The following is a 57258-nucleotide window of genomic DNA, read 5'->3' on the forward strand; positions in this document are numbered from 1 at the left end:
GAGTTTGAATCAGAAATCGCCCCCTCTGGGAACCCCGATTCCAGTCAAAAACAACATGCTCTAGTCGTGGCCGCAAACAAGCGGGTTCAATGCCGCGGCCTAGCTGCGGGCCGAGACTCGTCCGCTCTCGACGTCAAACACTTCGCCCCCTGCGCCGATCTCGGCGAAGGCGGCGGGATCCGCACCGGTCAGCCACACCTGCGCGCCGAGCTTCTTCAGCTCATCGAACAGCGCCGCCCGGCGGTTCGGATCGAGATGCGCAACCACCTCGTCGAGCAGCAGCAGCGGCACGATGCCGGTCATCTCGGCGACCAGGCTCGCATGCGCCAGCACGAGGCCGATCAGCAGCGCCTTCTGCTCGCCGGTCGAGGCATCGCGCGCCGGCATGCTCTTCGGCGCATAGACCACCTGGAGGTCGGTGAGATGCGGGCCGTCGGTGGTGCGGCCGGCGATCGCATCGCGCGGCCGGTTGTCGCGCAGGATCTGGCGGTAGCGGTCCTCGACCGAGGTCGCGGTCTCGGTCAGCAGCGCGTTCTCCATCCAGCCGTCGAGCGCAATTTGCGCGGACGGAAATGCGGAAGCTTGCGCGCGCGCGTTGAGCATGCCGGTGAGCCTTGCCGCGGTCTGGCCGCGCGTGGCCGCCACCGCGACTGCGAGCTCGGCGGTCTCGCGCTCGATCGCGTCGCACCAATGGTCATCGTAATTGCGCGTCTCCAGCAGGCGGTTGCGCGAGCGCAAGGAGCGCTCGAGCGCGTTGATCCGGCTGGAATGCTCGCTGTCGATGGCGAGCACGAGACGGTCGAAGAAGCGCCGGCGCTCCGAGGCCGCGCCCATGAACAGCCCGTCCATCGCCGGCGTCAGCCACACCATGCGGATGTGATCGCCGAATGCGCTGGCCGAGCCCACCGGCTCGCGGTCGACGCGACAGCGTCGGCTGACCGGGGCGTCCGCGCGCGGCGCATCGATGCCGGTGCCGAGCGTGGCCAGCCCCAGCGCGCCCTCGACCTGCGCCGACACCGCCCAGGAACCGTCGCCCTGGTTGTCGGCGACGTCTTCGAGCGTCGCGCGGCGCAGGCCGCGCCCCGGCGACAGGAACGAGATCGCCTCGATGCAATTGGTCTTGCCCGCCCCGTTCGGCCCGACCAGCGCCACCAGGTCAGCCGCCGTCTCGAGCCCCGCCGCCCGGTAGTTACGAAAATGCGTCAGCGTCAGCCGATGAATGCGGGAGGGGGTCATCGATTATTCGTCATGGACGCGCGTTCTCCCTTTGGGAGCATGCCGTAGGGTGGGCAAAGGGGCGCGCTTCGCGCGCGCCGTGCCCACGTCTCGCTCGCGATCCCCGCGCTGCATGGTGGGCACGCTTTCGCCTTCGCTCTTCGAGCTACGGCGCAAGCTTTGCCCACCCTACGGCTCCGATGGATGGTCGAGAGAGCGCCCCTCACACCCGCATCGGCATCAGCACATACAGCGCGCTCTTGTCGTCGCGGTCCTGCACCAGCGTCGGCGAGCCGGGATCGGCGAGGCGGAGCGTTGCGACGTCGCCTTCGATCTGGGCGGCGATATCGAGCAGATAGCGGGAGTTGAAGCCGATATCGAGGGCGTCGGAGGCGTATTCGACCTCGAGCTCTTCGGTCGCGCTGCCGGAATCCGGGTTGGTCACCGACAGCACCAGCTTGCCCGCCGACAGCGACAGCTTGACCGCGCGGCCGCGCTCGCTCGAAATCGTCGAGACGCGGTCGACCGCGTTCTCGAAATCCTTCTTGTCGACCACGAGCTCCTTGTCGTTGTTCTGGGGGATGACGCGGCCGTAATCGGGGAAGGTGCCGTCGATCAGTTTCGAGGTCAGCACGACGTTGCCGATGGTGAAGCGGATCTTGGCCTGCGACAGCTCGATCGTCATCTCGGCCTCGGTGTCCTCGATCAGGCGCTGCACCTCGCCGACCGTCTTGCGCGGCACGATCACGCCGGGCATGCCCTCGGCGCCCTTGGGCTGCACCAGGTCGAGCTGGGCGAGGCGGTGGCCGTCGGTGGCGACACCGCGCAGGGTGGCGGCCTTTGCCGTGCCGGCGGCATGCAGATAGATGCCGTTGAGGTAATAGCGCGTCTCTTCGGTCGAGATCGCGAACTGCGTGCGGTCGATCAGCCGCTTGACGTCCTTGGCGGCGAGCGAGAACGAATGCGACATGTCGCCGGCAGCCAGATCCGGGAAATCGTTCTCCGGCAGCGTCTGCAGCGTGAAGCGCGAGCGGCCGGCGCGGATTGCCAGCACCGCGCGGTCGCCGTCGGCCTCCAGCACGATCTGCGAGCCGTCCGGCAGCTTGCGCACGATGTCGTAGAACATGTGCGCCGGCACGGTGGTGGAGCCCGCGGTCGCGGTCTCCGCCGGCAGCGTCTCCATCACCTCGAGGTCGAGGTCGGTCGCCTTCAGCGACAATTTCGCGTTCTCGGCGCGCACCAGCACGTTGCCGAGGATCGGGATCGTGTTGCGGCGCTCGACCACGCGGTGGACATGGCCCAGCGACTTCAGCAATTGCGCGCGTTCGACCGTAACCTTCATTGCACTACTCGCCCGATTCCCAAGGAAAACACAGCGTTGAGAAGGCCGGGCGGCGGGACGCGCGCCACGGCATCGAAGACCCCGCAAGGCCGGATCATTCCTGCCGATATGACCAAAGCCGCCTGGGTCGCGCAAGGTGCCGCGGATGCCCCGGCGATTCAAGGGATCGGGGCCAGTTCCCCACGATTTACCGACGTTTTCGCGCCGAAGCTCTATGCCGTTGATGGGGTACAGGCGCGTCTACGCGTCATGGCCGGGCTTGTCCCGGCCATCCAGGTCTGGCCTCGCCCTACGAAGAACGTGGATGCCCGGGCCTTCGCCTCGCCGGAGCGGCTTCGGCCGCGCAGGCGGGACAAGCCCGGGCATGACGATCTCAGCTGAGAGGAAGGGGATAGGCCTTTATTCCTGAAGCTGGCGCTTCAGCGACTCCACTTCCTCGGACAGAGCGGTGTCCTTGGAGACCAGCGCCTCGATCTTGCGCACGGCGTGCAGCACCGTGGTGTGGTCGCGTCCGCCGAAACGGCGGCCGATCTCGGGCAGCGAGCGCAGGGTCAGCGTCTTGGCGAGATACATCGCCACCTGGCGCGGGCGCACCACGTTGGCGGTGCGGCGCGAGGAGAGCAGGTCGGAGCGGCTGACATTATATTGCCGTGCCACCACGCGCTGGATGTCCTCGATCTTGATCCGCTTGGGCTCCTGCGGCCGCACCAGGTCGCGCACCTCGTGCTCGGCCATCTCCAGCGTCACCGGCCGGTTGTTGAGCTTGGAATGCGCGAGCAGGCGGTTGATCGCGCCTTCGAGGTCGCGGCCGTTATGGGTGATGGTGCGCGCCAGATAGTGCAGCACCTCCTCGGGCACCTCGAACGTCGCATGATGGGCGCGGGCCGCCGCGACGCGCGACTTCAGGATGCCGTGGCGCAGCTCCTCGCCGAGCGAGCCCATCTCGACCACGAGCCCGCCGGCGAGCCGCGAGCGCACGCGGTCATCCAGGCTCTCGAGGTCGGACGGCGGACGGTCGGCCGCGATCACGACCTGGCGGCCGGCGTCGATCAGCGCGTTCAGCGTGTGACAGAACTCGGCCTGCGTCGACTTGCCCTGCAGGAACTGGAGATCGTCGATGACAAGCACGTCGATGCCGCGCAGCGCTTCCTTGAAAGCCAACGCCGTCTGCGTCTTCAGCGCGGCGACGAAGCCGTACATGAATTTTTCCGCCGTGAGATACAGCACCTTGCGCTCGTTGCCGGAATTGCCGGCCCAGGTCACCGCCTGCAACAGATGCGTCTTGCCGAGGCCGACGCCGGCATGGATGTAGAGCGGGTTGAACATCACGGGGTCGCCGCGACGTCCCTCGGCGACCTGGCGCGCGGCCGCATGCGCCAGCGTGTTGGAGCGGCCGACGACGAAGCTCGCGAAGGTCAGGCGCGGATCGAGCGGCGAGCCGCCGAGCGCGTCGTGATTGGCCGAGACCGGCGCGGTCGCGGTCGAGCGCAATTCCGGCATCGGCGCGCGGCGCGCCTCGACCGGCGCCGGCGCCTCCTTCGGCTGCGCCGTCGGACGCACGGCGGACCGCACGGTGAGGTCGATGCGATGCACTTCCGGCATCTCGGCCTGCCAGCACGACAGCACGCGCTCGGCATAATGGGCCTGGATCCAGCTCTTCAGGAACCGCGTCGGCACCGACAGCCGCACGCTCTCGTCCTGCACGCCTTCCAGATCCATGCGTGCAAACCAGCTCGTGTAGACGTCCTCGCCAACGCTCGAGCGCAACCGACCCTTCACGCGTGACCAGCGATCCTGTTCCATTGTCATCGTCAGAAAACTTCTCTTGAGAGATATAGTTGCGTTGTGAGCGCCATGCAGGGATCCTGCCACGGACCCTGACTGGCGCGACCTCGAGCGAGTCCATCGTCGGGCATGGCTCGACCGTTCGGCGCGAACGCCGCGGGTCAGATCAGCGATGTCAGAGATGGAGGGGTCGCGAGGTCAGCGCGTACTCGGCGCTCCGTCACACGCGGGAGGCTGGAGATCCGACGGGGCTGAAACGGCATCGTTGAAAAAAGAAACGTGCTGCAATACCGCGCTGAGTCCGTAAGACATGATACCTCCCCGTCCTGCCGTGATCGCTCACGACAAGGTCCTGCGTGTCCTGAAGACAACCGCGCCGTACTCCTGTCGCGGATGTCTGCCCAATGTACTCGTCGTCCGCTCGACTTCGCCACCTTGCGTGTCGGGGTAACTTCGCGATGTCTCTCATTTGCGCTTGGCGCGAGCGAGGAGATCCCGCTTGGAGACATTCAGACAAAGAGCTACCATTCCCACATTGCTGTGGGTTTTGAACCGACATCACTTGTTGAAGCGTCGCCTACGTGCCTACCGCCGCCGATCTGCACGTTCGCCCCGTTTCCTAAACCGCGCTGGTCTCAAGATCGTGGGCGCCGCTGACTGGGTTAAGGAATACACTAAGCGGAAAGACTCGCAACGAAATTGATTCACAGTTGAGGCGTCAAAAAACTTGACCTCGGTTAACGCCGCACAGGAGTTGTTCACAGGCTCCGAAGCAAGTTTTTGAATCCGTGCACAGAATCGAGAAGGCCGCGCGTCATGTGACAATTCTCGTTCAGCGCCAAATTTTTTTTATAAATTCGTCATGCGCCCGACGTGCGAGCGAATTTTTCAAATGCTTGTCGCTGCTATGTAGATAAGTGATTATCGAGTCATCGCTTTTCGAGACTCGTTTTGCAGGGTAACTCCACAACCGCACACGTTCCGGTGAATCTACGGGGTGCAGAACTCTCATCGGCCACCGATTCAATTCGCGCCCGCGGCACAGGGGTTTTTGCAACGCAGTGAAGTTTCCACTGTTGCAGAACATCGGCAGGTAGAACTACGGAACGAAAACTGACGCAGACGATTTAAATCGTCAAAGCGAGGCGTGAGCTTCGCGTGACTGGTGGCGTGAAATCTGACAGCCAACAAAAAAGCCCGGCGTGAGGCCGGGCTTTTTGACGCGCTGACCGGATCGACCGATCAGACGATGTCGCCAAGATGACTTAGCAAGATTTACTTCGCGAGCTTGGCGATCTGCGCGGTGAGGCGCGAGACTTTGCGACTGGCGTTGTTCTTGTGAACGATGTTGCGCTGGGCGGCGCGCATCAAGGCGGGCTCGGCAGTCGCGAGTGCCTTCACGGCAGCGGCGCGATCGCCGCTCTTGATGGCTTCCTCGACAGTGCGCACGGCGCCACGCATCTGGGTGCGGCGCGACTTGTTGACGGCAGTGCGGCGGGCGATCTTGCGCGTCGCTTTCTTGGCGGAAGTGGTATTGGCCATGGTCTCAATGTCCTTTGCGGGTACCGGTCGCGTCTTGGTCGGGTAGCGCCGGCTTGCTTGACCGCGTAATCGACGCTCGGATTTAGGGTGTTCGGTTGCTGGGCCGTTCCCGGAACATGAGCGACCGCCTTGCGGCTGTCTCTGAGGCTCCACGGTGTCTTCAAGCTCGAGAGAGTCTGAAGCCCAAGGTGCCTGCAACTGCTCAAAGAACAGCGGCGGCGGGATTGCGCCCACCGCCAGTTGGCGCCCTTATAGAGAGGGTCTTTCGCACCGTCAACGCTTTCGGGGGCTGGAAACGCGCCTTTGGCGGGCCGGTTTGGTGCCGTAACGCCCTGAAGAGGTTGAATTTCTGCCGTCGCCCGGCTATTGGCTGGCATCGTTTCGCAAGGTCGTCCGGTCGGACGGCCATCGTAGGTGAGGCATGATCCGCGGCTTTTTCCGACTGATTGGGCTGTTGCTGCTCGCCGGCGGGTTCATCTTCATGGTCTATGACGGCGCCCGCTGGGTGGCCGACCAGACCCTCAAATTCACCCGTTTCGGCCAGTTCTGGAACGACATCAATCAGGCCAGCCAATCGGCCTTCCGCACCTGGGTCGAGGCCAAGGCGCCTTGGCTCTGGACCTCGGTGATCCGCCTGGTGCTGGAGCAGCCGGTGTTCGCCGTGCTCGGCATTTTGGGCATCCTGCTGATGATCCTGTTCCGCCCGCGCAAGCCCTTGATCGGCTATTCCCGGGATTGAGCTTTCAAGTCCCGACTCCAAGCTTGGAACTGGCAGCGGCGTAACAACGATGCCTCTTGCTGCGTAGAGCCTATATTCCCACTCATCGCGAGCACGCGCCTGGTCTCCCGCCTGGCTCAGGCATTCGCTCGCTTCGGAGATCCATCATGCTGTTCATGCGCAAGACCACTGCATTGCCGAGCGCAGCTGACGCGCTACCGGGCCGTGCGCAGGCCATCCCGAGCGCGACCACCCATTTCGTCAACGGCGCGAAGCTGAAGCCGCCTTATCCCGCCGGCCTCGAGCAGGCATTGTTCGGCCTCGGCTGCTTCTGGGGCGCCGAGCGCAAGTTCTGGCAGCTTCGCGAGGGCATCCATGTGACCGCCGTCGGCTATGCCGGCGGTCACACGCCGAACCCGACCTATGAGGAAGTCTGCTCGGGCCGCACCGCCCACACCGAAGTGGTGCTGGTCGTGTTCGATCCGAACAAGATCTCCTACGAGACGCTTCTGAAGACTTTCTGGGAAAGCCACAACCCGACGCAGGGCATGCGCCAGGGCAACGACGTCGGCACGCAATACCGAAGCGCGATCTACACCACTTCCGATGCGCAGAAGCAGGCGGCCGAGCAGGCGAAGGCGCTCTATCAGAAGGCGCTCGCAGCGAAGGGGCTCGGTGCCATCACCACCGAGATCGCGCCCGCCGGTGCGTTCTATTTCGCCGAGGACTACCATCAGCAATATCTGGCGAAGAATCCCGCCGGCTATTGCGGCCTGGGCGGCACCGGCGTGTCCTGCCCGATCGGCGTTGGCGTGAGCGCGTGAGCCGCTCACTCATCGCGACAGCGCGCGTTTCTTACCCTCCCCTGGAGGGGGAGGGTCGGCACGCGATCGAGCAAAGCGAGATTGCGTGACGGGGTGGGGTGATCTCTCCACTCGGGCACTGTTCGTCGCGGAGAGACCGTCACCCACCCCGCTCGCGCTTCGCGCGATCGACCCTCCCCCTCCAGGGGAGGGTGGCACCGTCATCGCCTCCACTCAACGCTTTATTAACCATAACCGGTGCATCAGTGGAGCTGTCTCGTTTCGAGGGATGGGTCCGGTGCCGGTTGCACGCGCGTTTCGATGGTCGAACTTGGCGTCTTTGGCAGCGTCCGCCGCGCTCGCCCTGGGCGGCTGCATGCAGACCGCAACCCCCGTCGCGATGGTGCAGCCTCGTCCCGATCTCGATTCCATGGCCTACGGCCAGCCCTACGGCGCGCCGCAGCCTGTCGCCGTGGCCAGCAACGGCGGCGGCGCCATCGCGGCCTTCAGCAATTCCTTTGCCGCCTCGCCCGGACCGATGCCGGTCGGCTACGCCGCGCCGATGGCGGCACCGGTGCGCAATGGCGCCTCCTACCATCTCGACGCCGGCGACAAGCTTCGCGTCGTGGTCTATGGCCAGGAAGGTCTCACCAACAGCTATGCGATCGATGCCGGCGGCTCCATCACCATGCCGCTGATCGGCGCGGTGCCGGCCCGCGGCCGCACCACGGCAGGGCTGGCCGGCGAGATCGCTGCACGCCTGCGCAACGGCTACATCCGCGAACCTTCGGTGGCGGTCGAGATCGAGACCTATCGTCCGTTCTTCATCCTCGGCGAGGTCCTTGCGCCCGGCCAATATCCTTACGTGCCGAACATGACGGTCGAGAGTGCGGTCGCCATCGCCGGCGGTTTCTCCCCGCGCGCCAAGCGCGACGTGGTCACGGTCACGCACAGCGAGAACGGCGGCGCCATGCGCGCGGTCGTTCCGCTCGGCACGCCGCTCGCACCGGGCGACACCGTGTTCGTCGGCGAGCGCTGGTTTTAGGGCTCTCTCCTTCTGTCATTCCGGGGCGCGACGAAGTCGCGAGCCCGGAATCCATTCATCCACAAGCGCTGACGCTCGATGGATTCCAGGCTCGCGCTGCGCGCGCCCCGGAATGACGGTGGAGAAACCCGCACTCTATTTCAAATGCTTCGCGAAGAACGCCATGCTGCGCGGCCAGGCGATGTCGGCGCTGGCCTTGTCGTAGCTGGCGCGCTCGTCGCAATGGAAGCCGTGCTGGGCGCCCGGATAGATGTGGACTTCGACCTCGGGCCGCTTCGCCTTGACGGTCTCGACGTCGGTGAGCGGAATGCCAGCATCCTTCTCGCCGAAATGCAGCTGGGTCGGCACTTTCGGTGTCTCGTCGGCGAAGCGCACGACGGCGCCGCCGTAATAGCCGATCGCGGCCTTCAGGCCGGTCAATCGCGTCGCCGCGACGAAGGCGATGCTGCCCCCCAAGCAAAAGCCGATGATGCCCACGGGCCCGGTGCTCTTCACCGCATCGATCGCCGCTTGCGTGTCGCGCAGCATCGCCGCCCAGTCCGGATTGGCCACGAACTTGCGCGCCTCCGCGATCTCGTCGGGCGAATAGCCCGACTGGAAGTTCGGCGCCGTCCGGTCGAAGATCGACGGCGCGATCGCGACATAGCCTTCCCCGGCAAGGCGGTCGCAGACCGAGCGGATGTGGTGATTGACCCCAAAGATCTCCTGGATCACCACCACCGCGCCCTTCGGCGCGCCGGCGGGGTCGGCGCGATAGGCGCCGAGCTGGAAATTGTCGGAGGCCGTCAGCTTGATGTCTTGTCCCACGCGGGTTGTCCTTCTTGGTTGATACGAACTCAGGCTCTCAGGATGACGGTCATAGAGGAGAGCTCGTTGCTTCAACACCGTCATTGCGAGCCACCGGGGCCGCGCTTTGCGCGGACCCGGTGGCTCGCAATGACGGAGTATGATGTAGGGCCATCGTCCGCCAGCCAGCACCTCAAATCCTAGCGATAGCTTCGCATTCTCTCAGGATGAGGCTCAACACCTACTCCCACATCCAGTTCTCGCCGTAATCCTCCTTCCATCCGGCCAGCCGTCCGTGACGGAATTGCAGGAACAGGCGGTGGCGATAGGGGATCAGGCGGCTGCCGCCGATGTTGCGCAAAGCGAGATAGATCTCGTGGCCGGGACGTCCCCGCACATATTGCAGCGGCTGACCGAGCGCGCGTGCGGTCTGTTCGGCATCCATGCCGAAGGCCAGCGGAATGTTGTTCGACAAGGTCGTGACGAAGGGCTGGCGTGGCGGTACGGCGCCGATCGGCTCGGCCTGTGCGGATAGCGACAGCAGCATCATGCCCGCAGCCAGCATCATCAGCTTCATCGCCTGTGTCCCTGCTCGATCGCCCTATGCCGGCAAGTTCTTCAGGAAAGGCGCGACCGCGTCAACAAAAGCCTGGGGCTGATCGATGTTGACGGCGTGTCCGGCGGCGGGGATCACGACCTTTTGTGCGCCGGGGATTTTTGCCGCCATGTAGTCGGACGCGGCGAGGAACGGGGTGTCGTCGGCGCCGACCACGATCAGGCTGGGCACCCGGATGTCGGGCAACAGCTCCATCACGCGCGCATCGCGCTGGGTCAGCATGCCGCGCGCGGCAAGCGCCAGTCCCCTGGCATTGCGATGGCGCGCGGTGGCGCGCTCGCGCGTCGCCGCCTTCAAGACATCGAGGCCTTCGCGGTCGAGCCGGTCGGCGGTGGCAAGCGCCCGCGCGTTCCAGGCCTCGCGCGCATCGTCCTTCCTGAAGCCGGGGCCGGTGTCGATGATCAGCAGCGCACGGGCCCGCTCCGGATGTGCACGGTAGAAGGCGAGCGACATGTAGCCGCCGAGCGAAAGCCCACCGATGATGGCGCGCCTCGCACCAACCGCATCGAGGATCGCCGCCATGTCGCCGACCGTCAGCGCTTCGCTGTACGCGTTCGGATCGTCGGGATAATCGGACTGGCCGTGACCGCGCATGTCCCACAGGATCAGCGTATGATCCTTCGCCAGCGCATCGATCTGCCCATGCCACATCGCCGATGTCGAGGAATAGCCGTGCGTGAGCAGCAGCGGCGGCCCGTTGCCATGAACCTCGTAGTAGATCCCGACGCCGTCCCGGTTTATCCTTGGCATTGTTTCCCGCCCTTTTTTTCCTCGCCACTAACTCGGTGCTTCACCCTCCCCTGGAGGGGAGGGTCGACTCACATGAGCGCAGCGAAATGTGAGACGGGGTGGGGTGGCGGTCTTTCCACATCCAATTGTTCGTGTGGAGAGATCACCCCACCCCGCTCGCGCTTCGCGCGATCGACCCTCCCCCCGAGGGGAGGGTAAGGGTTTGCGTGCGGCTGCACTCTAGCTCGCCAAGTTACCTCGAAGAAACCGCTCGAACGCGATGGCACGCATGCCTGACGCACGCGCTGTTGTGTCCAGTGGCTGCGTCGCGGCCCTTGGCGCGGCGCACAACGGGCGAGTGTGGCGGACGTTTTTTCGACTCGTTCCAAATTGCATTTGCCTCCGCGCCGGAACGCGATCATTCTCGCGGGCAAGGTTGACGCCAGCCCGGTGGGCGTCCGCCATTCAAGTTGCCGCCGTAAGTGGCTTCATGCACCGGCAGGGGAAGACGCCTATGCCAACTCTCACCATCAACGGGCGGAGTCTGTCCGTGGATGCGGCGAACGACACGCCGCTCCTCTGGGCGATCCGCGAGCAATTGCAGATGACCGGCACCAAGTTCGGCTGCGGTGCCGGGCTGTGCGGTGCCTGCACCGTCCACGTCAACGGCGAAGCCGTGCGCTCGTGCCAGACCATGGTCGGCGACGTCGCCGGCAAGAAGATCACCACCATCGAAGGTCTCTCCGCCAAGGGCGATCATCCCTTGCAGAAGGCCTGGATCGCCGAACAGGTGCCGCAATGCGGCTATTGCCAGTCCGGACAGATCATGCAGGCGGCTTCGCTGCTCGCGAAGAATCCCAATCCGACCAAGGAAGAGGTGGTCGCCCATATGGACGGCAATCTCTGCCGTTGCATGACCTATTCGCGGATCCAGAAGGCGATCATGCGCGCCGCATCCGAGATGCGCACCGCATCCGCCACCTCCAACGAGCGGAGGCCCACATGAACGAGCATGTGAAGAACATGACACCCGAGACGACGGATCTCAGCCGCCGCTCCTTCCTCGTCGGCACCGCCGCGACCGGTCTGGTGCTCGGCTATGCCGGCCTGCCCGGCATCGAATCGGCAGCCGCCGCGCCGGCCAGTTTCGAGCCGAGCGTCTGGTATGCGATCTCGCCGGACGGGCTCGTCACCGTGACCTGCGGCAAGGCCGACATGGGCCAGCACATCGCCTCCACCATGGCGCAGATCGTCTGCGAGGAACTGGGCGCGAAATGGAGCGACATGCGCGTGCAGCTCGCCTCCAACGATCCCAAGTTCAACGATCCCGTGCTGGGCGCGCAGATCACCGGCGGCAGCTGGTCGACCATGATGAACTTCGAGGCGATGAGCCGGGCCGGTGCGGCCGGGCGGATCGCATTGACGGAAGGTGCCGCCGCCGCCATGGGCGTGCCGGCATCGGAGCTGGTGGTGCGCGATTCCATGATCGTGCATCCGAAGTCGAAGAAGCAGATGTCGTTCGCCGATGTCGTGAAAAGCGGCAAGGCGACGAAGACCTTCACGCCCGACGAGCTCAAGGCACTCAAGCTGAAAACACCCGATCAATACACCATGATCGGCGTGTCGGTGCCGCAGCTCGACATCCCCTCCAAGACCAACGGCACGGCCAAGTACGGCATCGACGTGATGTTGCCGGGCATGGTCTATGGCGCGGTGGTCACGCCGCCGGTGCGCTTCGGCGCCACGGTGAAATCGGTCGACGACAGCGCGGCAAAGAAGGTGCCGGGCTTCATCAAGGCCGTCACGCTCGACGACAAGACCGCAACGACGTCGGGCTGGGTCGTCGCCGTCGCCGGCACCTACGCCAACGCCAAGAAGGCGGCACAGGCGCTGAAGATCGCCTATGACGCGGGTCCGAATGCGAAGCTGTCGAGCCAGTCGCTGCTCGACGAGGCCAAACGGCTGCAGGGCCTGGAGGATTCCGGCCAGTTCTTCGTCAAGGACGGCGATCCCAATGCTGCCTTCGGCACGGCGGCGAAAGTGGTCGAGGCCGAGTACACCACCAGCATCAACATCCACGCGCCGCTGGAGCCGATGAACGCCACTGCGGAGTTCAAGGGCGACATCCTGCACATCTATTCCGGCAATCAGTTCGCGACGCGCTCCGGCGCGATCGCGGCGGGCGCTGCCGGGATCGATCCGAAATTCGTCGTGATGCACCAGATGTGGTTGGGCGGCGGCTTCGGCCGGCGTCTCGACGCCGACATGATGATTCCGGCGGTGCAGGCGGCCAAGGCGGTCGGCAAGCCGGTGAAGGTGATCTATTCGCGCGAGAACGACATGACGATGGATTTCTCGCGTCCGCTCACCTACCAGAAGGTCAAGGCCGGCGTGGACGGTGATGGCAAGCTCGTTGCGATCAGCCACGACGTGGTCTCGGCCTGGCCGACCGCGCGCTGGGGAATCCCCGATTTCCTGACGCCCTCGGTCGACAAGAAGGGCCCGCTCGACAGCTTCACGGTCAATGGAGCGGACTTCTTCTACACCGTGCCCAACCATTATGTGCGCGCGATCAAGAACGAGCTCGCGCACAACGCCACGCCGTCCGGCCAGCTTCGCTCGGTGGCGCCCGGCTGGACCTTCTGGGCCGTCGAAAGCATGATCGACGAGATCGCGGCAGCGACGGGCAAGGATCCCGCGCAGTTCCGCATCTCATTGCTCGACGGCGCCGGCAAGAACGACGGCGGCGCGCAACGCTTGCGCAACACGCTGCTCGCCGCGATGGGACTGTCCGGCTACGGCACCAAGCAATTGCCGAAAGGCGAGGGCATGGGCGTCGCCTGCGTCTCCTCGCAGGAGCGCGCGACCGCGAGCTGGACGGCGTGCGTGGCTCACGTCGCCGTCGCGCCGTCGGGGGAGGTGACCGTGAAGAAGCTCACGGTCGCAACCGACGTCGGCACGCAGGTGCATCCCGACAATATCCGCGCCCAGGTCGAGGGTGCGGCGCTGTGGGGCCTGTCGCTGGCGATGTACGAGAAGGCGACGCTGAAGGACGGTGGCATCGAGCAGACCAATTTCGACAGCTACACGCCCTTGCGCATGAGCCAGACGCCCGAGGTCGCGGTTGCCGTGATTGCCAACGGCGAGAAGGCGACCGGCGTCGGCGAGCCCGCGGTGACCGTGGTCGCGCCGGCCATCGGCAACGCCATCTACAATGCCAGCGGCGCCCGCGTCCGGGCGCTACCGATCACGGCGGAGGCCGTGAAGGCGAGCATGAAGGCGTAGGCTGAGCCGCGATTGCTGAATGAGATGATCCGCCGGAGGGGGTCCCCTCCGGCGGATTTGTTTTTGGAGTCGCCTCCACAATCTGGCTGTCATGCCCGGCGAAAGCGGGGCATCCAGTACGCCGCGGCATCTCGGTTCCCGCCTCGTCGTCTCGGCGTACTGGGTCGCTCGGTCCCGGCTCCGCCAAGGCTACGCCGAGGCTCACACGGGTGCCCGGCGCGCCGAAGCTTCAGCGAAGGTGGCAAGCCGGGCGACGACAGTGGAGGTGGGTCTTAGGGCCTCGAAAATTCCCCTGTGTTATCAATGCCCATTCTACTGTGCATGGGGTTGTTTTCGCGGGTTTTTGAAAGTCCCCCCTCCCGGAACCCAATCCCTAAAATTGCGAGCAATTCCCCAAGCCTCCATTGAGCACGCCTCTTAAGGGCCAGAGAACCTGATCCGGCCTAGGCTCATCGGCCAATACGCCCGAGTTCCCGGTCCTTGTGGGGAAGCCATGAACGCCACAGCCAAATCCGCCGCCAAACGCCGGCTTCTGCTCGCCTCCGATCGCAGTGACGGCAGCAGCGAGCTCGCCAGCATCTTGAAAGCGGTCGGCGACGTCTCGACGGTGAAGACCGAGGAGATCCCCGCCCTGCCGGCGCGCGATCTCTCCGGCCTCGTGGTCGATATCAACCTGCGCTCGCCCGAGAGCGTGCAGCGGGTCCGCAACAAGCTGCGCGGCGATGCCTACCGTTCGATGCCGCGGCTGTTCGTGCTCGCGGACGCCCTGCATCACGGCACCATGCAGGCCTGGGCGCTCGGGGCCACCGACACCATCTCGCGGCCGCTCCAGGCCGACGCCATCCTGCAGCGCATCCGCGCCGCATTCCCGGACACCGCCGCCTATGACGCCACCGATCGCGGCAAGACGCTCAACCGCGGCGTCGAGGCGGCGCATGCGGTGCTGACCAAGATGTTCGAGAAGCTGCCGCTCGGCGTGCCCCTGACCTTCGACGACGTCATCGCCGCCGAGAGCAAGATCCTGAAGGCGATCAAGCATTCCTCGCTGCGTGAATGGCTCACCACGGTGGGCTGTCATCATGTCGGCAGCTATCGCCATTGCCTGTTCGTCACCGGCTTCGCCGTCGCCTTCGCCCAGCATCTCGGTATGCGCGAGGACGACCAGCGCCGCCTGACTCGCGCCGCGCTGCTGCACGACGTCGGCAAGGCCTTCGTTCCGGCCTGGCTGCTCGACAAGCCCGGCAAGCTCACCGACGAGGAGATGGCCGAGGTCCGCCAGCACCCGCGCCGCGGCTATGACGCGCTCGCCGCCCAAGGCAGCTTCCCGCCGGAGATGCTGGACGTGGTGCTGCATCACCACGAATTCCTCGATGGTTCCGGCTATCCCAACGGCCTGTCGTCGAACCAGATCAGCGACATCGTGCGCCTGACGACGATCGTCGACATCTACGCCGCGCTCGTCGAGAAGCGCGCCTACCGCATGCCCTTCACCCATTCCCGCGCCTTCACCATGATGGAAGGCATGGGCGGCAAGCTCGACCAGCAGCTGCTGCAGGCGTTCCGCCCGGTCGCGCTGGGGTCGTTCTAGCCGAGACACCGTAGGGTGGGCAAAGCGAAGCGTGCCCACCACTTCCAAGAACGTGGGCACGGCGCTGACGCGCCTTTGCCCACCCTACGGCAGTTTCCGTTTGGCGGCACCGCGCCTCACCCCACCATCTTCCGCAGCTCCGCCTTCGCCACCTTCTCCAGCGTCGAGCGCGGCATGTCGTCGACGAGCCTGATCTCGCGCGGCAGCTTGAAATCGGCGAGGCCCTTGCGGCAGGCTTCCATCACGCGATCCTGCAGATCGGGCGCAGCGCCCGCGACGCCGCCCTGCGGGATGATGAAGACGACAGGCACCTCGTCCAGCATCGGATGCTTCTTCGCGACCACCGCGGCCTCGCGCACGCCCGGCACGAGCGCGATCACCTGCTCGATCTCGGAGGCCGCAACGTTCTCGCCGCCGACCTTCAGCATGTCCTTGGCGCGGTCGCCGAACTTGATGAAGCCGTTCTGGAGCCGCTCGACACGGTCGCCGGTGAGGAAGAAGCCGTGCTCGTCAAAGCTCTCGCGCGTGGCCTTCTCGTTGTGCAGGTACTCGGCGAACAGCGACAGGCCCGGGATGCCCTTGATCGCGAGATTGCCGGTGTCGCCGACCTCCGTCGGCCGTCCGTCGTCGTCGGTGATGCGGATCTGATATTCGGGCGCGGCGCGGCCGATCGACATCGGGATGTTGGGCTGGTCGACCTCGCCGACGATGCCGTGGGTGATGGTCTCGGTCATGCCCCACCAGCCGATCATCTTGACGCCGAAGGCGGCAAAGGCCGGCGGCTCGTTGATGGCGGTGCCCCACAGGCGGAACTTGTGGTCCATCGGGATCTCCTGCTCGAGCAGCGCCTTCATGCAGAACGGGATGGTCGAGGTCCAGGTCGCGCCATGCTCGCGTGCGACGCCCCAGAACCGGCTGGCCGAGAAGCGCGGCTGGATCACGCAAGTCGCTCCGACCCACAGCGTCGCCAGCATGGAATAGGCCAGCGCGTTGGTGTGGAACGCGGCAAGTAGGCCTGGTGCACGTCGCCGGCGTGCAGGTCCTCATGCGCGGCGTTGATCTTGGCGCCCCACATTGGCATGGGTCCACAGCACCGCCTTGGGCCGCGACGTCGTGCCCGAGGTGTATTGCACGCTGCATGGCGCCAGCGGATCGGTCGCGCGCCTGGGACGATCGGCACTGTCGGCGAACAGCGATTCGAAGCTGTCGCCGCGCGACACCCCTTGCGGGGGCGCCGCGCCCGCATCGTGCGAAGTCACCGCCAGCCAACGGATGTTGCGGCAGTTCTGCGCGACGATGTCCGCATAGGCCGGCTGCGTGATCGCGGCGACCGCGCCGCAATGATCGGCGAAATACGCGATCTCGGCCGGTGCAGAGCGCGTGTTGGTGGTGACCGCGACGGCGCCCAGCTCGACGCAGGCGAACCAGGCCAGCATCGCCTCGATGCAATTGTCGAGATGAATGAGCACATATTCGCCCGGCTTGACGCCGCGCCTGGCGAGCCCGGCCGCGAGCGCGCCGACCCGCTCGTGAAACTCGCCGTAGCTCCAGCGCCGCGCCGGCGCGTCGAACGGCGCCCAGATCAGGAACGGATGATCACGCCGGACCTCGGCGCGCATCTTCTAGAGCCAGGGCACGTCGAGCCCATCGAACGGGCCCACGATTCCGGCTGTGGTCTGTTGAACTGGCATGGCTCCTCCCGGTGCAGCCTGCATCTTGCTGGCGGCTGTCTTTTGATGATTGCGTCTTCCTGCCATCGGATGAGGCGTGAAGCAAATCGGGGGAGAGGGCCGAGCTTTCTCCGTCGTCATTGCGAGGAGCCCGTGCGACGAAGCAATCCAGGGTCCCTCCGTGGAGACAGTCTGGATTGCTTCGCGGAGCCTGTCATCGGGCCGCGCTTTGCGCGGACCCGGTGGCTCGCAATGACGGCGTTCGGGGTGGGCAGCGGAGGACTCTACCGGCCACCATCCTCGTACGACGAGATCTCGATCAGGCTGCCATCGGGATCCCGGCAATAGACCGAGCGCAGCGTGCCGCGGGCGCCTTGCCTTGGGCCCGGGCCTTCCTCGATCGCGACGCCATGTGCCCGCAAATGCGCCACCACCTCGTCCGGCGTGGCCGAGGTGAGAAAGCACAGGTCTTCGCTGCCCGCCGTCGGCTGCTTTGCGGTGAACCACTCCACCTTGTCGGCGTCGCGTTGCCGGACGTTGATCCTCTGGTTACCGAATTCAAGGAAAGTCCGCGGCGCTTTGCCGCCGCCGGGATCGAACAGCTTGACATCCATGCCGAGAATCTTGCCGTACCACGCAGCACTTGCCGCGACATCGGTGACATTGATCACGAGATGATCCAGGGCATGAACCTTGACCGTCATGTCTCATCCTTTCGTCGTGAAGTGCCCCGCGCACTTTCCGCCCGCGGCCAGCTTTGTTACAACCGCGGCCACGCGGCCTTCAAGCCATCCGACCTTCAAGAACAACACTGGGAGAACCCTTGAGATGATCACTCGCCGTACCGCGCTGGGCCTGCTCGCCGCCAGTCCGCTTGCCGCCACCCCGCTGTCGAAGGCCCTTGCCGCCGATTATCCGGCTCGTCCGGTGAAATGGGTGGTGGGCTATCCGCCGGGCGGCGCCACCGACATCCTGGCACGGCTGATCGGCCAGCGGCTGTCGGAAAAGCTCGGCCAGCAATTCGTGATCGAGAACAAGCCGGGCGCCGGGAACAACATCGCGACCGAATCGGTCATCAATGCCGAGCCCGACGGCTACACGTTGCAGCTGGTCAATCCGGCCAACTACATCAACGCCTCGCTCTACGCCAACCTGAAGTTCAACTTCGTGCGCGACATCGCGCCGGTCGCCTCGTTCCAGCGCGTGCCGAACGTGATGACCGTCAACAAGGACGTGCCGGCCAAGAACGTCGCCGAGTTCATCGAGTACGTGAAGGCCAATCCCGGCAAGGTGAACATGGCCTCGTCCGGCAACGGCACCTCGGTGCATCTGTCCGGGGAGATGTTCATGGCCATGACCGGCTGCAAGATGCAGCACGTGCCCTATCGCGGCGCCGCGCCCGCGATCACCGACATGCTCGCCGGCCAGGTGCAGGTGATCTTCGACAACATGCCCTCGATCATCCAGCACATCCGCTCCGGCAGCCTGCGCGCCATCGGCGTCACCACCACGGAACGCTCGCCGCAGCTGCCCGACGTGCAGCCGATCGCCGACACTGTCAAGGGTTATGAGGCGAGCGCGCTGTTCGGCATGGGCGCGCCGAAGAACACGCCGAAGGAGATCATCGCCAAGCTCAACGCCGAGGTCAACGCGGTGATCAAGGAGCCCGACATGGCCAAGCGCCTGGTCGAGCTCGGCGGCGAGCCGCGGGTGCAGACGCCCGAGGCGTTCGGCGAGGAGATCAAGGCCGAGACCGAGAAGTGGAAGAAGGTCGTCGAGTTCGCCGGCCTGAAGGTCGAGTAGCGATCTCGTGATGATCGGGAAGAGAGCCCTGCCGTTCGGCAGGGCTTTTTTCTTTGCGTTGCTTGGTTGATGCAACCTGCGTCCAGCAACAGATCACGCAGTCGTGCGGATCCGCGTCTGCGGGTTCCGGCTTGACGTTGCCGCGCTCGCGTCTATACTAAACCACATGGTTAAGTATAGGGACGAGACGCTGGACCGGACTTTTGCGGCGCTGTCCGACCCGACGCGGCGTGCCTTGCTGGCGCGCCTCGGCGAGCAGGACGGCCTGTCGGTGAGCGAGCTGGCTGCCCCGTTCCCGGTGTCGCTGCCGGCGATCATGAAGCATCTCGACGTGCTCACGGATGCCGGGCTGATCGTGCGCGAGAAGACCGGGCGCACGGTTGCCTGCCGGCTGACCGCGCAACCGATGGAGCAGGCGATGAACTGGCTCAATCGCTATGCGCAGTTCTGGTCCCACAATCTCGATCGCCTCGCCGCCTTCGTGGAGGAAGAGACATGGCCAACGCAGTCGCCAACGCTGCCGAACGCCCGGCAGAACGACCAAGCCTCACGCTCACGCGCCGGCTCCGCGCGCAGCCGCAAAAGGTCTACGCCGCCTGGACGCAAGCCGCGCAGCTAGCGCAATGGTTCGGGCCGCCGAACATGAAGCCGGCGACGCTTCAAGCCGAGCTCGACGTTCGCGTCGGCGGCCGGTTTCGCATCAGCTTCACCGGCGACGACGGCGAATATTTCGAGGCCGGCGGCCGTTATCGCGAGGTGATGCCGAACGAGCTTCTCGTCTTCACCTGGGCCTGGCACTCGACGCCGGAGCGTGAATCGCTGGTGACGATCTCGCTGAAGCCTGATGGCGCCGGCACCTTGATGATCTTCCATCACGCCCAGTTCTTCGACGAGACCGCACGCGACAACCACCAGCGCGGGTGGAGCTCGTTGTTCGACAAGCTCGATGCTTTCGTCGCCTGACCAAGGAGAACGCCATGCAGCAACATCAGATCGTCTCGCGCGAGCAATGGATCGCCGCGCGCAAGGCCCTTCTGGACCATGAGAAGGAGTTGACCCAGGCCCGCGAACGGCTTGCCGACGAGCGCCGCCGGCTGCCCTGGGTCAAGGTCGACAAGGCGTACGAATTTGACGGGCCGAACGGCATTGTGTCGCTGGGCGACCTGTTCGAGGGCCGGCCGCAGCTCATCGTGCAGCACGTGATGTTCGCACCCGATTGGGAGGCGGCGTGCAAGAGCTGCTCGTTCTGGGCAGATGGGTTCGAGCGCATGGTGCCGCATCTGGCCGCGCGCGACACCGCGATGGTTGCGGCCTCGCTGGCGCCAAGCGCAAAGCTCGAGGCCTTCAAGAAGCGGATGGGCTGGACCTTCGACTGGGTTTCCTCAGGCCGCAACGACTTCAACCGCGATTACGGCGTGACGTTCTCGCCGGAGGAGGTCGCGACCGGCAAGCCGATGTACAATTTCGGGACCACTCCGCTGTACGGCCCCGAACTACCCGGTATCAGCGTGTTCTACCGCGACGAGGCCGGCGCGATCTTCCACACCTATTCGTGCTTCGCCCGCGGCCTCGACATGATGAACGCCGCTTATCAATATCTCGATCTCACCCCGCTCGGCCGTCACGAGGAAGGCCTGCCCTATCCGATGGACTGGGTGCGCCTGCGCGACCAGTACGAACCGCAGCCGGCGAAGGCGGCGTGCTGTCACGGGTGAGGGGGAAACGCTCGACGCACATCAAAGGTGTCATCGCCCGGCCTTGCCGCCTTCGCTGAAGCTTCGGCGCGCCGAGCACCCGTGCGAGCCTCGGCGTAGCCTTGGCGGAGCCGGGACCGGGCGATCCAGTACTCCGAGGCGGCGCGGCTAGGGCCGAGAAGCCGCGGCGTACTGGATTCCCCGCTTTCGCGGGGAATGACAGCGCGAGGCGGCGAGGGCTGCCGTTCCGCCTCACGCTACCGCTTCGCGTCCGCCTGCTCGGTCGCATTGCACGAGATCAGCATCGTGTACGGCCGGGCGTTGGCGGCGATGTCGGTGGTCTTGAGCTCGGCCTTCGGTTCGGCGGTCTGATAGGGCACGATCGAATTGTCGAGGAAGTCGCGCAGCACGCCGGTCTTGATGGCGAAGTTGATGTTTTCAGGGATGTTGCCGGTCGCCACCGCGATGCGCAGGGCCGGGATCTTGCCGGTGACCACGCCCACGACCTGGCCGGTGTTGTCGAACAGCGGCCCGCCGCTATTGCCGGGCTGCACAGGTGCGCTGATCTGCAGGAAACGCGAATCGTTGCGCATGCCGCTGAGCGAGCTCACGATGCCGGTGGTCACGCTGAAGTCCGAGGTCAGGATGCCGTGATAGGGAAAGCCGATCGCGACGACGGAATCGCCGGAGCGGATCGAGCGGTCGCGGATCCGGGCGAAGTCCTTGAAGGTCGTCGTCGAGGGCGCCTGCAACAGCGCGAGATCGTTGTTGGCGTCGCTCGACACGAGGCGCAGCACCATTGCGGCTTCGCCGGTGAGATTGCCCTTGATGTCGCCGACGCAACCGTCGATCACATGGTGGTTGGTGACGATGTGCCCTCCCGTGCTGACGACGAAGCCGGTGCCGCTCCTGGCTCGGGCAGGCTTGCCGCCGGAGGGCGGTGCCGCCTGCTTCTCCGCCGTCGCCGCCGGCTTGGCCGCACCCTTGGTGAAATCGCCCGCCTTGTCGAGCCCGTCGGCTTTCACCTTGCTCACACAATTGGTCAATGCCGCGATCACCGGCCCGGTCGATGTCAGATCGAAATTCAGAACGGCGCGACCGGCTGTCGCCACCATGAGGCTCGCCTTCTGAAAGGTACGCACGACTTTGAGCGGCATGACGGCGGTGAGCATGTTGGACTGATACGCCGTAGCGTACAACCTGGCTTGCTCCTGCCCGTCGAAGGTCACGTCGATCGCGGCGCTCTCGCCCTTGTTGAAGCGGTAGCTCGGACTCGCAAAAGCCAGCGTCCAGGTGCCGGTGGCATTGTAACCCACGACGAGAATGACGCCGTTCGCGTAAGGCGTCGTCGCCGCGCAATGGGAGAACGCGCCCGTCTCGTCATTGCTGAACGCGCCGCCGATCCAGTTGCCGACATTGACGGTGCCAAACGGCCCCGCCGCGTTCGCCCCGACCACACTCAGCAGCAACACCAACGCAGCGACCAACGACCTCAACCACATACCAGCCCCCGGCAAACGCGCTTGCATCCATCTTATCCGCGAGGGCAGGTGAGGCGCAACCATCAGTTGTCCGCTCTATTCGTTTCGGCTGCCGCAGCAATTCGGGCTTGCATTTACTTTGCAGTGCCGTATACTTTGCAATACAAAGTAACAGGACCAGCTGTCCTGCAAATGCCGGGGTGGAACGAGGTTTGGCGGTGCCGATGCGCGATCTCGACAAGGCGCTGGCCGACATCGTGGCGATCCGCAGCCAGATCGCGGCGGGCACCGCCTTCCGCGGCTACGGCCCGGCAGCGATGGCTGCGACCGGCGCCGTCGCGCTCATCACCGCCATTCTGCAATTCTGGTTGCTGGATGATCCCACCGGCGAGCCGCTCGGTTTCTTCATCGGCTGGTTCATCGCCGCCGCGCTCTCGGGGCTGATCATCGGTATCGAGATGCGCGCGCGGTCGCGACGCCATCATTCCGGTCTCGCCGACGCGATGATTCACCAGGCGGTCGAGCAGTTCCTGCCGGCGGGCGTTGCCGGCGTTCTGCTCGCGGTGGTGATGTGGAAGTTCGCGAGCGAGACGCTGTGGCTGCTGCCGGGCCTGTGGCAGATCCTGGTGTCGCTCGGCATCTTCGCCTCGGTCCGCTCGTTGCCGCGCACCGTCGCGCTCGCCGGCGCCTGGTATTTCGTGTCCGGCTTCGCCGTCGTGGTGCTCGCGAGCCGAACCCACACCCTGTCGCCATGGACCATGGGGCTGCCCTTCGTGATCGGGCAATCGGTGATGGCGGCCATTCTGCATTTCGCGTCCGGAGACAACGATGTCGAAGACTGACAGCGCGCCCTTCTCCTATGAAGGGCTCGACCGCGTGATCCACGAGAAGGCGAGGCTCGGCTTGTTGACCTCGCTGATGGCGCACCCCAAGGGGCTTGCATTCGGAGATCTCAAGCAGCTCTGCGGCCTCACCGACGGCAACCTCAGCCGCCACCTTGCCGTGCTCCAGGAGGCCGGCCTCGTCGAGGTGACCAAGGGCTACGAGGGCAACCGTCCGCACACCACCTGCCGTCTCACCAAGGCCGGCCGCCGCCGCTTCCTCGACTATCTCGCCGTGCTCGAGCGACTGGTGCGCGACGCGGCGAAGGCCGCCGGCCGCGAGGCGCCGCCGCTCGGCCGCCTCGGTATCGCCTCGACTTGATCTTCCCCCTTTTTGACCGGAGACTTTGCAATGCAAAGTGACATCACGTCCCGTAACGAGAAGCTTCATGTCGGCATCATCATGGACGGCAACGGCCGCTGGGCGACGCGGCGCGGCCTGTCGCGCCTGCGCGGCCACGAAGCCGGCGTCGAGACTATCCGCCGCATCGTCGAGGCCGCGCCCAAGCAGGGCATCGGCACGCTGACGCTCTACGCCTTCTCCACGGACAATTGGCGGAGGCCGAAGGCCGAGGTCGCGGCGCTGATGACCTTGCTGCGCTTCTACCTCGCGAACGAAGTGCAGAGCCTCGTCAAGAACGGCGTGCGCCTCTCCGTTATCGGCCGCCGCGATCGCCTGCCCGACGGCATCGCCGCCGCGATCGCGCGCGCCGAGGCGGCCACCGCCGATGGCCGCACGCTGCATGTGCGCATCGCCGTCGATTATTCCGCGCGCGAGGCCATCCTCAATGCCGCGGCGAAGGCGGCCGCGCTGACCAGCCTCACCCGCGAAGCCTTCTCGCAGCTGGTCACAGGCGAGGCTGGCCTTCGCGACGTCGATCTCATCATCCGCACCTCCGGCGAGAAGCGGCTGTCGGACTTCCTGCTTTGGGAGGGCGCCTATGCCGAGCTGCACTTCACCGAGCGGATGTGGCCCGAATTCGACGCGGGCGATCTTGCCGAGGCGCTCGCCGCCTTCCACAACCGCGAGCGCCGCTTTGGTGGTCTGCAGGCGATCCTGCCAGGCGAAGTGCCTTCGCTCTCCCAGGTGTGACGCGCCTCGCGCCCGCCGGCTCCCCGCTGATTGCCGCCTGGCATGGATCGTGCTCTAGTATTCCGGCGCTGGGTATCGTCCCGCGACGGAGCTTTCGTACGATGCGTGCAGTCCTCGATTATTGCACCGGCGGAACGGAGCGGCAGCTTGCCGCCGGAACGATCATCGTCGCCGAGGGGGGCACCTCCGGCCATCTCTACGTGCTGATGCAAGGCAGGCTCGAGGTGCTCAAGGGCGAGATGGTGGTCGCCACCGTCACCGAGCCCGGCGCGGTGCTGGGTGAGATGTCCGTGCTGCTGGGCCAGCCGCACACCGCAACCGTGCGGGCCTGCTCCGAGGCCATCGTCTACGAGTTCGAGGATGCCGCCTCGTTCCTCGAGAAGGAGCCGGGCGTGGCCTTGCTGATCGCAAAAATGCTGGCGCAGCGGCTCAACGTCGCCAACACTTACCTCGCCGATCTGAAGCGGCAATATGCCGGCCACGGTACGCATCTGGCCATGGTCGGCGAGGTGCTCCAGAGCATGATCAACCTGCCGCCGCTTGAGGTTTCGCCAGGCTCGGATCGGCAATCCGATCCAAGAATGTGAGCCAGTCGGGCGGCGCCTCGATGGGGGCGGCGGGCCGCTGCAGGGGCGCATTCAGGTCGATCCATTGCGCCGCACCGGCCGCCAGCCAGAACGCCTTGTCGGCATCGAGATCGAGCACGATGTAGGTCGGCGGACGGCCGGGTTGCAGGCCCGTGTTGAAGACCCAGGTCTGATCCAGCCGATCGAACCACGATCCATTGCTGATGAAGGGTGATTGATGCACATGGCCCGAGATCACCATCGACGGCTGGTATTGCATGATCCACTGCACCAGCTCGACGTCGCCGAAGAAGCGCTTGCCGCCCCAGCTCGTCGGTGAATCCGCCGGCGGCGCATGATGCGTCCAGATCCAGCGCTGCGGCCTGACGGCCGCGGCATCGCGCAACTGCGCGACGAGGCGTTGCTTGACCTGCGGCCCGTCCCACCACGGGCACACCGTGAACAGGGTATCGCCGACGTTAAGGCTGTCGCCGTCGCAGGCGATGCCGAGCTCGCGCACTTCCGAGATCCAGCGCGAAATCTTCTCACCCTCGGTGTTGCGCTCGTCGAGATCATGATTGCCGGAGCAGAGGATCACGCGGGTCGTCGCTGCCAGCAGCGCGAGGTACTTCTTCACCACCACGATCTGGGCGCGGAAATCCACCATCGAGCCGATGTCGAGCGCGTCGCCGGCGAAGATCACGAGGTCGAATCGCGGCGCCGCGCTGACCAGCCAGTCGAGCTGAGGCAGCGAATAGTGCAAGTCGGCCACGACCAGGCAGCGCATTGAAAATCCGTCAGGTCAAAGCAATCGGAAGGCTTGCGAATTGACCGATATTGCCACGGCCGACATCCAAGGCAAGAAGCAAACCGGCCCTGTCGGCCCCGCCGACGCGGCAAAAGGGCCGCGCCCGAGCCGATCGGGGGGCAGGCGGTCAGTTGCCCTTCTCCCTTCCCAGGACGCCACGGCCCGCCAGAGCCTCGGCAAGCTGCTCGGTGTAGATGATCCGGCTCCATCGATGCAGATGCGAGGGATAGTGCGCGTACATGATGTCCAGCATCATATCCGGCGTATCGAGGAAGTGCGATCTGTCGATGCCGAGCATGGCGGCGATCCTTTCACCAGCCTCGGCATGAAAGCTCTGTGGACCGCCTTGGGCATAGAGCGAATTGACCGGCGTGATGACAAGGTACACCTTCGACCGGTCGAACTTCGATAGCGTTTCCGACAAGGAGACGAGCGCCTTCTCGAATTCCGCGTTCATCACGAACGGCTTGATCTTGGGATCGGGTTTGAAGAAGACGTGACCGGCCAGCGTGGCCTTGTAGGCGGCGAGCGAAGGAATATCGAGCATCCGATTGGGGTCGATGGCGCTGCCATGCTCGCGCCAAATGGTTGAAATGAACTGGTCCTTGCCGCCGTAATACACCGCGTAGCCCCCGGGCAGCGGATTGTAGACCGCTTGCTCCATCAGCAGGCGGATGTACTCCGGGCCTCCGGCCGGAAACGTCAGGCCGGACGGAACTTCGAAGCGGTTGGTCCGGATGAAATTCACCCATTCATTCCACCTCGGATCGCGCTCGTACTGAACCGGGTTGAACACCAGAACCAGCTTCCTGGGCTGGCGCCCGCGGGCGATCATCTTTTCAAGCATCGCGCCATACCCATCCGGACCGACGAATCCGATGGTGCAGAACGACTCGATCCCGGATCCCGGGAACGCCTGCAACAACGTCGGGACGTGAATCCCCATCAGGCAGGAGCTATCGCCGAGAAAGGCAAGGTCGGCCGCAGGCAGCCGCTCCGAGCGCCTGATTTGCTCCAGGACGATGTAGGTCTCGATGCCGCGCGACCATTGATGCAAGCTCTGCTGATGGATGTAATGTGCAATGCCGAGGATGAGGGTGGTGAGCGCGCCAAGCGGAAGGAGCCGTCGGGCAACGATCCATACGGCACCTGCCAGCGGCCAGTGTCCGATCGATTCGATCGTCTGTTTCAGGGGCATGATCTAGAACTGGAAATAGATGAAGGTTGCATTGACGTGTCCGGAGGCGGCGATCGTCATCGCCGCCAGCGTAGCAAACAGCGGATATCTCAGCCATGCAGGCCACTGCAGGATCGAATAGTCGCCACGCGACCGAAGCTGCCACTCCAGCAGCATCAGCGGCACGGACAGCGACAGGATCGCCAGACCGGCGGCGCCGTGCACCGGAGCCCACTCCCAGTTGCCGAGGGCGTAGAGCATGCCCACCAGCAAGTTCCAATTGGACGCGCGGAAGAAGAACCAGCCCACGAACACCACCAGCATGGTGAGAGCCCAGCCGACGCCGCGGGCAACCATCGAGCCCGGCGCCTCCTTGCCGGAAAACGCGCGCCAGGCCACGAGGGCCAGGCCGTGAACCAGGCCCCAGAGCACGAAGGTCCATGACGCGCCGTGCCAGAGACCTCCCAGCGCCATCGTAAGCAGCAGGTTTCGGTTGGTGATGAGCTCGCCGCGGCGGTTGCCGCCGAGCGGGATGTAGAGATAGTCGCGCAGCCAGGTGCTGAGGCTGATGTGCCAGCGATGCCAGAACTCGCTGATCGAAACCGACCAGTAGGGGTAGCGGAAATTCCAGATCAGCTCGAAGCCGAACAGCAGCGCGACGCCTTTGGCGATCAGGCTGTATCCGCTGAAGTCGGCATAGATCTGGATGCCGAACGCGAGCGTGGCGAGGATGACCGACCAACCGAAGGGCTGCTCCGGAATGAAGAGCGTGTCCACGATCGGCGCGAGGCTGTCTGCCACCACGACCTTCATGGCATAGCCGTAGATCAGGAGCCAGAGCGCGCGTTCGGCGTGATCGGACGTGAAACGTCGCGGCGCTGAAAATTGGTCCAGAAGGTTGCTCGCCCGCTCGATCGGGCCGGCGACGAGTTGCGGGAAGAACGCCTTGAAGGCGAGAAACTTGACGACGTCCTTTTCGGCGGCATGCTTGCCGCGATAGACGTCGACCACGTAGGCGATGCCCTGGAAGGTGATGAAGGAGATGCCGAGCGGCAGCACGATGCGCAATGTCGGCACGTTCGGATGAAGCCCTACGCGCTCGGCGATCATCGAGAACGAATCGATGAAGAAATTGAAGTATTTGAAGATCGCAAGAACGATCATCGCCGCTGCGATGGCGAGAGAGAGCAGAAGCTTTCGGGTTTGTTCGCGCTTGGAGGCGGCGATGACGATCGCCGCGGCATAGTTGACGATGGAAATGCCGGCCAGCAGGGGCAGAAAGCGCCAGTCCCACCAGCCGTAGAATACGTAGCTAGCGACCAGGATGATGACGTTCTGAACCGCAAGCCGCGAGGTGGCGTGGTAGAGCAGAAAGGTCGCGGGAACAAAGCAAAGGAACGCCAGGGAAACGAACGACATCGCAGCAGACAGTCACTTGCTGAGCAGCAAGCGCGCCGCTCGCCATATCAATGGGGACGACGACGGAAAGGAAGACAGGGGCGTCGTGGTGACAAGGATCATTTCCATCACCACGGCATCAGAATAGCAACCCCGAGATGAAATCAACCTAAATTCGCCTGATCCGGCGATGCGATCAGGACGCCTGATGTTCGCGGGACTGGACCCGCCGCGTGAATTCTGATGTCGTGGCGCATCCTCGAGAGCGCATGTCCACATGACCTCCTTCAAGACCATTCGCGCCCGCGCCGAGAAGCGCAAGGGCGGGCCCAAGGCGCTGGACAAATTGATGCCGGCCAAGCCGGACCTGAAGCGGCTGGCCAAGCTCGGCGACGATCGCATCCTCGCCGAGATGACCAAGCGGGTGTTCTGCGCCGGCTTTGCCTGGAGCGTGATCGATTCCAAATGGGACGGGTTTGAAACGGCCTTCCTGCATTTCCAGCCCGCCAAGCTCAGCTTCCAGCCCGAAGACTATTGGGAGGGTCTGCTGCGCGACGCGCGCATCGTGCGCAACGGCGCCAAGATCATGTCGGTGCGGGACAATGCCGTGTTCGTGCAGGAGATCGCGAAAGAGCACGGCAGCTTCGGCAAGTTTCTGGCCAAGTGGCCGTCGTCCGACGAGATCGGCCTGCTCGATCTCCTCACCAAGCGCGGCAGCCGGCTGGGCGGCAACACCGGCCAGATGCTGCTGCGCTTCGTCGGCTGGGACGGCTTTGTGACGTCGAAGGACGTGGTGGCCTGCCTGCGCGATGCCGGGCTCGACATCGCCGAGGAGGTCAAGTCGAAGGGCGATCTCGCCAAGGTGCAGGCGCAATTCAATGCCTGGGCCGAGGAGACCGGCCTGCCGTACACATATCTGTCACGCATCTGCGCGCTGTCGCTCGGCGAGAACCGCAGCGAGTAGCGCGTCGATCGTGCGCATCCTGTGGCGATCTTGTGCCGCGAACGCGGCCGATGAAACTTGCGATCACGAAATACATTTCGAAGGAACATTTGTCCGCAGCGCCTGTTCGGGACTCTGAGCCAGGCGCACAAGGGCGCAGGGAATGCTCGCTCCCGCCCGGCTCAATGACAACCGGATCCAGCAACGGAGCAGCTCATGAAGCTCACATCTGAACAGGTGAAGCAGACCGTCCACCAACTCGGCGCTCAGGTGCTGCCCGACGAACATCCGGCGATGCCGCAGCTCAACAGCATGTTCGGCGAGCACACCTTCTTCGTCGACGAGATGGGGCTCAAGGTCCTCGAGCCGACGGGATCGCTCGGCAGCGACCGCGAGAGCGGCGAGGTCGTCAGCCTCGCCGATTGGGGCGATTCCGACCTGACGCGCCTCATGGCGCATGAGCCCGAACCGACCGGCGTGATCGTGGTGTTCGAGCATATGAAGCATTGAACCGCTCCGAGCGCGATTGCCTCCATCGGTGGCGGATCGGAACATCCGCCACCGTTCGTCGCGCCTGGTGCGCTCCGTCGCCGAAAGCTCGCGCCGCGTTCAGATGCCCAGCGTCAGCTGCGGCTCCGACTCGCCGGCGGCATGGAGCGAGGACAGCGAGATCCCCAGCAGCCTGACGCGCTTGGGCAGCGGCATCTCGGCTTCGAGCAGGCCGCAGGCCAGCCGTTCCAGATCGTCGCGTCCGGCAACGGCCGCCGCGACGGATCTGCTGCGCGTGATGATCTCGAAGTCGGCGAACTTGATCTTCAGGGTGACGGTGCGGCCGCGATTGCCGGTCGCCTCGCAATGCCGCCAGACCTTGTCGACGAGCGGCCTGAGCTCGGCGACAAGCGCGTCGAACGCATCGAGGTCGGTCGAGAACGTGTTCTCCGCGCCGACGGATTTGCGGATCCGGTTGGCGCGCACGGGGCGTTCGTCGACGCCGCGTGAGATCCAATAATAATATGCACCCGACTTGCCGAAATTCGCGTTCATGAACTCCAGCGACTGGTTGCGGATGTCGCGGCCAGTGAACAGGCCGAGCGCGTTCATCTTCGCAGCCGTCGCCGGACCGATGCCGTGGAACTTGCCGACCGGCAGCGGCTCGACGAAGGCCGGTCCCATCTCCGGCGAGATCACGAACTGGCCGTTGGGCTTGCGATGATCGGACGCGAGCTTGGCCAGGAACTTGTTGTAGGAGATGCCCGCCGACGCGTTGAGGCCGGTCTCGGCCTTGATCTTCGCGCGGATCTTGAGCGCGATGTCCCGCGCCAGCGGGATGCCTTGCAGGTTTTCCGTGACGTCCAGATAGGCTTCGTCCAGCGACAGTGGCTCGATGACGGGCGTGTGCTCGGCGAAGATGTCGCGGATTTGCCTGGAGATCGCCTTGTAGACCTCGAAGCGCGGCCTGACGAAGATCAGATCGGGACATTGCCGCTTCGCCGTCACCGACGGCATGGCCGAGCGGACGCCGAACTTGCGCGCCTCGTAGCTCGCAGCCGCGACGACACCGCGTTCCGCGGAGCCGCCGACCGCGACCGGCTTGCCGCGCAGCTCCGGATTGTCGCGCTGCTCCACCGACGCATAGAACGCATCCATGTCGATATGGATGATCTTGCGCACCGGCGAGGACCCGCTGGTCACCGTATCGGATTCGCTCATGGCGGGATGATACAATCGCGTGAAAAGAATCGCGAGGCGATGGATGTTTCAGTTCTCGTTGTGCGTCGCCTTTGCCGGCGTGCTCAGTGCGGCCATCCGGCGTTCGAATCGAGGCGTTCAGCCTCGACGGGTTCAAAGATCAATCTCAGTCTTGTGAGTGGCAAGCCCAGGGATATGGTCCCATATGAGCCCGCGGAGGAGAGGTCCATGCAATACAGCTCCGAGCTCATTCACACGATGCGTCAGGCACTGGAGACCGTGATGGCAAGCGTGCCGGCGCATCAGTCGGTGTTCGGCCTGAAAGCAGCCGTGGCCGAATGCATCCTGAAGGCCGCCGCACACGGCCAGACGTCATATGACGGACTGGTGACGACCGCGTCCGACCAGATCCAGGCGATTGTCGCGATGCTGACGTGAGGGCCGGCACGACCTCGTCTGATCTTGCTCCGCCCGGCCAATGTGTTGTCCTCGCCGCCGTTGGCACAGGTCACGCTCATGCGAAGTTCATTGGGGCCTTCACACGTAAAGCGAGATGAATCGATCGATCATGGCGTTGATCTGCTCCGGCACCTCGAGCGACAAGAAATGCCCGGAGCCAACGGCCTTGGCCGTAACCAGTTGCGGGCATAGTGCCGCGAAGCGGTCGAGATCCGCGAGCCGATGAGCGGCCTCGACATACAGCACCGGGACGCGGCACGCTTGGGCGCACTGACCCGCCCGATGCACATCCCAGGGAAACAGACTCTTGAACGTCGACACCAGCACGTGCTGTGGCGTCGCCAGGAAGGTCTGCTCGACATGGGCATGGCAGCTGTCGGTCGGCAGACAGGAGTCCGCCACGATTTTTCGTACCTCGTCCGCAAAGTTCGGCCCCTGCAGGCCCTCCAGGTAGCTGGTGAACACTGCTCCCGCCGCGGCAGGGAAGAGCACGCCGGAATCGAGCAGCACCAGCCCGGCAGGAAAATCCGGGTAACGGGCCGCAATTTCGAGTGCCATGTTGCCGCCCATGCTTTGGCCCACGATGACCGGCTTCGTTATCTCTTGCCGGGCACACAGCCAGACGAGATCCTCGGCGAAGCCTTCGATCGAGTAGTCCTGGTGCGGCTTGTCGCTCTCACCGTGTCCTCGCAGTTCGGCATTCAATGCGCGACCTTGCCGACCGAAGTACTCCAGCTGTGGCGCAAAGTGGGTGCGATCCCCGCCAAGGCCGTGGACGAACAGGAACTGAGGCGACCCCTTCCCAGCGATGTCGAACGACAGTTTGATGCCTTCACGCGCGAGCTTCATTGGACATCTCCGTATCCACCGGCATTCCAGGCTTCTCGGGCAATGATGCGGATAAGGGGGCGGCGCGACCGCCGATCGCTGGCGTTAACGCTCAAACGGCTCCTTGCAATCGCGTATGGCCAATCTTCGAGCGCGTCCTGGCGCATGATCCGGAAAGTGTGCAGCGGTTTTCCGAAAAGACGATGTCCAAACAACCATCTAAGCGCGATGACGACCCATCCCAATCGCATCGCGCTGTTAGGAGACTCGCACGGCCTCGCGCAAAATCCTGAGCTGGCGCACCCGACACGATTCGAACGTGTGACCTTTGCCTTCGGAGGGCAACGCTCTATCCAGCAACACAAAAAACCGCTGCAAAATCAATAGTACAGCAAAGGGCTCTCGGCCGCAACCCGCTGCCGCGCAGCGGGGGTGTGACGGTGGTGTGACAAGTTTTATGCGTAACTGAAAAAGCAGCTCTTGGGGCTTCGCTGGTTCTTGTGCCCCCACCGGAATAGATGAACCGTCCGTGAGGGTGCTATTCACATCGGCACCTCGGAGTGTCAAGCGCTCTGCTTTTGCAGTCCTCTTTTTCCCCGCGCGGCTAAGTAAATCCGCTTCACGTTACGCGCGGTCATATTCCTCTCGGCGGCCACAACGTCGTAAGCGCTCTCATACGGGAATCTTACGCCTTCGCTGCATTCGAAGACCACCATCTGAGTTCGGTCAACGAAACGAAAAGTTTTGATTTCAGCTACTTTGACGAGCACCCATCCCGTCCGTGCCGCTATTTCCGATGCTAAATTCAAATCCACCTTTCGATTGGCGAGATTTGCTACCGAATCAAAAACAGATCGGTCCCGTTGCTTGTGGCGTTGCCGCCTTATGCGCACGCGAACGACGACCTCGATGGGGCCGTCTTCATCGTCCCGCTCAAGCTCTCGTTTGGCGAAAGATAAGACATTATTCCAAATGCGTTTCGCCTGGGATCTGCGGTCCAGCCTTAGCGTATCTAACGCGACCTTGGTCAAATCCCACATCAAGTCGTTGTCTTCCTTGCTTAGGTGTATGTTCATACGAGATGATGCCTCTCTTCCTCTAACGCAATTTGAGCGTCGTGTGGTCATCGCGGCGGTCACTCAAAAAGTGTCCAGACTAACCGGCTTGGCTTCGCTAAATAACAATCCTCAGCCTATTGTCGCAATGGGGAGGAGACAACGACGAACTTGGCGGAAGTCGGCAATGCAACTTCAACGAAGAGGCGATTCGAAAACACTTAGAGGTCGATTATCAGCTTGGCGTTCGGCTGCCCGGCTTACTCCCCTTATGTGTTTTCAACGGTGGGGGTCGTCACTCATCACTACGTCAGTGACTTGTCGAAATGAGCGAAGCAACGATGGTGCACGCGAATAGCCCATGGCGCAATGGAGCTTGCGAGCTAAGAAAGGCTGGAAGGGTTGGAAATGATCGAGTCGTTAGAAGACGGAGAAGAATGCATCGTTCACGACGAAGATGGCTATCTATGCGTAGCGCTGGAGGTTTCCCCTGGGAAAATCGAAATGCGTAGAATGCACGAATTGGTGTGCGCTAGTTTCCATGGCCCGAAACCAACTGCAAACAGTGTCGCGATCATCATCGACAAAGGCTTCATCCAACCGCCCGCAATGTCGGATGGCTGACTCAGAACCCGAAATACGCAAAGCGTTAACCCGGTAAAAGCGTGTCCGCCGCTGTACCTGGCCCAACGTGCAGTTGCTCGGCTTGATCGAGACTAACATGAGTGATCAATGCAGCTTGATACTGGAGTCGATCCTTTGATGCCTCAGCCTGCCGAGGTTGAGAAAGAATATTCAGAAAAAGCCACCTTGGCCGAAGAAAGCCGAGATTGGTTGATAAGCCAAGGCGTGCCCGAATCCGCGATCCAAGACGTGACAGAGTGTACGTCAGGCTTTGTTCGGCAACCGGATGGCAGTGTCAAATTCCTAATCGATCCTGATGAATGTCTAGCGGTGGGCTGCGTGAGAGCATTTCATATTCCGGTTTTTCGTGACGGAGTTTTGATTGAACTGATACGTTTCTTGCGAGCACACCCGAGCGCCAAATTTCACGGGTGTAGGGTTTGCCGCCGGCTAAACTTTCTTGGCGATCCAATTCGAGACGCCAATGGGGTGCTACAACTTACGCCGATTTGGTCATCGCCACTCTCATGGCTCAAAGCAGACAGACAGGGATTGGTCTATTGGCGGCTATCGTGGCGAACCGAGCGAACCGCGATTCTTCGAGAACTTCCGGCTGTGCAATGTGAAGATATCAGGTGCGCGAAATATGTAGAGCGGATGACGTGGTTTGATCCCGGTCATCACGCCAACATGCCGCCGCACTGGGCCAGATATCCCACCCCTTGAATGATTGACACATAGATGCTTCGCACCCTGGATCAGGACCGAATTGACCTCGAACGTCTCGCCACTGAAGATGATCCCAAACTTTCTAGGTGGTCTAATAAAACTCTGGAAGAGCTAACATACGAGCCGGGCGGCCTTATCGAGCGCCTGATTGACTGGATCGTGTCGTCGTCACCCCGGCCCTCGCGCGTCCTGGCACTCGCTGCCGTGATTGCATTTCTTGGTGCACTAACCGGGCGGCGCTTCGCAAGTCCGACCGACTTGCGCACCAATTTTTATGTTGTCGCTCTTGCGCCTTCCGGTTTCGGAAAGGATCATGCCAGGGCTCAATTGAAGAGGCTCATTACGGCGGCTGGACTCGACAGTTTCAGCGGCCCTTCGCGCTTTATGTCCGCCAGCGCGCTCCGAAACGCGTTGATCGACAAGCCGTCGCTCTTCTGCATGATCGATGAGTTTGGCGGGATGATGCGTCAAATCACAGATCGGAAGGCGGGACTGCACAACTCGCTGATTAAGAACGATATGCTGGAATTGTTTTCGAGCGCTTCGACCTATTTCGAGGGCGCAGAATATGCAGGATCGAAAGCTCAGCGCATTTACAATCCAAATCTATGCATCTGCGGCACTTCGACTCAAGATGATTTTTGGCAATCTCTCGGTACCTTGAATATGTCGGATGGCTTGCTGCCGCGCTTTCTGCTTTGCGCCATTGATGGGCCCAAGCCACCCCGTTTGAAGCCAAAATCGAGCGTTTCCGATATCCCTTCCGATCTGATCGAAGGGTGCCAGTCTCTGGTCTCCCTTGGTCGTAGTACCGGAAGTTTCAGCCGTGTGCTCGGGCAAGGCGGGAGTAACGAATGTAAAGCGACGACAGTGCCTTTCAGCGCCGAAGCTGATTTGGTGCTAGCTGAGCTCAACGACTATATCGAAGGGCAGGAAGAAAATGCTGACTCAAGGAGTCTTCCGTTCCTGAACAGGACGGCCGAGCACGCTATCAAGCTGGCGCTCCTTGCTGCCATCTCCGAAAATCCCACAGCTCCCGTCATCTCGGGAGAAAACATGGAATGGGGAGCCGATCTAGCGTGTTATTCGGCGTTCGATATGGTCCGGGAAGCGCGTGACAAGATCGCGGACAACGAGCGCGAGGCCAACGTCAACCGCATTCTGGCGCTCATAAAGAAGGCTGGCAAGGAGGGGATCACGGGCGGGGTCGTGGCTGACCGTTTCAGAAATATCGACAAGCGCAAGCGCTTGGAAATTATCGACGACCTCACCCTCAGCGGCCGCATTAAATCTGAAATCACGTTCGGAACGGGAGGCCGACCGAAGCACCGACTTTACTATATTCCCGACGAAACATAGTTTTATCGGAGCTAAACTAGGCTAACGCCCCTTTTTATCGGGTTTCGTCGCACTTTCATCCGGCCTGATCCCGATGAAACTTGGTCCCAGAACACCTATATAAGTAGCGTCTTTTCTTCTTTCTCGCTTCTTTCGTCTCCAAGACGGCCGACCGTTCTATGTCCGTCATTGGCTTGTTCTGAGCCGAACCGACGAAAGAACCAACGAAGGCCAAAGGGTGTCTTACACCGTCCTGATCGACGATAACTTCCGCCTCCAAGACGAGTCCGAACGCGTCAGCCACGGCGAGTTCGAGACTGCCGAAGAGGCAGTGGCGGCTTGCAAGGCGATTATCGACGAGTGGCTATCCGAAGCCCTCGAACCCGGTATGAGCTCAGACGACTTGTGGCAGTGCTACATCGCGCACGGCGACGATCCATGGATACAAGCAATCGAACCGAAAGATGCACCAGAGGCCGATTATGACGCCTGGGCGTATGCCCGGAAGCGGTGCGAAGCAATGGGCGGGGGGGCTGTTGATCTCTGAGGAACAAGAGGCATCCACCGGCCCCAAAGCACATATTCACGTCCACAAAATGGAGAGTCACGGAACGGCACGATCGGCCGGCTGAAAGCGGAGCCTCGTCCCCCGGTCCCTTGGCGTGCCGAGCTTCTATTCGTTTGGTCAATAGCATGAGGGTCGTCGCCAACCAGGGGCGACGTGCTTTGAAGGCATTTTTGTCGCGCTTCAGTTTGCGGATGCGTTAGCAGGATTATTGCAAGCAAACCACGGAGAAGGCCGCAGATTCAACGTATTGTCGTGAGGTATGTTCTTTCAACAAGAAGCGACGCGAACAGCTCTTTTTTTACAAAGAAGAACCTACATCTGGATGGTCTGGGAAAATACTCACTCCCATGAGCCCTGGGCACCCCGGACCGCTGTGCGATGGCAGAAGGATTCACCTTAAGCCGGGACATGGTGCTGACGAAGTGACGATACCATGGAACTAATCATGGTGGTGTGCGCGTTGATTACGGGCGCCGCGTCGCTGGTTTGGCTCATCAACGAATGCCGGAAGCTTTCTCGATCATTCCGGGGCTGCTCCGGCCTAAGAGACTTTACGGCGTGACTTGCGGAGGCTTAAGCGCGATCACCGATCCCAAGGTACCTTTGACCGCAGCCACATCAGATGAAATCTTTGTATTAAGCGACGTTATTTCGCCCGCGTGATTGGAAGGAACGCCATTACGTCCGCCCGGACAACTGTCTTCCACCGCCAACCTGTTCTGAGCGGCCAAGTCCCTAAGAATGGTTTCGACGGTCGAAGCCGCATCCTTAATAGCCCTATTTTGACTCGCCGCAATGGAGACGTACTGCGTCAACGTGGCCGCATTCCCGCTCGATGTGGTAAATGCACCCGCCTTTGCCACATTATTCGTATACTCCAAGATCGCCCCGATAATTACTAGGACGACGGCAAATCCCTCGAACATATAGATCGAGCTTAGGATCGACGATCGCGGCTTGACCATCCCTTGCTCCTTCAGAAGGAGCCTATACGCCAGCCAAGCAAGCAGAAAGCCCAACCCAATAGCGCCATAACTCAAGATGGATGATGCATAAGACATTTCGCTGGCCCTCCGACGAAACGGTTGAACCTTAGCCAAACGCTGGAGCGTCCCCAGTTTGCAACATGTAGAACCGACTTGAAAGAGATTTAAAACCTAAGCGGTCAATCCTTACTCTTCGCACCGTCGCTTCGCGCGCCTTCGAACCCCTTCGCACTCATGTGCTTCGCACCCCCTATATACCGCCTCCGGCCAGTACGAAGCCCAGCCCCGGTCTTCGCGGACCGGGCCGGTCTTGACCGGCTTTAGAACGGTCTTCATCGCCGCGTTCGTTGACGGCACGTTGAACCGCAGCGGACCCGGCAACGGCGACGCAAATCATGAGGCCAATACTTTGATGCGGTAGACCGCTCGGTTTCAGGCTACCCAGCATTTGGACGCAATGGCACGGATGTTCAGCGGCCCATCAACCAGCCGCTGACCGGTTGGCCTGCTACGTGCTCATCGAATAAGCTCGCTCGCGAATTCACCCCGCTCGGTCGGTCGGAAGACCGGTGGCGGTCTACTTCTTGGCCATAAGCTTCTCCCAACGATCAGTGATCTCTGATCTTCTGAAGTTGCTCGGGCGCGCTGAACGTCGAGAATTGAAACCGCACAGAGAGGGACATCTGAAGCAAGCCGTTCCATCTACTTTAAGCTGTGGTAAATTGATCACTGTCGCTTGGAAGTTTATTTGCGCCGCTTACTAGCTATTGCCTCGACCTCCGACGAACCCAACAATGAAGCGGGGGATTGTCATGAATGCATTTGCAAGGCTGTGCTTCTCCGCAAGCTGCTTCCTCTTGGGTGCATGTGGCGCCGTCGTTCCAGAAATGAACGAATTCTACGAAAGACCTGAGCAACAGCGGCACAACGAACGACGCATCATAGGCCAGATTCAGTGCGAGTTAAGAGAGGGGGTCCGCAGTGCGATCAAGGCACAACGGAATAAGCTTGGCGGGCCAAATGTTGATTGGCTGATCGACTGGGGAGCGAAGGTCAACCTCAACATCGTTGCAGACGAAAAGGGAAGTTTACTCCCCGGGGCGTCTGTTACCCAGATGTACGGATTGAACAAATTCACGTTCGGAGGAGGGCTCGACCTGTCGTCCAACGCGACACGCGACGAGACTATCGAATTTACCTACGCATTTGCCGAACTGTTAGCTCAGAGCGAAGAGTCGTGCACGCCCGAAGACGCTATTCTTATCAAGAGCAATCTGAAGATCGGTGACTTCATCAATAACAAGGCTGACTTAGCGGGAGCGCCAGGTGTCGCAAGAATGCCGTTCAGCGTCTTTAGCTGGAAGGTCAGCTTCATAGTCGTCTATGGCGCAAGTGCCACGCCAACATATGAATTCATAGATGTGACCGCCGGTACGGGGAGTCCCTTTCTTAACGTGTCTCGCACAAAAACACATACAGCAACGATCACGATTGCCCCCCTCGAACGGCCGTCGCGTTACCGACAGCGCGCCATAGTTCGTCTGAGCGACGAAGGAGAAAGCATTCACGCGGCCGCCGTATTCGGGCAGGCAACCGCCAACGCCATTCGGAGCCAGCAACGAAGGTAAGGAGAAGCGCAATGAGTGATCCAGCCATTCCACAAAGTGTCGAAGAAGCGGAAAAACTCGGTCTAAAGCGCGCTTCTGCCGAAGAGATTGCTGCTCGCAGGGGTACAGACTTCCCGATGGATTTGCTCGGCAACACTCATCGGCGAAATCGCGATCCTCGGATTGTAGATTGCGCGGGCGATGATACGAACGGCAAACCCTGCCAGATCGGCGCCTGCATCAACGGAGTCCGACTAATATACTATTGCAGAGGACATGTTTGCGACGATTTAGCCTACGCTCAAGAGTGCTGATCCGCCGGGAACTCGCTTAAGCCGAAGGGCTCCGGCATCCGAGCCACCCCCGGAGCATGCTCGGGGTCGCTTCGTCAGTTGAAGTTCGAGACTTAAGGCGTGCGCGAAGGGCTCGCCTCCGTTTTCACAATAGCGGCGTCACCATGAGGCACGCACGTTCCGACATTGACTATGGCTCGCGGTGAAACCGTTTTCGGAGGTCAGAACGCCAGCCCCTCGATTGTATGGCAAGCCCGCGCGGAATGCTTCGTCGCGAGCCGTTAGTCGTGGGTCGGCTGCACCATCACTCCTACCACAGGATCAATCTTGAAAGCAGTTGCCGAACGCCAAGCGAACTGCGGGTTCAAAATTGATTTTGCTTCCTTCATATTGATCAGACCCGCATGCGTAGGGATAAGCTGGCGATTGGAAGCTGAATAACGCAGGGGACGCCAAATTTGGCGTGGTTGTAGGAAGACGAAATCTAATGAAGGCGCCGCCTTCTTTTCTTTTGCTTACCTGAACGCGAGAAGGATCAACTTCAGTCCCAAATACCGGATGGGCGCTGCCAAGCAACCCCGTTCGACACTGCTCAAACCAGTTGGCGACATCCCAAGACATATCAGCGTTAGTAAGAACCACTTGTGGGCCAAGGCGACGAGTGCACGAAGCGACCATTCGTTTGGTCCCGTCATTCGTCTCGGAAACAGCAACTGCACCTCCGCGAAACGGCTCTACCTGCCACGGCTTCCACCCTCGCGGCTCATATGTTACCCGAAGATCACGGGCTTCTTCGGGCGTGATCCAGTATATTTCATCCGGTCCGGCCGTTGCGGCTAGGGCCACCACTCTCGCATCAATGCCCATGTTTACTAGATACAAAACGAGCGCAGCCGCAATTTTTTGCGTATCGTCAAGGTCACGGCCGGAAAACAACTTCTCCGTGGGCTGAGTTAGCGCACTCTTAGTATAGAAGCGGTGGACTCCTAGCTTTGAGCCGTCATCAAGAACGCGCTCGATGCCCCCCAGGAACGCATAAGCGCACGCCGATGCGCAAACTCCGGGAGTTCGCACTGATGCGCGGCCGCCAAAATGTGGATGCCCTTCGGGATCGACTCTGTCGGAGCCAACCTCTGTCGTAAAGCCGCGAGCGCGGAATAATTCGCCTAATCTAATGCCGCCTTGCAGACTGCCGCCCGGAGAGTTTAGTCGAATACGCTTCGGAACGTAGTTCGGCGCGGCATCAAGGAAGCGCTGAAACGCTTGCGGCGTATCATCTGCAATGTTTCCTGAAGCCTGAATGAAGCCGCATTCTCGGCAGCGCGTGTCGTTTCCGCCCGGTTGAAATTTCATCGGTTCTGCAGAAACACCTGCCGTGGCTAACGAAAATATCGCCATCGATAACCGCCTTATGGTCGCCACCTTGAACATGTCTCGCGACGCCTCTTTGGATTACCGGTGTGATCAAGTGCTTTTTCCCCATGAGCGCAGGCATTCTCCGGCAATTCGGGATGGTCTGCTAGCTTGTTAGCCAGGCGGCCTCGCAACCGTCTAGGTAATCGCCTATTGGGAGCAGCTAAGGCGCCTGCCAGCCTCGCGCTTCATCTAAACGTCGATCCCAAGGACGTAGATCGGAACCTGTATGGCGCTCTTGAACTGGGGCAAGTAGCGCGTGATCTTTTCAAACGTGAGGCTGCCTTCCCAATTCTGACCAAGCGTTGCTAGATGCTTCTGAAATCGCTTAGTTGTCGCAATGTATACGCCGACATCGATCTGGTCCAACGCGGAATAAGAGGAGACCTGAAATTTCAGCAAATCGATTCCGATAAAGCTTGCATGTCCGAAGCCAACCTCTATTCCAACCCTGTCCTTTAAGAAATCCATCTTGGCGCCTAGCTCGTCTTCGTCCGCGAAAACATATGGCTGGTCTGTCCACCCTTTCGAAACAAATGCGTGGCGAAGAGTTTTGTTGAAACTTGGACGAGAGAGTTCTTCAAGACGGACCGCGCAGCTCGTCAAAATCGTTTCTATCTCCTGCTTCACCGCGAGTTTGCTGTTGAGCAGTTGCTCCGCGAAGCGGAAGGAGAATCGTTCGAGCCTGATCTTGTCCATATGAAGCCTTAAGGGGTCATCGCAGTTAATGGAGGAAAATGAGCTTGATCGACAAGGACGGATCTAGTCCCTGATCTTCCTTTCTGTCTGTCAGACTCCGAGCTATGAAGTAGTGAGTGAAGATAGCGGAAAAACTAGAGCGGCACTGTCGCGCGCAAAAATCGAGCCGCTTGGCTGATTTGTCAGGACATTCCAGAACGGAATTACGACCTCTCTGCGAAAGCACTCTCTATTCTCTAATGCCGTTAGCGGGACAGCAAATAGCCATGCGCATTTACTCCAAGACAATGAGTCGCTTTTCGTGTCGTCTAAGTACCGAAGCAATTTCCCCCCCCTTCATGCGCCACAAATTTGTCGGCCCACAAAGGCCAACCGTTCCTGTCGAACTGCAAGCTAAGCGGGTCATATGTTTCATCAGTTACATTGCTTCCGGGGATAAATACGATCGTTAGAAAGCTTTCTTTTGCGTGTGGCAGCGCGACGCGCGTGGTGGTGGGCACGGTCTCTCGGAAAAGGTCCATACAAACCGTTAGTCTGCCGATCGGTTTGTTGCTTCGAGGGCCGTGAGCTAGAACAGTGGCGCCGATAGCCGCCCAAACGGTAAGCCATTCGTGTTCCGCTTGCCTTTCGTGCGGCGCCCACCGAAAAGAAGATAGGCCGAATCCTGCAGGCGCGTTGAACAGATCGCGTGCCGTTTGTTGCAGTGAAGATAGTTCGCTAGTTACCCGAGCGACGTTTAAGAATGAGTTGTAAATATTAGACATCGGCGTCCTCAAATTGAAAAGTTAGATGGGGTCACGTCTATCAACTCGGGTAATGACCACTGTCGTCGCGAGAACTGATAAGGCTGGCTAATACTCACCTTCTCTAAGCAAACATGCGAGAACCCTTTGAAGGTGCCGACGCCCAGCTTCTCGAGAAAGGCTATTGCATCGGCGCACCAAACCGCACACGCTCCTGTCCCCTTTTCTCTCGCACCAGCATTACGAAGGGTGGAAAGTACTTCGTTCCATTGGATGATGGTGCTGCTCGGAGCTTGAAACGCGTCCAGCTCGGCTGTCTTCACCAACGAGACATGGAAGTTGCGGGCACCACTTCTTGCACAGAGGCGGGCTTGCTCGTCTATTTGGGAGCGCAGCAGATCGGCATCCCATTTTATTTCCACAATCCAGCGCGCAGGCTCTTGCTCAAGCTGGCCGTCGATAATCAGGTCGGGTTCAATGGTATGCGCATTTAAGGCGCATTCATCAACTCGAAACCGCCGCCAAAAGTCGATGCGGGTTACTTCAATATTAGAGGTGGATGCGGGATCAACGATCCAAGAAAGTATCTTGCCGGCATCGTGCGGAGACATGAACTTCAGCGGAGTGAAGAGCGTGGACGTGATCGGATCCTCAATGGTCCGCCGTGCGCCCTCAAAGTGGGTCGGTAGCTTTACTTTACTTTTTAGATAGGCATCTAACATGGCCGACCCCCACCCGCTGCGACGCAGGCAGCCATTATCTCGCTAAGGAATTGCCGAGCTTTTTTGCTTCTGCCAGATCGATGCGCGCAACGGTGCCGTGCTTGGCTAGCAAATAGAGAAGGTTGTTCCCGTCTAGTAAAGTAAGTGGCTTGCCTTTTGCAAATCGATGCGCATCGGGGCCGAAGCCCGAAGTGGTGACGATTATTCCTTTTGTCGCGCCTTCAGAAAGGACGGTGCCGTACAAATCTCTTACAGCGCTAACATCCACTGTGTTTGTGTAACGCTTCGCTTGAATTACAATCTTGCCGCCTCTTATTGGGTCGGGATCAAACGCTATTGCGTCAACACCGCCGTCGCGGCTTGCTTGAGTTACCTTTACCTCGCCACCCCCCGCCGAGAACTCCTTTTCGAACAACTGCCGAATCAAATGCTCAAACTCTTCCCATCCGATTGCTGCTATATTTGCGCCAGACTCCATTCCGCCCATAACGTCATGGCTATTGACGAAGCGCTTATCAGATCGGTCAATGTTTATAATCGGCCTAACAGGCGTCAAGGAGCTAATTTGCGGACTCGCGACGCCCTTCAATGAGCGAAAGCAGGTCTTCGCATCGACTTCGCGAAGGTTGATCTTCAAGAGTTCGCTGGCCTCAGTATGAAGCGACACGATGCACGCGGTCGTCTGGTTTCCCGTTGCGCGATTGATGTACGTAACCCAACCATTAAACACGATGGCTTGAACAGCTTGCTCAGTATCGCAAGTGAAGAACGCGTGAGGCACCGCAAGAGCTAGCTGATAGACAAATTCGTCATATACTTTCTGAACGAAGCTGTCCTTATGTTTGACCTCTTCAATTTCATTCTTGGAAGCGACGTATCGAAAGCTCTTAATGTTTGGAGTCTTCTCGAACTCTGGCAGGTCGAGGTCAATGACCAGTGTCTTTGCGGCCTCATCGAAATGTAGCTGGTATTCGCCCGACAGGAAATCGTCCGGCACTGGGAGTAAATTCCAAACGTTCTCGAATAGCCAGTAAACGCTATCCGCATTGCCATTCTTCAAGCCTGCGACGGAAGCGGCAAGCTCGGCATTTGCCATTTCCCGATTCTCTTCCCAAGCGGCCTTCTTGGCTGACCAATCGGCCATCAAACGTTGTTGAGTCTGATAAAGGTCGTCGTTGGCTTTCTTTATGCTGGCTGTTTGGTTCGACCACTGCCCATAAGCTTTGAGGTACAATCCCTCAGCCTGGTCCATCTTCTTCTTCCGCAGGAGCGGAAAAATTTTGTCGAGAATGCCAAGCTGTGGCTCTTCTCGCTTCGGTGCGCTTGGATATTCAAGGTATCTGGGAGCCTGCGGCTGGCGTTCGCCAAAGGGTGCAGTGATCTTCTGCTTGGTCGTTTCGAAGACTGGCGAGGCGTTGACGATTAAAGGCAGCACCTGCCCAAGCCCTTGGATTGCTTGCTCGGCCTCCTCAGTCCGGTCTGCCGCCTCTTCCTTCAACGCCTCTCGTTCAGCGCGCTTGTCTGCCGCAGACTTACTCCTTTGGGTGCGCGCCACGGATTTTAAGTACTGTGCATCCCAAGCTGACTTCTTTAGGTCAGCCTTCAATTGGGCTTCGGCCGGGGTCCGCCCCCTGACAACCTGATATTTACCCAAAGCTTCATGCCAAACCGTGATCGAGTACATAGAAAAAAGCCCCTCAAACCCTGCAACTTAGCATTGCTGGCCGGGACCTGATACCCGGACAAAGGTCGCTTTACAATTCGCAAACGGGGAAACTAGAGCGGCCATACGTCCCGCTTTTCCAGGCTACATGATCCAAACTAGCCGGCGGACGAAAACAATTCATGCTCGTTGGTTTGCAAAAGCATTCCTGATATTCGCGTTGAAAAACTGACCTATCGAAGACGCGTTCATTAGTTGTTCGTATATGACCTCAGGCACGTTGTAATATTCGTAAATCGTTCCATTCCTGAACTCGACTTCCAAAATTTCCGAGCCGGGGGAATACCCTATGGACGCGATGTGTGACGAAGCGACAGCTTGCCTTTCCATATCATTCTCCCGCTTCGTCAGATTGCCAGCCGGGATTTTGCGAGCGCCAAGCGGCAGAAAGCCGGACGTAGTTCTCGGGCTTTCGCTGCTCTGACCATGCTTCAGCGACATGCGGGTCTTCGCTACCCGGTCGCGCCTCGACCGGTGGCAAGTTGATTCTGAGCCGGACAGGAAGTTTTGCGGCTTCGCCAGTGACGATTGCTTCCCCAGTTCTGAGTACTGGCAAACTATCGACCAGGCCGCTAAGGCTGTCGGGTAGAGTTGATTGGACCCTCGCCCGGTCTGCCGCGTTGGATAGCCTGAGCGCCACGAACGTTCCGCACTGAGAGAGGATCGTATCGTCGATTTCTGACGGCCGCTGGCTTACAATCATTGCGCCAACCCCAAATTTGCGACCCTCCTTCACGATACGCTGGACCATATCGCGCGCAAAGCCGTCGGCATCTTTGCCCAAATATCGATGGGCCTCTTCCATAACAACCAATTGCGGACGACTTCGACCTCCCTCCGGCATGTACCGTCCCCAGAATAGCGCTTCATAGATTATGTTCAGAATGCTTCCGATCAATTGCATCAGGACCGAGCTGGGGACGCCGGACAGATCAAGGACCGTGATTGGCTTATCGTGCCCAAGCCACTCGGCAAGCAAATCTGAGAGGTCCTTTCCAATCTTGCCGTCCAAGTCTGGCTCCCACGGACCGGGATGTAAAAGAAAATCATAACGACGATCAAGAAGCCTCGATCTAAGTTGACTCAGTTGTCGTCTTATCGAAAGGACGCCTACAACGTTCGCTGTGGGCAATGCCGATCCTGCTGCGACCGGCTTATAAACAGGAGCCAGAAGAGTGTTTGCATCGCCTGCGCTGACCAGTGCGGGGGTCGTCTTTGCTTGATCTGCCCATGTCTTTATTTCCGGGTCGAGCAAGTCAAGCCACAGCTTCCTCAAGCTGAACGGAAGTGGGCTATCGGCGGTGATTGCGTTGGGGTCGGCGCCGAGAAACTTTTCTCGGGCCAGAATTACGGACTTCTCGCTGAAAACCTTGTCCATGATTCCAGCGAATGCTTTGTCTTCGAGCTTTCCCATCAGGAAGGCGAAAAGTGCGCCTGTATCCAATGCCCAATATGGTACGACAAGTTTTTCCTCCCCTTGAAGCGGGCTAACGCGAAAGACCTTTGCTACAGAACTCAAGGCAGAAGAATACTCCCCGTGGATATCAAGGATTAGAATTCTTGCATTGGAATATTCCGCTGCCTCTTGCGAGTTGCCAACGATCGCCCGCAAGAGACTCGTGACCGTGGTTGACTTTCCCGAACCTGTCGAACCTAAAACGGCACTATGTCTCGTAATTAATCGGTCGAGGTCGATTTGCGCGGAAATGCTTTCCGCGCCAGCAAGTCGCCCGATCGTAATCTGGCCTCGTTCTTTCGTTCCGTAAATTTTACCTAAGTCCTCCTCCGTAACTAAGTGCACTTCATCGTTGATACCTGGATATTGGCTTATGCCACGTTCGAATGCCGCTTCAACGATCTCACCTACAAGCTGAACCGTCAGCCATCGGTCACCGCGCAAAGAAAGGTTTTCTACTGCTTCGGGCGTGGCTGTGGCCCCGACCTGCGAGATAATGCCGTAGAGATCGTGGTATCCTTGCGGAATACGAACAAAGCTACCCATTTGGCCTGTCCGATAACTCCGGCCGCCAATAATCGATATCCCGGATGATAGACCTTGAAGTTGTCTGACGCTTACTGACGAACCAGCTACTGCGCCAACGTGTCCGAGCAGAGTTGGTGAGTTCATGATGCCGCCGTCGATGAAGTAGGTGCACTAGCGGTAGTTGTCATTCCAAACGCTTGATTGGATCGAGCGGCGGCAAAAAAGCGCGCGAATGCCTCAATGTCGCCAAGCAAGAACTTTGCCGGTGATGCAGAATCGGATTTCCCCCAATAGGTCGCGCGAATTGGGCCCCAGTCTTTCGTTGGCAACTCGCTTGGTAGGACCCAAGGTCCGCGTGCGCCGTTCACCTTGGCCATATCGGGACTGTAAACGCTGAAATTCGGAAGGCGCTTTGCAAGTTGGCAGGCGGCCACTTCGTTCTCTAGTTTCTGAAACTGAAATGCAAAGACGCTTGCAGAAGCATTGCCCGCGAGTGAATCGCTAATGCGTGCGGATATATGGGAATCTTGAAAGGAAAAGCCTATCGACACAAGCAACGTGTCCGGCGTCAGCAAGAAGGCCCGTAACCGATCGAGAAGCGCGGCATATGGGGCTTTCTGCGTCTGATCATACTTTAGGTACTCCGGGAATACCAAGTGCGTTGCAGAATTGTGGCCTGTACGAACAACCTCTCCGCTTCTGCCTGCTTTCCACCCAAGCGAGCCATGGAGTTTCCAAAGCCTTGTCCAACGTGAGGGCAGGTCATTGCTTGCCACGGAAACCGGATCGAAGAACGGTTCTCTACCTCCGGTGAAGCCATCGTAGTAAGGAGCTGCCGTTCGCTCAAACGCTTCTTCAAAGAGCAGGTCATAGTTTGTAGTGAATATCTCGACTGGAAAATCTCTTGATGTGCCGGTGATCCAGTTCACTATTTCCGAGTATGCCGAAACGCCTTCGGGCAAATTTACCGCGACAATTCTTCCAATCTCATTGCATATTGCCTCGCCGAACTCCTCATACCCGCTTCCGTCAAGATCGTGGACCTTTGAGCCACCAAGCACTTTGCTTAAAGCGCGGACTCGGGACAAGATTGTCTCGATATCGTGCGAGGTGAGCTCGGCCTTTAGCGCGGCTATTTGGTTTCCGTATATGGGTTCTAGCTTGCTGAGCACTTGAGATGTCAGCCCAACGACTGCGGGGATCAATGGTCGATTTCCGGCCGAATCCCTCATTCCGGCGGGTGCTCCCGCGCCTATTAGAAGGCCAATCCGCTTCCGACCTTGAGCAATGATGGTTCGGAGTGCCGCCATATGCTGGTCGGGGTTGTGAATGACTGTAGTCATCGTTTCCTTGGGTCGTTTTGTGGTTTATCAAATAATTGTGGGCGGCGATTCTTTCGCTTGCAAGTAGAGATTAGTCCAATCAGTTGATCATTCCCCCGTATTCTTTGCGTACACGCAGGCAGGCGCGATGGATGTCTTAAGTTTGGCTCGCAACCTTTGATGTTTCGGCAGGAACCGTCCGCGCGTAACCGGGCGAAGCAAGCTCTTCCAGGCGTCGCTCTAAGAATTCATTGGCAACGATCAGCGCCTTGACCGCTTCGTGTACGTCGCCACCGCAAGCCTCTATCGCCTCCGGTCGCGATGGCCGATATGTGAAGGTCTAGTTTGAATCATTGTTCTTGTTTTGTTCTATATGTCAATCCGCTGCCCGCAAATTCGCAGAAGCCTTGTCTCATGATTCGATTTGGGATCGAATAGTTGCCGACCAGGATAATTTCAACCGATTGGAGGAGACGGGTGGCCTACACCGCTGAGATTAGCAGAGACTATCCAACCTGCATTTTATTTTTGATTGATCTGTCCGCATCGATGGCTGAAGAGATTGAAGCAGGTGTTCGCAAGGCCGACTTCCTAGCTGACTCCCTCAACCGCAGCTTGATGGAGCTCGTTATTCGGTGTCGAAAGGCCGAAGGTGTCCTGAACTATTTCGATATCGGCGTGATCGCTTATTCGGGCAATAGTTCGGTGCCTGGGTTCGGTGGGGCGTTGGCGGGCACTCATATTTCCGACGTGGCGTCTTTGGCAAAGAACCCAATTCGCGTTGAGACGCGACGCAAGAAGGTCTCAGATGGGGCCGGTGGACTTGTTGAAACGGAGGTCAAATTCCCTGTCTGGTTTGATCCGACCGCCTCAGGCGGCACTCCTATGCGCTCGGCGCTGCTAATGGCGACCGACTTGATTTCTGATTGGTGCCGCGAGCACCAGAATTCATTTCCGCCCACGATAATCCATGTGACTGATGGCGAACCAACAGACGGAAACGAAACAGAAGTGGAGCAAGCGGCGCAGTCGTTGACTAATCAACGCACCAAGGATGGCGGCGCGCTGTTGTTGAATTTGCATGTGAGCGGTGGAGGACAGCCGGTTCGTTTCCCGACAAGCGAGACTGCGCTCAAGGATAGCTACGCGCGAATGCTTTATCGAATGAGTTCTGTCTTGCCTCCTGAGTTTCAGCGAAGGGCCGCTGAATCTGGTGTCTCCGTGTCGGAAGGAAGTCGCGGATATATCTATAACGCTAAGCTCGACGATATCGTTACGTTTTTCGATATTGGGACACGGCCTCGTCTCGGCGGCCCAGATCGATAGATCTAGGAGTATCCAAAGTTGATAAGGTCGCAAAGGGCCTTCCGATTAGCAAAAGAGTATGGGCGACCTTGTGAGGACTTCGTTGCCGGTTGGAGAAAAGAGGGACGATATGCCGTCAGCGATGGCGCTTCGGAGTCATTCGACAGCGCGGGTTGGGCCAAAATATTGTGTCGCCACTATCTAAGAGACATCAATTTTGGATCAGATTGGATTGTAGGAGCGCGGCACAGATATAATGCAGGCAGGAAAGTTGATCTGGACGATTGGTCTGCACAACATGCCTCCGAAAGGGGAAGTTCAGCAACGCTTCTTGGATTGACGATCTCGCCAACGAACATCGTTGCCCATGGCGTGGGAGATACCACGATGTTCATATGCAACGGATCGCAAAATTTCACTACGTTCCCCGCAGAGCCATCTGGCGGCTACGGCAACAGTCCTGAGCTTTTGTGTAGCGATTCGGCCCAGAGTCGCATTTCCGAGACTGATGATTTCTTTCTTCGCCATACCTTAGTTCATCCGGCTCCTGCCATCGGCTGGTACGGTACAACTCTCATCGTGGTCACGGACAGCTTGGCTGCATGGATCGTTGAGGGACCCGTAGAAGACAGATGGCTAAGGCTAAATGAGCTCTGCGCAGTTCGTGATAGAGACGCATTTCAAGCTCTGTGCGTGGGTGCAATGGAGAGACGGAGCTTGCGTAAAGACGATTTCGCTTTGCTGGTGATCGAATTATGAACTTCCCATCGGCTGGCCACTACAATGAAGCAGTTCAGGCCCCGAGCCTATACTTCTCTGTCCCTGATATTCAGAAGTGCAAAGTTCAGACTGATGCACTCGAACTTCCAGAAGTGCTATCGGGCGGCTTTGCCTACACATACAAGTTCATAGGTCCGACCAGCAATTTAGCCGTCCGGTGCTTTCACAGAGAGATATCTGATATTTTTCGACGCTATCGAGAGATATCATCCTTTCTGAGGCAGGCAAATTCGCCGTACTTTGTGAATTTCTCATTTTTTCCCGGAGGCGTGCGAGTAAATAATGCCGCATTCCCCGTCGTCACGATGGACTGGATCGATGGTGAAACGCTTCTCAGCTTTGCCGCGCGCCACAGAGCTAACTCTGACGCAATCGCAAGGTTGTCAGAACAAATTTTTGCTTTGTCAGAGGATTTCGAGCTGAGGGGGTATGCGCATGGCGATATTCAGCACCGCAACATGATGATCAGTCGGCGCGGAGAACTAAAGCTCGTCGATTATGACGCAATGTTTGTCCCGGCGCTCGCGGATCTAGGAGCCGCTGATTTTGGCCACCCTCATTTTCAGCATCCCGCGCGAACCGCCGCAGATTACGGGCCGAAGATGGACCGATTTCCACTTATAGTGCTGGATCTGAGCCTGGCAGCTTTGCGGGCGAAGCCATCGCTGTTTGACCGGTACCATCAGGGTGAAAACCTAATACTCTCCAAGTCTGATTTTATGTCGCCGTCTCAATCGGCGGCTCTTAAAGATATCGCAAGCATAGATAGCTTGAAAGCCAGTGTTGGAGTCTTCTGCGACCTGTGTCGGCGGAAGTCGATTAAAGAGATTCCTAGCCTGAAGGAGTTTCGGCAAGGAGTTGGGGGTCAAGGTGGCGTTGTTGGTGCGCAGACTTTCACTAGCAACACGGTGGCTCGGGCCGATTACGCGTCACCCTATCCCGTAGTGGACGGTATGAACTATAGCTCAGCGAAACATTTTGTTGGGCAGCAAGTCGAACTGGTTGGCGAGGTGCTTCAGGTCAAAAGCGTCTCAGAGGGAGCACTTGTCTTGTTGCGCTTTGGTACCGCGTACTCTCGTACCCCTACTGTAGTGTTGCCCGGCACAAACTTCGCGAAGCTGTATGCGCAGCATAAGAGTATGTCAGGTTCCTATTGGGTCAGCGCTTCGGGGGTGATGCGCGTTCACAGGAGTGGCAAATACCAGACGATCCAGGTATTCGCGAAGGAGCTATCAGATATTAGTATTCTCGCTGACGAAGACGAAGCTCAGTACCGTCTTGGTCGAAGGCGCAATGAACCGGCTGCTCCGCTAGAACCGCCCATAATCGTGCGTAAAGCGGCGGGTACTAGTTTGCCAGACTGGTTGGAGCAGGAGCCGACCGGGGTTGAAAGCGAAAAGCGGGTCGAGGCGAAGCCGGTACCGGTAGTAAAGACGTGGACGAAGGCGACTTCGGTTGGAAACAATGCGCCGCAATGGGTTTTGGATCAGAGTGGTCGAGCACCAGCCACCCCAGCCGCGACGACTATAGGCGCCACTGGAAAACCGGCGGGGCCGCATCAAACATCTGTGGTCACGCCAGTCGTCAGCTCCGCTACGCGGCCTTTGTCGCTTAAGGATCGCTTGAAGCTTGTGGTCTCTAAAGTGTTCTGGGGAATTTAGTCATTGTCACCGAGAACTATCGCTGCACTCACAATGCTGGCGCTACTTTGTTCAAGTTCAAACGAGGTCGATGGAATGGACAGCCGCCTGCTCGGCCAGACAAGTGTTATCGACGGGGACACGATTGAAATTCGCGGCAGTCGCATTCGGCTTTGGGGTATTGACGCGCCTGAGCACGACCAGCTGTGTCGAGGTGAGGACAGTATCGAATATCGCTGCGGTGCGAAGGCTGCGAATGCGCTTGATCAATTAATTGGAGCGCGAACCGTTTCGTGCCTGACCATCGATACCGACCGTTACGGCCGAGCAGTTGCAAAGTGCTCTGTAGGAGGTGTTGATCTTGCTAAGTGGCTTGTCGCGCAGGGCCATGCCCTTGACTGGCCACGTTATTCGAAAGGCGAGTATAATCAGGAGCAAAAGCAAGCCGAAAAGGCTGGGATTGGCATTTGGGCGGGTAGCTTCGTTGAACCGTGGAGATACAGAAATTGCCTAAGAGCGGGGCGAAGTTCTATTGCATGTTCGGATGACCAACGCGCGAACGCAAAGCCGGATTGAGCTATGACACTCCACCGAGTGCTGATCATTGCCTTCGCCTATATCCCGACGTTCTCTCATGCCGAGATTCTTAAGTGTAAGATTGATGGTGTCAAAGAAGCCGTCTTCATTGCTACGGCTCCCCACACCAATTCCCAAGATGGCGATTATGCACGCATTGGCGTTTCACCCGGTGTTGGAAATAGAGCCTACGCGGTAGGCGATCGGATGGGCGCTGCTGCCTATGTTGAGCTAAACACCGATGGTACCCCAATTGGCTTGATCACTGTTCAGAAGAACTTGCGGGTAATTCGATCAAGCCAAGCGATTGACCCATTCGGCACAGTCCTCGCTCCGTCACAGAGCATTGGCCTCTGTACTCGATGTGAGAGCGCCATTAGCTGCAGTAGATAACCTTAGTTACATCAAAGGGAATGATGGAAATGAAGGTAGCATTCGTAGTAGCAGGGCTGGCGTTTTCGTCTACGTCAGCCTTGGCGCAGGAAATCACGGCGGTATGTACCTATGAGCGCTCAATAGATGACGCCGGAAAAAGCAGCGCGACGGTGGGCAGCTTTTCTGTAAAGATCGCGTACATGCTGCCCATAGGCCAGCCCTTGAATGTTCAGGTACGGACCACTAAGGGGCCTTGCTTCGACTTTCTTGCGAAGGGCGATGAAATGGCGATTCACGGCGGATGCGTGCGAACACTAGAGGGTAAGATGAAGGTGGAAAACCTCTTTACGTTTGATCGTGTGAGTGGCGCATTTGAGCAGACCGTGCGCTTCAATGATAAGGGCGGGCTTGTACACTCCGGTCACTGCGTGCCCGTGAAGCCCGCGCTGTAAAATTCTTGATCTAAATAGCTCTAGCGCGCTCAAACGGTTGACCGAATTTATCGCCGCGCAGTCTGTAATTAGGAACGACAAGCTTAACGCCAGCTTATGCAGTCGAGTTGATAACCATGGCCATTGACGCGTTCTCCGACGCCGAGCCTCTATTCCTCACCGAGAAGTTCTTCGTCGGCCGCCTAGAAGGATGGATCTGGTGGAAAGCCTTGTTGAAGGGCCTCTTAAGCGCGCAAACGAGACCGGGTGTGCCTTCCCTTGGAAGTGCACTCGCGACACACCGCAAGCGAGCGGTAAATCATCCAAATTGAATTTCGACGATTGGTTCTATGCAGTCGATCAGAGAGCTTGCATCGTTCGCGGAAGCGCCGGGCGAGCGGGCATTCCGTTCGCCACGGCGCATATCACTTATCGGAAGCTGCCAAGGGGGACAATCAAGCCGCCTGATTCAGCTTCTTGAACACTGCGCTCGATGATGCGTGAGCATATTTGAGCAGCATTGTAGCATCGCGGTGACCGCTTATCGTTGCGACCTCTGGGATAGTCAAGCCTAGCTCAAAGAATCGGCTGATGGCCTCATGCCGCAGATCGTGAAATCGCAAGTCGTCGATTTGAGCGCGTTCCGTAAGGCGATCCCAAGCTAAATGTATTGCGTTTCCCGTCATTGAGAACACGCGCCCTCCAATGGAGCATCGCTTTGGTAATGCCTTGATGGCATCGTTTGAAAGCGGAATCGCTCTCGCGTGCCCGTTTTTCGTGACCGGAATTGTGAGGAGCCGTCTTTTTTTGTCGAGGTCTTTCCATTGCATATTGGCTATTTCGCCTCTCCTCATGGCGGTAGCGAGCGCGAAATGGATGATCTGAACGATTTCTTCGCTTCGGCAACAATGGGCAGCTTTCACCAGCCGATCCAATTCTCCGTGGCGTAACCGGCGAGTGCGCATGCGCATCTTTACAGAGAAGCGAAGCGCCTTGATCGGATTGTCCTTGATCGGAATTGCCCACTCGCGCTTCGCGACTTCGAACATATGCTGGATTGGGTTCAACTGGCGCTTCAGCGTGGTCGGCGCAACGCAAGCTAGTCGGCGGTCCCGATAACTTGCGAAGTCGGTAGTTTTCAAGTTTGAAAGCGGTAGTTTGCAGATTGGGTCGCCGAGCATTCGTGCGAGCACGGCGTCTTCAATCTTTCCACCGCGCTTCTTAGGAATCACTTCTTTGCGGTAGCGGGCAATAAGGTCGGCGAACGTAACGACCTTGAGAACGCTGCTATCGGCGGGCAACTCCGACCGATCCGCCTGAATTTCCATTTGCCTCGCCCAGGCGTCCGCGTCCTTCCTCCTTAGGAAGGACTTGGACACGGCCCCCGAGCCTGCCCGCCTGACCTGAACCTGCCATTTCTTGCCGCGTTGCCGGATTGTGGCCATGTGTTTTCTCGCTGTGACACAGTTGTGACAGCGAGCTTTTCGGGCACTGGCTAGGGAGGTCTCAGATAGCTGAAAAAGCCCTATATTCTGGCCTTTCCAGACTGGCGCACCCGACACGATTCGAACGTGTGACCTTTGCCTTCGGAGGGCAACGCTCTATCCAGCTGAGCTACGGGTGCTAGTGGAACGTTCATTAGCCGATTGGCGCGGGGCGGGCAACCGCTTCTCGCCGGAGTGTGCTTCAAGCCGATTTGCGCCTGACCGGGGCCGGAACCGGCTTTCCGCCGAGGGCGGCGAATTCGGCGAGCACCCGGTCGGCGCAGATGACGCGGTTGCGGCCGAGGCGTTTGGCGACATAGAGCGCCTCGTCGGCGGCGCCGAGCAGCCGGTCCGGGCCGCCGTCGGTCCCATCAGGAATTTGGCTGGCGACGCCGACGCTGAGGGTGACGTGGTCGCCGGCGCCGATCGCGCCATGGGCGATTGCTAAGGCCATCACGGCGCAGCGGATCTGCTCGGCCACCATGCAGGCGCTGTCGCAATCCATGTCCGGCAGGATCAGCGCAAACTCCTCGCCGCCATAGCGGCTGGCGAGGTCGAGCGGGCGCACCGCGTGCCGGCTGACGACGCCAGCGACCGCGCGCAGGCACTCGTCACCGCTCTGGTGGCCGTGCTGGTCGTTGAACAGCTTGAAATGGTCGACGTCGACGAACAGCAGCGCCAGCGGCTTCTGCGTGCGCTGGGCGCGGGCCCATTCGCCGAGCAGCATCTGGTCGAAGGCGCGGCGGTTCGACAGGCCGGTGAGCCCGTCCTTGGTGGCGAGCTCCTTCAGCGCCGTCTCGGCGCGCTTCTGGTCGGTGAGGTCGCGCAGCGTCTCCACCACCGCGATCAGGCTGCCGGCCTCATCGTGGATCGGGCCGGCGTCGATGGCGAGATAGAGCTGGCTGCCGAGCTTGGGCATCACGCACCAGTTCTCCGCGGAGAAGCCGAGCCCGTTGTGGCCGCGCGCGGCATACTCCGAATAATACTCCGGCAGCTGCTCGGGCCGGTCGAGCGCGACGAGGTCGGCAAGGCAAGGGCGCTTCGTCTCGTAGAACGCCTGCCAATGCTTGCTGGTGCCGAGCACCTCGGAGGCGGCGACCCCGGTCAGCCGCTCGCAGGCCCTGTTCCAGATCACGACGCGGCGCTTCGGGTCGATCACGAAGGTCGGTACCACCAGGTGCTGCATCAGCCGCACCGCGTAGGAATCGGCGACATCGACGGTCCTGCGCGACTTCGGCATCAGGCCACCGCAGCCACGGGCAAGGTCCCGGGCGAGCCATCGCCGGCACCGAACAGCTTGCGCACCTCGCTGGCCGGCTTCGGCGCGCTGAACAGATAGCCCTGCATCTGGGTGCAGCCGAGCGCGCGTAGCATGTCGCGCTGCGCCTCGGTCTCGACACCCTCGGCCACCGTCGTCATGCTGCTGGCGGAAGCGATGTTCACCACCGCCTGCACGATGACGGGCGAGCCGGTGGTTTCGGCGATGTCGGCGACGAAGCAGCGGTCGATCTTGATCTTGTCGAACGGGAAGCGCTTCAGGTAGCTCAGCGAGGAATAGCCGGTGCCGAAATCGTCGAGCGCGATGCGCACGCCGATCGCGCGGAGCTGGTGCAGGATCGAGAGCGCCGCCTCGTCGTCGCGGATCAGCACGGCTTCGGTGATCTCGAGCTCGAGCCGGCGCGGGTCCAGCCCGGAGGCGGCGAGCGCGCTCGCAATCCGCAGCGCCAGCGTGTCGCATTTGAGCTGCACCGGCGAGACGTTGACCGCGACGCGCACATGCGCCGGCCAGGTCGCGGCCTCGTTGCAGGCCATGCGCAGCACCCAGTCGCCGAGCTCGGTGATCAGGCCGGTGTCCTCGGCGACCGGAATGAACTCCGCCGGCGACACCATGCCGCGCTCGGGGTGGCGCCAGCGCAGCAGCGCCTCGCAGCCGGACACTTCATTGGTGCGCAGGTCGACCAGCGGCTGATAGTGGATCTCAAAGCCGCCGTTCACCAGGGCCTGGCGCAAATCCTGCTCCATGCTGAGGCGCGCCTTGGCGCTGGCATCCATCTCCGGCTCGAAGAAGCGGTGGGTGCGGCGGCCTTCGGCCTTGGCGCCGTACATCGCGAGGTCGGCGTTCTTGATCAGCTGGTCGAGATCGGCGCCGTCCTGCGGCGCCAGCGCAATGCCGATGCTGGCATCGGTCGAGAGCTGGTGGCCGAGGCAGTGATAGGGCTGGCGGATCGCCTGGTAGATTCTCGTCACGAAGGACAGCACGTCCGCTGGGGATTGAATCCCGGTCTGGATCACCGCGAACTCGTCGCCGCCGAGCCGCGCGATCAGGTCGCCCTGCTTGAGGCAGCCGCGGAGGCGACCCGCGATGGCCTTCAACAGCTCGTCGCCGACATGGTGGCCGAGCGAATCGTTGATGCCCTTGAACTCGTCGACGTCGATGTAGAGCAGCGCGAACTGGCAGCCATCGGCGACGCTCGCCAGCTCGCGTTCGATCTGCTCGCGGAACAGGGTCCGGTTCGGCAGGTCGGTCAGCGCATCGTAATGCGCCATATGCGCGATCTTCTCGTCGGCGCGACGACGGTCGGTGACGTCGTCGATGACATGAATGAGGTAGCGCGGCTCGCCGGCGCCGTCGTTGATGCCGATCCGGGTCGAGGTGATGTAGCGCAGGCCCATGCCGGGCATTTGCCAGGCGTGCTCGTCCTTGAACAATCCCTTGGCCGATTTCAGCGCCGCGCTGTCGTCGTCGGTGATGTGGGCGGCGGCCGCCTCGGGGAAGATGTCGAAGGCGGTCTTGCCGACGACGTCCTGACGGGACTGGCCGAACAGCTGCTCGGCGACGACGTTGAGCAGCAGATATTGCCGCGTCCGGGCGTCCTTCACGGTGATCTGCGACGGGATGTGGTCGATGATCTCGCTC

General features: G+C 60.4%; 53 protein-coding genes, 1 tRNA gene and 2 pseudogenes (1 of these 56 only partly in view). 27 read left to right on the forward strand and 29 right to left on the reverse strand.

Annotation, left to right across the window (positions count from 1 at the left end; all coding sequences use genetic code 11):
- Window positions 1–99 precede the first annotated feature (99 nt).
- The 4 genes from recF to rpsT all read right to left on the reverse strand — a co-directional run bounded on the left by recF (window position 100) and on the right by rpsT (window position 5884).
- Window positions 100–1236, reverse strand: a complete 1137-nt coding sequence (gene recF / locus XI05_RS19825; RefSeq protein WP_271504898.1) for a DNA replication/repair protein RecF — start codon at window positions 1234–1236, stop codon at window positions 100–102.
- Window positions 1237–1438: 202 nt separating this feature from the next.
- Complete coding sequence (gene dnaN, locus XI05_RS19830; RefSeq protein WP_271504901.1) at window positions 1439–2557, reverse strand: DNA polymerase III subunit beta; 1119 nt, start codon at window positions 2555–2557, stop codon at window positions 1439–1441.
- A gap of 399 nt (window positions 2558–2956) precedes the next feature.
- Window positions 2957–4366, reverse strand: coding sequence for a chromosomal replication initiator protein DnaA (gene dnaA, locus XI05_RS19835; protein WP_271504904.1), 1410 nt, complete (start codon window positions 4364–4366; stop codon window positions 2957–2959).
- Window positions 4367–5617: 1251 nt separating this feature from the next.
- Window positions 5618–5884 (reverse strand): 30S ribosomal protein S20, encoded by a 267-nt coding sequence (gene rpsT / locus XI05_RS19840; RefSeq protein ID WP_271504907.1) that lies wholly within the window; start codon window positions 5882–5884, stop codon window positions 5618–5620.
- Between the two features lie 421 nt (window positions 5885–6305).
- Between rpsT and XI05_RS19845 the strand changes: the two genes are divergently transcribed.
- From XI05_RS19845 to XI05_RS19855, 3 genes are all read left to right on the forward strand, one after another.
- Window positions 6306–6623, forward strand: a complete 318-nt coding sequence (locus XI05_RS19845; protein WP_025033220.1) for a hypothetical protein — start codon at window positions 6306–6308, stop codon at window positions 6621–6623.
- 146 nt (window positions 6624–6769) lie between these two features.
- Window positions 6770–7426, forward strand: coding sequence for a peptide-methionine (S)-S-oxide reductase MsrA (gene msrA, locus XI05_RS19850; protein ID WP_271504911.1), 657 nt, complete (start codon window positions 6770–6772; stop codon window positions 7424–7426).
- Window positions 7427–7703: 277 nt separating this feature from the next.
- The gene (locus XI05_RS19855; protein ID WP_212255613.1) at window positions 7704–8450 is read left to right on the forward strand and encodes a polysaccharide biosynthesis/export family protein; all 747 of its coding nucleotides are present in this window, start codon (window positions 7704–7706) and stop codon (window positions 8448–8450) included.
- A 135-nt stretch (window positions 8451–8585) separates the two neighbouring features.
- Here XI05_RS19855 and XI05_RS19860 read toward each other — a convergent pair whose 3' ends face one another.
- The 3 genes from XI05_RS19860 to XI05_RS19870 form a co-directional block, all read right to left on the reverse strand.
- Window positions 8586–9257, reverse strand: a complete 672-nt coding sequence (locus tag XI05_RS19860; RefSeq protein ID WP_271504913.1) for a dienelactone hydrolase family protein — start codon at window positions 9255–9257, stop codon at window positions 8586–8588.
- A 220-nt stretch (window positions 9258–9477) separates the two neighbouring features.
- The gene (locus XI05_RS19865; protein WP_271504915.1) at window positions 9478–9813 is read right to left on the reverse strand and encodes a hypothetical protein; all 336 of its coding nucleotides are present in this window, start codon (window positions 9811–9813) and stop codon (window positions 9478–9480) included.
- Between the two features lie 24 nt (window positions 9814–9837).
- Complete coding sequence (locus XI05_RS19870; protein ID WP_271504917.1) at window positions 9838–10602, reverse strand: alpha/beta fold hydrolase; 765 nt, start codon at window positions 10600–10602, stop codon at window positions 9838–9840.
- A gap of 493 nt (window positions 10603–11095) precedes the next feature.
- Here XI05_RS19870 and XI05_RS19875 point away from each other — a divergent pair, with 493 nt between their 5' ends.
- The 3 genes from XI05_RS19875 (at window position 11096) to XI05_RS19885 (ending at window position 15454) form a co-directional block, all read left to right on the forward strand.
- Complete coding sequence (locus XI05_RS19875; protein WP_135163526.1) at window positions 11096–11587, forward strand: (2Fe-2S)-binding protein; 492 nt, start codon at window positions 11096–11098, stop codon at window positions 11585–11587.
- Window positions 11584–13866, forward strand: coding sequence for a xanthine dehydrogenase family protein molybdopterin-binding subunit (locus XI05_RS19880; RefSeq protein WP_271504920.1), 2283 nt, complete (start codon window positions 11584–11586; stop codon window positions 13864–13866). Before XI05_RS19875 ends, XI05_RS19880 begins: the two co-directional genes overlap by 4 nt.
- Window positions 13867–14359: 493 nt before the next feature.
- Window positions 14360–15454 (forward strand): HD-GYP domain-containing protein, encoded by a 1095-nt coding sequence (locus XI05_RS19885; protein WP_271504923.1) that lies wholly within the window; start codon window positions 14360–14362, stop codon window positions 15452–15454.
- A 116-nt stretch (window positions 15455–15570) separates the two neighbouring features.
- On the opposite strand, the gene XI05_RS19890 is transcribed toward XI05_RS19885, so the two are convergent.
- From XI05_RS19890 to XI05_RS19900, 3 genes and pseudogenes are all read right to left on the reverse strand, one after another.
- The gene (locus XI05_RS19890) at window positions 15571–15882 is read right to left on the reverse strand and encodes an AMP-binding enzyme (protein ID WP_271505197.1); all 312 of its coding nucleotides are present in this window, start codon (window positions 15880–15882) and stop codon (window positions 15571–15573) included.
- Between the two features lie 156 nt (window positions 15883–16038).
- Window positions 16039–17073: pseudogene (locus XI05_RS19895) on the reverse strand (AMP-binding protein); the annotation flags it as partial.
- A 335-nt stretch (window positions 17074–17408) separates the two neighbouring features.
- Window positions 17409–17828, reverse strand: coding sequence for a VOC family protein (locus tag XI05_RS19900; protein WP_271504926.1), 420 nt, complete (start codon window positions 17826–17828; stop codon window positions 17409–17411).
- Window positions 17829–17952: 124 nt separating this feature from the next.
- On the opposite strand from XI05_RS19900, the gene XI05_RS19905 reads away from it, so the two are divergent.
- The 4 genes and pseudogenes from XI05_RS19905 (at window position 17953) to XI05_RS19920 (ending at window position 20642) form a co-directional block, all read left to right on the forward strand.
- Window positions 17953–18927: a Bug family tripartite tricarboxylate transporter substrate binding protein gene (locus XI05_RS19905; protein WP_172787953.1), complete on the forward strand. Its 975-nt coding sequence runs from the start codon at window positions 17953–17955 to the stop codon at window positions 18925–18927.
- Between the two features lie 166 nt (window positions 18928–19093).
- Window positions 19094–19546: an ArsR/SmtB family transcription factor gene (locus XI05_RS19910; protein WP_271504929.1), complete on the forward strand. Its 453-nt coding sequence runs from the start codon at window positions 19094–19096 to the stop codon at window positions 19544–19546.
- Window positions 19547–19557: 11 nt separating this feature from the next.
- A pseudogene (locus XI05_RS19915) lies at window positions 19558–19890 on the forward strand (SRPBCC family protein); the annotation flags it as partial.
- Between the two features lie 14 nt (window positions 19891–19904).
- Window positions 19905–20642 carry a DUF899 domain-containing protein gene (locus XI05_RS19920; protein ID WP_271504932.1) on the forward strand — a complete coding sequence of 246 codons (738 nt, stop codon included), beginning with the start codon at window positions 19905–19907 and terminating at the stop codon, window positions 20640–20642.
- A gap of 236 nt (window positions 20643–20878) precedes the next feature.
- On the opposite strand, the gene XI05_RS19925 is transcribed toward XI05_RS19920, so the two are convergent.
- Entirely contained in the window at window positions 20879–22123 is a 1245-nt protein-coding gene (locus XI05_RS19925) for a S1C family serine protease (protein ID WP_271504934.1), read from the reverse strand.
- 203 nt (window positions 22124–22326) lie between these two features.
- Here XI05_RS19925 and XI05_RS19930 point away from each other — a divergent pair, with 203 nt between their 5' ends.
- The 4 genes from XI05_RS19930 (at window position 22327) to XI05_RS19945 (ending at window position 24663) form a co-directional block, all read left to right on the forward strand.
- Complete coding sequence (locus tag XI05_RS19930; protein ID WP_172787949.1) at window positions 22327–22944, forward strand: hypothetical protein; 618 nt, start codon at window positions 22327–22329, stop codon at window positions 22942–22944.
- Window positions 22931–23305, forward strand: a complete 375-nt coding sequence (locus tag XI05_RS19935; RefSeq protein WP_025033235.1) for a transcriptional regulator — start codon at window positions 22931–22933, stop codon at window positions 23303–23305. The genes XI05_RS19930 and XI05_RS19935 overlap by 14 nt, the downstream gene beginning before the upstream one ends.
- 30 nt (window positions 23306–23335) lie before the next feature.
- Window positions 23336–24076, forward strand: coding sequence for a di-trans,poly-cis-decaprenylcistransferase (locus XI05_RS19940; RefSeq protein WP_271504936.1), 741 nt, complete (start codon window positions 23336–23338; stop codon window positions 24074–24076).
- A 101-nt stretch (window positions 24077–24177) separates the two neighbouring features.
- Window positions 24178–24663, forward strand: a complete 486-nt coding sequence (locus tag XI05_RS19945; protein ID WP_271504939.1) for a Crp/Fnr family transcriptional regulator — start codon at window positions 24178–24180, stop codon at window positions 24661–24663.
- Here XI05_RS19945 and XI05_RS19950 read toward each other — a convergent pair.
- The 3 genes from XI05_RS19950 to XI05_RS19960 all read right to left on the reverse strand — a co-directional run bounded on the left by XI05_RS19950 (window position 24602) and on the right by XI05_RS19960 (window position 28046).
- The gene (locus XI05_RS19950; RefSeq protein WP_271504945.1) at window positions 24602–25429 is read right to left on the reverse strand and encodes a metallophosphoesterase family protein; all 828 of its coding nucleotides are present in this window, start codon (window positions 25427–25429) and stop codon (window positions 24602–24604) included. The two genes, XI05_RS19945 and XI05_RS19950, sit on opposite strands and share 62 nt — an antisense overlap.
- Window positions 25430–25577: 148 nt before the next feature.
- Entirely contained in the window at window positions 25578–26648 is a 1071-nt protein-coding gene (locus XI05_RS19955) for a hypothetical protein (protein WP_271504947.1), read from the reverse strand.
- Between the two features lie 3 nt (window positions 26649–26651).
- Window positions 26652–28046 (reverse strand): MBOAT family O-acyltransferase, encoded by a 1395-nt coding sequence (locus tag XI05_RS19960; RefSeq protein ID WP_271504949.1) that lies wholly within the window; start codon window positions 28044–28046, stop codon window positions 26652–26654.
- A gap of 256 nt (window positions 28047–28302) precedes the next feature.
- Here XI05_RS19960 and XI05_RS19965 point away from each other — a divergent pair, with 256 nt between their 5' ends.
- Window positions 28303–28989, forward strand: coding sequence for a DNA-3-methyladenine glycosylase I (locus tag XI05_RS19965; RefSeq protein ID WP_271504951.1), 687 nt, complete (start codon window positions 28303–28305; stop codon window positions 28987–28989).
- A 195-nt stretch (window positions 28990–29184) separates the two neighbouring features.
- Window positions 29185–29478 (forward strand): hypothetical protein, encoded by a 294-nt coding sequence (locus XI05_RS19970; protein WP_172787942.1) that lies wholly within the window; start codon window positions 29185–29187, stop codon window positions 29476–29478.
- Between the two features lie 99 nt (window positions 29479–29577).
- On the opposite strand, the gene dinB is transcribed toward XI05_RS19970, so the two are convergent.
- Window positions 29578–30678, reverse strand: a complete 1101-nt coding sequence (gene dinB / locus XI05_RS19975) for a DNA polymerase IV (RefSeq protein ID WP_271504953.1) — start codon at window positions 30676–30678, stop codon at window positions 29578–29580.
- A 207-nt stretch (window positions 30679–30885) separates the two neighbouring features.
- On the opposite strand from dinB, the gene XI05_RS19980 reads away from it, so the two are divergent.
- Window positions 30886–31095, forward strand: a complete 210-nt coding sequence (locus XI05_RS19980; protein WP_271504955.1) for a hypothetical protein — start codon at window positions 30886–30888, stop codon at window positions 31093–31095.
- 99 nt (window positions 31096–31194) lie between these two features.
- On the opposite strand, the gene XI05_RS19985 is transcribed toward XI05_RS19980, so the two are convergent.
- Together XI05_RS19985 and XI05_RS19990 are read right to left on the reverse strand one after the other, a co-directional pair.
- The gene (locus tag XI05_RS19985; protein ID WP_271504956.1) at window positions 31195–31965 is read right to left on the reverse strand and encodes an alpha/beta fold hydrolase; all 771 of its coding nucleotides are present in this window, start codon (window positions 31963–31965) and stop codon (window positions 31195–31197) included.
- A gap of 542 nt (window positions 31966–32507) precedes the next feature.
- Window positions 32508–32975, reverse strand: coding sequence for a hypothetical protein (locus XI05_RS19990; protein ID WP_271504958.1), 468 nt, complete (start codon window positions 32973–32975; stop codon window positions 32508–32510).
- 432 nt (window positions 32976–33407) lie between these two features.
- Between XI05_RS19990 and XI05_RS19995 the strand changes: the two genes are divergently transcribed.
- From XI05_RS19995 to XI05_RS20005, 3 genes are all read left to right on the forward strand, one after another.
- Complete coding sequence (locus tag XI05_RS19995; RefSeq protein WP_271504961.1) at window positions 33408–33623, forward strand: hypothetical protein; 216 nt, start codon at window positions 33408–33410, stop codon at window positions 33621–33623.
- Window positions 33624–34364: 741 nt separating this feature from the next.
- Window positions 34365–35711 (forward strand): DUF3987 domain-containing protein, encoded by a 1347-nt coding sequence (locus XI05_RS20000; RefSeq protein ID WP_271504962.1) that lies wholly within the window; start codon window positions 34365–34367, stop codon window positions 35709–35711.
- Window positions 35712–35928: 217 nt separating this feature from the next.
- A complete protein-coding gene (locus XI05_RS20005; protein ID WP_271504964.1) occupies window positions 35929–36237 on the forward strand; it encodes a hypothetical protein in 309 nt (102 codons plus the stop codon).
- Window positions 36238–36809: 572 nt separating this feature from the next.
- On the opposite strand, the gene XI05_RS20010 is transcribed toward XI05_RS20005, so the two are convergent.
- On the reverse strand, window positions 36810–37319 hold the full coding sequence (locus tag XI05_RS20010; RefSeq protein WP_271504966.1) for a hypothetical protein: 510 nt from the start codon (window positions 37317–37319) through the stop codon (window positions 36810–36812).
- A gap of 737 nt (window positions 37320–38056) precedes the next feature.
- Between XI05_RS20010 and XI05_RS20015 the strand changes: the two genes are divergently transcribed.
- Window positions 38057–38872, forward strand: a complete 816-nt coding sequence (locus XI05_RS20015) for a hypothetical protein (RefSeq protein WP_271504968.1) — start codon at window positions 38057–38059, stop codon at window positions 38870–38872.
- An 11-nt stretch (window positions 38873–38883) separates the two neighbouring features.
- Entirely contained in the window at window positions 38884–39165 is a 282-nt protein-coding gene (locus tag XI05_RS20020) for a hypothetical protein (RefSeq protein WP_271504970.1), read from the forward strand.
- 300 nt (window positions 39166–39465) lie between these two features.
- Here XI05_RS20020 and XI05_RS20025 read toward each other — a convergent pair whose 3' ends face one another.
- The 7 genes from XI05_RS20025 to XI05_RS20055 all read right to left on the reverse strand — a co-directional run bounded on the left by XI05_RS20025 (window position 39466) and on the right by XI05_RS20055 (window position 47771).
- Window positions 39466–40575, reverse strand: a complete 1110-nt coding sequence (locus XI05_RS20025) for a hypothetical protein (protein WP_271504972.1) — start codon at window positions 40573–40575, stop codon at window positions 39466–39468.
- A 174-nt stretch (window positions 40576–40749) separates the two neighbouring features.
- Window positions 40750–41256 (reverse strand): BglII/BstYI family type II restriction endonuclease, encoded by a 507-nt coding sequence (locus XI05_RS20030; RefSeq protein WP_271504973.1) that lies wholly within the window; start codon window positions 41254–41256, stop codon window positions 40750–40752.
- 772 nt (window positions 41257–42028) lie between these two features.
- Window positions 42029–42721 (reverse strand): hypothetical protein, encoded by a 693-nt coding sequence (locus XI05_RS20035; RefSeq protein ID WP_271504975.1) that lies wholly within the window; start codon window positions 42719–42721, stop codon window positions 42029–42031.
- A 34-nt stretch (window positions 42722–42755) separates the two neighbouring features.
- Window positions 42756–44405, reverse strand: coding sequence for a restriction endonuclease (locus XI05_RS20040; protein ID WP_271504978.1), 1650 nt, complete (start codon window positions 44403–44405; stop codon window positions 42756–42758).
- A 159-nt stretch (window positions 44406–44564) separates the two neighbouring features.
- A complete protein-coding gene (locus XI05_RS20045) occupies window positions 44565–44885 on the reverse strand; it encodes a KTSC domain-containing protein (RefSeq protein ID WP_333939957.1) in 321 nt (106 codons plus the stop codon).
- On the reverse strand, window positions 44776–46446 hold the full coding sequence (locus XI05_RS20050; protein WP_271504981.1) for an ATP-binding protein: 1671 nt from the start codon (window positions 46444–46446) through the stop codon (window positions 44776–44778). The genes XI05_RS20045 and XI05_RS20050 overlap by 110 nt, the downstream gene beginning before the upstream one ends.
- Before the next feature lie 122 nt (window positions 46447–46568).
- On the reverse strand, window positions 46569–47771 hold the full coding sequence (locus tag XI05_RS20055; protein WP_271504983.1) for an SIR2 family NAD-dependent protein deacylase: 1203 nt from the start codon (window positions 47769–47771) through the stop codon (window positions 46569–46571).
- Window positions 47772–48227: 456 nt separating this feature from the next.
- Here XI05_RS20055 and XI05_RS20060 point away from each other — a divergent pair, with 456 nt between their 5' ends.
- From XI05_RS20060 to XI05_RS20075, 5 genes are all read left to right on the forward strand, one after another.
- Complete coding sequence (locus tag XI05_RS20060; RefSeq protein ID WP_271504985.1) at window positions 48228–49076, forward strand: vWA domain-containing protein; 849 nt, start codon at window positions 48228–48230, stop codon at window positions 49074–49076.
- An 18-nt stretch (window positions 49077–49094) separates the two neighbouring features.
- On the forward strand, window positions 49095–49814 hold the full coding sequence (locus XI05_RS39825; RefSeq protein ID WP_442869298.1) for a protein phosphatase 2C domain-containing protein: 720 nt from the start codon (window positions 49095–49097) through the stop codon (window positions 49812–49814).
- The gene (locus XI05_RS20065) at window positions 49811–51496 is read left to right on the forward strand and encodes a hypothetical protein (protein ID WP_271504987.1); all 1686 of its coding nucleotides are present in this window, start codon (window positions 49811–49813) and stop codon (window positions 51494–51496) included. Before XI05_RS39825 ends, XI05_RS20065 begins: the two co-directional genes overlap by 4 nt.
- A 75-nt stretch (window positions 51497–51571) precedes the next feature.
- Window positions 51572–52051 (forward strand): thermonuclease family protein, encoded by a 480-nt coding sequence (locus tag XI05_RS20070; protein ID WP_271504989.1) that lies wholly within the window; start codon window positions 51572–51574, stop codon window positions 52049–52051.
- 422 nt (window positions 52052–52473) lie between these two features.
- Window positions 52474–52878, forward strand: a complete 405-nt coding sequence (locus XI05_RS20075) for a hypothetical protein (protein ID WP_271504991.1) — start codon at window positions 52474–52476, stop codon at window positions 52876–52878.
- Between the two features lie 434 nt (window positions 52879–53312).
- Here XI05_RS20075 and XI05_RS20085 read toward each other — a convergent pair whose 3' ends face one another.
- The 4 genes from XI05_RS20085 to XI05_RS20100 form a co-directional block, all read right to left on the reverse strand.
- Complete coding sequence (locus tag XI05_RS20085; protein ID WP_271504992.1) at window positions 53313–54302, reverse strand: integrase; 990 nt, start codon at window positions 54300–54302, stop codon at window positions 53313–53315.
- A gap of 102 nt (window positions 54303–54404) precedes the next feature.
- Window positions 54405–54481, reverse strand: a tRNA-Arg gene (locus tag XI05_RS20090).
- Window positions 54482–54543: 62 nt separating this feature from the next.
- Complete coding sequence (locus XI05_RS20095; protein WP_271504995.1) at window positions 54544–55581, reverse strand: sensor domain-containing diguanylate cyclase; 1038 nt, start codon at window positions 55579–55581, stop codon at window positions 54544–54546.
- Window positions 55581–57258: the 3' portion of a bifunctional diguanylate cyclase/phosphodiesterase gene (locus XI05_RS20100; RefSeq protein WP_271504996.1), read on the reverse strand. 1445 nt of this gene lie beyond the right edge of the window; the window shows 1678 of its 3123 coding nt (coding positions 1446–3123); the start codon falls outside the window, past its right edge; it ends in the stop codon at window positions 55581–55583. Before XI05_RS20100 ends, XI05_RS20095 begins: the two co-directional genes overlap by 1 nt.

The sequence above is a fragment of the Bradyrhizobium sp. CCBAU 11357 genome (assembly GCF_028128865.1).
GTDB lineage: Bacteria > Pseudomonadota > Alphaproteobacteria > Rhizobiales > Xanthobacteraceae > Bradyrhizobium.

Coding starts and splice junctions, on each gene's coding strand:
- XI05_RS19920 (WP_271504932.1), top strand. CDS start 19,905: ATGCAGCAACATCAGATCGTCTCGCGCGAGCAATGGATCGCCGCGCGC.
- dnaA (WP_271504904.1), bottom strand. CDS start 4,366: ATGACAATGGAACAGGATCGCTGGTCACGCGTGAAGGGTCGGTTGCGC.
- XI05_RS20075 (WP_271504991.1), top strand. CDS start 52,474: ATGAAGGTAGCATTCGTAGTAGCAGGGCTGGCGTTTTCGTCTACGTCA.
- XI05_RS20095 (WP_271504995.1), bottom strand. CDS start 55,581: ATGCCGAAGTCGCGCAGGACCGTCGATGTCGCCGATTCCTACGCGGTG.
- XI05_RS20055 (WP_271504983.1), bottom strand. CDS start 47,771: ATGACTACAGTCATTCACAACCCCGACCAGCATATGGCGGCACTCCGA.
- XI05_RS19970 (WP_172787942.1), top strand. CDS start 29,185: ATGAAGCTCACATCTGAACAGGTGAAGCAGACCGTCCACCAACTCGGC.
- dinB (WP_271504953.1), bottom strand. CDS start 30,678: ATGAGCGAATCCGATACGGTGACCAGCGGGTCCTCGCCGGTGCGCAAG.
- XI05_RS19875 (WP_135163526.1), top strand. CDS start 11,096: ATGCCAACTCTCACCATCAACGGGCGGAGTCTGTCCGTGGATGCGGCG.
- XI05_RS20035 (WP_271504975.1), bottom strand. CDS start 42,721: ATGTTAGATGCCTATCTAAAAAGTAAAGTAAAGCTACCGACCCACTTT.
- XI05_RS19865 (WP_271504915.1), bottom strand. CDS start 9,813: ATGAAGCTGATGATGCTGGCTGCGGGCATGATGCTGCTGTCGCTATCC.
- XI05_RS19985 (WP_271504956.1), bottom strand. CDS start 31,965: ATGAAGCTCGCGCGTGAAGGCATCAAACTGTCGTTCGACATCGCTGGG.
- XI05_RS19900 (WP_271504926.1), bottom strand. CDS start 17,828: ATGACGGTCAAGGTTCATGCCCTGGATCATCTCGTGATCAATGTCACC.
- recF (WP_271504898.1), bottom strand. CDS start 1,236: ATGACCCCCTCCCGCATTCATCGGCTGACGCTGACGCATTTTCGTAAC.
- XI05_RS20020 (WP_271504970.1), top strand. CDS start 38,884: ATGAGTGATCCAGCCATTCCACAAAGTGTCGAAGAAGCGGAAAAACTC.
- XI05_RS19965 (WP_271504951.1), top strand. CDS start 28,303: ATGACCTCCTTCAAGACCATTCGCGCCCGCGCCGAGAAGCGCAAGGGC.
- XI05_RS20010 (WP_271504966.1), bottom strand. CDS start 37,319: ATGTCTTATGCATCATCCATCTTGAGTTATGGCGCTATTGGGTTGGGC.
- XI05_RS20070 (WP_271504989.1), top strand. CDS start 51,572: ATGGACAGCCGCCTGCTCGGCCAGACAAGTGTTATCGACGGGGACACG.
- XI05_RS19960 (WP_271504949.1), bottom strand. CDS start 28,046: ATGTCGTTCGTTTCCCTGGCGTTCCTTTGCTTTGTTCCCGCGACCTTT.
- XI05_RS19910 (WP_271504929.1), top strand. CDS start 19,094: ATGGTTAAGTATAGGGACGAGACGCTGGACCGGACTTTTGCGGCGCTG.
- msrA (WP_271504911.1), top strand. CDS start 6,770: ATGCTGTTCATGCGCAAGACCACTGCATTGCCGAGCGCAGCTGACGCG.
- XI05_RS19890 (WP_271505197.1), bottom strand. CDS start 15,882: ATGCTGAAGGTCGGCGGCGAGAACGTTGCGGCCTCCGAGATCGAGCAG.
- XI05_RS19995 (WP_271504961.1), top strand. CDS start 33,408: ATGATCGAGTCGTTAGAAGACGGAGAAGAATGCATCGTTCACGACGAA.
- XI05_RS19950 (WP_271504945.1), bottom strand. CDS start 25,429: ATGCGCTGCCTGGTCGTGGCCGACTTGCACTATTCGCTGCCTCAGCTC.
- XI05_RS19945 (WP_271504939.1), top strand. CDS start 24,178: ATGCGTGCAGTCCTCGATTATTGCACCGGCGGAACGGAGCGGCAGCTT.
- XI05_RS20000 (WP_271504962.1), top strand. CDS start 34,365: ATGCTTCGCACCCTGGATCAGGACCGAATTGACCTCGAACGTCTCGCC.
- XI05_RS19870 (WP_271504917.1), bottom strand. CDS start 10,602: ATGCCAAGGATAAACCGGGACGGCGTCGGGATCTACTACGAGGTTCAT.
- XI05_RS19935 (WP_025033235.1), top strand. CDS start 22,931: ATGTCGAAGACTGACAGCGCGCCCTTCTCCTATGAAGGGCTCGACCGC.
- XI05_RS19905 (WP_172787953.1), top strand. CDS start 17,953: ATGATCACTCGCCGTACCGCGCTGGGCCTGCTCGCCGCCAGTCCGCTT.
- XI05_RS19885 (WP_271504923.1), top strand. CDS start 14,360: ATGAACGCCACAGCCAAATCCGCCGCCAAACGCCGGCTTCTGCTCGCC.
- XI05_RS19955 (WP_271504947.1), bottom strand. CDS start 26,648: ATGCCCCTGAAACAGACGATCGAATCGATCGGACACTGGCCGCTGGCA.
- XI05_RS20040 (WP_271504978.1), bottom strand. CDS start 44,405: ATGTACTCGATCACGGTTTGGCATGAAGCTTTGGGTAAATATCAGGTT.
- XI05_RS19930 (WP_172787949.1), top strand. CDS start 22,327: ATGCGCGATCTCGACAAGGCGCTGGCCGACATCGTGGCGATCCGCAGC.
- XI05_RS20065 (WP_271504987.1), top strand. CDS start 49,811: ATGAACTTCCCATCGGCTGGCCACTACAATGAAGCAGTTCAGGCCCCG.
- XI05_RS20015 (WP_271504968.1), top strand. CDS start 38,057: ATGAATGCATTTGCAAGGCTGTGCTTCTCCGCAAGCTGCTTCCTCTTG.
- XI05_RS19940 (WP_271504936.1), top strand. CDS start 23,336: ATGCAAAGTGACATCACGTCCCGTAACGAGAAGCTTCATGTCGGCATC.
- XI05_RS20045 (WP_333939957.1), bottom strand. CDS start 44,885: ATGTCGCTGAAGCATGGTCAGAGCAGCGAAAGCCCGAGAACTACGTCC.
- XI05_RS19980 (WP_271504955.1), top strand. CDS start 30,886: ATGCAATACAGCTCCGAGCTCATTCACACGATGCGTCAGGCACTGGAG.
- XI05_RS20085 (WP_271504992.1), bottom strand. CDS start 54,302: ATGGCCACAATCCGGCAACGCGGCAAGAAATGGCAGGTTCAGGTCAGG.
- XI05_RS19925 (WP_271504934.1), bottom strand. CDS start 22,123: ATGTGGTTGAGGTCGTTGGTCGCTGCGTTGGTGTTGCTGCTGAGTGTG.
- dnaN (WP_271504901.1), bottom strand. CDS start 2,557: ATGAAGGTTACGGTCGAACGCGCGCAATTGCTGAAGTCGCTGGGCCAT.
- XI05_RS19845 (WP_025033220.1), top strand. CDS start 6,306: ATGATCCGCGGCTTTTTCCGACTGATTGGGCTGTTGCTGCTCGCCGGC.
- XI05_RS19880 (WP_271504920.1), top strand. CDS start 11,584: ATGAACGAGCATGTGAAGAACATGACACCCGAGACGACGGATCTCAGC.
- XI05_RS20025 (WP_271504972.1), bottom strand. CDS start 40,575: ATGTTCAAGGTGGCGACCATAAGGCGGTTATCGATGGCGATATTTTCG.
- XI05_RS20050 (WP_271504981.1), bottom strand. CDS start 46,446: ATGGGTAGCTTTGTTCGTATTCCGCAAGGATACCACGATCTCTACGGC.
- XI05_RS20030 (WP_271504973.1), bottom strand. CDS start 41,256: ATGGACAAGATCAGGCTCGAACGATTCTCCTTCCGCTTCGCGGAGCAA.
- rpsT (WP_271504907.1), bottom strand. CDS start 5,884: ATGGCCAATACCACTTCCGCCAAGAAAGCGACGCGCAAGATCGCCCGC.